Source organism: Leptospira ainlahdjerensis, from assembly GCF_016919175.1.
Taxonomy (GTDB): domain Bacteria; phylum Spirochaetota; class Leptospiria; order Leptospirales; family Leptospiraceae; genus Leptospira; species Leptospira ainlahdjerensis.
In genome coordinates, this window is the sequence record NZ_JAFFPU010000020.1 from 1 (window position 1) to 47,221 (window position 47,221).

At 43.9% G+C, this 47,221-nt stretch carries 32 protein-coding genes and 1 pseudogene; 13 read left to right on the plus strand and 20 right to left on the minus strand.

Annotated elements, in window-relative coordinates; genetic code table 11:
• Positions 1 to 76: 76 nt before the first annotated feature.
• The 3 genes from JWG45_RS04785 to lepB form a co-directional block, all read right to left on the minus strand.
• Complete coding sequence (locus JWG45_RS04785) at positions 77 to 790, minus strand: TPR end-of-group domain-containing protein (RefSeq protein ID WP_232380526.1); 714 nt, start codon at positions 788 to 790, stop codon at positions 77 to 79.
• 197 nt (positions 791 to 987) lie between these two features.
• Positions 988 to 1,257, minus strand: a complete 270-nt coding sequence (locus tag JWG45_RS04790; RefSeq protein ID WP_205278644.1) for an AtpZ/AtpI family protein — start codon at positions 1,255 to 1,257, stop codon at positions 988 to 990.
• Positions 1,258 to 1,261: 4 nt separating this feature from the next.
• Positions 1,262 to 2,263, minus strand: a complete 1,002-nt coding sequence (gene lepB / locus JWG45_RS04795; RefSeq protein ID WP_205278645.1) for a signal peptidase I — start codon at positions 2,261 to 2,263, stop codon at positions 1,262 to 1,264.
• An 86-nt stretch (positions 2,264 to 2,349) separates the two neighbouring features.
• On the opposite strand from lepB, the gene JWG45_RS04800 reads away from it, so the two are divergent.
• The 3 genes from JWG45_RS04800 (at position 2,350) to corA (ending at position 6,162) form a co-directional block, all read left to right on the plus strand.
• Positions 2,350 to 3,153 (plus strand): aldolase, encoded by an 804-nt coding sequence (locus tag JWG45_RS04800; protein ID WP_205278646.1) that lies wholly within the window; start codon positions 2,350 to 2,352, stop codon positions 3,151 to 3,153.
• 2 nt (positions 3,154 to 3,155) lie between these two features.
• Complete coding sequence (locus tag JWG45_RS04805) at positions 3,156 to 3,707, plus strand: TetR/AcrR family transcriptional regulator (protein ID WP_205278647.1); 552 nt, start codon at positions 3,156 to 3,158, stop codon at positions 3,705 to 3,707.
• A gap of 1,435 nt (positions 3,708 to 5,142) precedes the next feature.
• Entirely contained in the window at positions 5,143 to 6,162 is a 1,020-nt protein-coding gene (gene corA / locus JWG45_RS04810) for a magnesium/cobalt transporter CorA (protein WP_205278672.1), read from the plus strand.
• Between the two features lie 548 nt (positions 6,163 to 6,710).
• Here corA and JWG45_RS04815 read toward each other — a convergent pair.
• Both JWG45_RS04815 and JWG45_RS04820 read right to left on the minus strand, forming a co-directional pair.
• A complete protein-coding gene (locus tag JWG45_RS04815) occupies positions 6,711 to 7,445 on the minus strand; it encodes a LytR/AlgR family response regulator transcription factor (protein ID WP_205278648.1) in 735 nt (244 codons plus the stop codon).
• Positions 7,442 to 8,425, minus strand: a complete 984-nt coding sequence (locus JWG45_RS04820) for a sensor histidine kinase (protein ID WP_232380528.1) — start codon at positions 8,423 to 8,425, stop codon at positions 7,442 to 7,444. Before JWG45_RS04820 ends, JWG45_RS04815 begins: the two co-directional genes overlap by 4 nt.
• Before the next feature lie 299 nt (positions 8,426 to 8,724).
• Here JWG45_RS04820 and JWG45_RS04825 point away from each other — a divergent pair, with 299 nt between their 5' ends.
• From JWG45_RS04825 to JWG45_RS04835, 3 genes are all read left to right on the plus strand, one after another.
• Positions 8,725 to 10,215 (plus strand): hypothetical protein, encoded by a 1,491-nt coding sequence (locus JWG45_RS04825; RefSeq protein ID WP_205278650.1) that lies wholly within the window; start codon positions 8,725 to 8,727, stop codon positions 10,213 to 10,215.
• Between the two features lie 14 nt (positions 10,216 to 10,229).
• Positions 10,230 to 10,961, plus strand: a complete 732-nt coding sequence (locus JWG45_RS04830; RefSeq protein WP_205278651.1) for a FecR family protein — start codon at positions 10,230 to 10,232, stop codon at positions 10,959 to 10,961.
• 276 nt (positions 10,962 to 11,237) lie between these two features.
• Positions 11,238 to 11,879 (plus strand): SMI1/KNR4 family protein, encoded by a 642-nt coding sequence (locus JWG45_RS04835; protein ID WP_205278652.1) that lies wholly within the window; start codon positions 11,238 to 11,240, stop codon positions 11,877 to 11,879.
• Between the two features lie 76 nt (positions 11,880 to 11,955).
• Here the strand turns inward: JWG45_RS04835 and JWG45_RS04840 are convergent, their stop codons facing one another.
• From JWG45_RS04840 to JWG45_RS04865, 6 genes are all read right to left on the minus strand, one after another.
• A complete protein-coding gene (locus JWG45_RS04840; RefSeq protein WP_232380529.1) occupies positions 11,956 to 12,165 on the minus strand; it encodes a hypothetical protein in 210 nt (69 codons plus the stop codon).
• Positions 12,166 to 12,167: 2 nt separating this feature from the next.
• Positions 12,168 to 13,625: an NAD(P)/FAD-dependent oxidoreductase gene (locus JWG45_RS04845; protein ID WP_205278653.1), complete on the minus strand. Its 1,458-nt coding sequence runs from the start codon at positions 13,623 to 13,625 to the stop codon at positions 12,168 to 12,170.
• Positions 13,626 to 14,119: 494 nt separating this feature from the next.
• Positions 14,120 to 17,098: an Ig-like domain-containing protein gene (locus JWG45_RS04850; RefSeq protein WP_205278654.1), complete on the minus strand. Its 2,979-nt coding sequence runs from the start codon at positions 17,096 to 17,098 to the stop codon at positions 14,120 to 14,122.
• Between the two features lie 30 nt (positions 17,099 to 17,128).
• Positions 17,129 to 20,629: a hypothetical protein gene (locus JWG45_RS04855; RefSeq protein WP_205278655.1), complete on the minus strand. Its 3,501-nt coding sequence runs from the start codon at positions 20,627 to 20,629 to the stop codon at positions 17,129 to 17,131.
• A 286-nt stretch (positions 20,630 to 20,915) separates the two neighbouring features.
• On the minus strand, positions 20,916 to 22,016 hold the full coding sequence (locus JWG45_RS04860; protein ID WP_205278656.1) for a TMEM43 family protein: 1,101 nt from the start codon (positions 22,014 to 22,016) through the stop codon (positions 20,916 to 20,918).
• 382 nt (positions 22,017 to 22,398) lie between these two features.
• Positions 22,399 to 23,058, minus strand: coding sequence for a TetR/AcrR family transcriptional regulator (locus JWG45_RS04865; RefSeq protein WP_205278674.1), 660 nt, complete (start codon positions 23,056 to 23,058; stop codon positions 22,399 to 22,401).
• Between the two features lie 126 nt (positions 23,059 to 23,184).
• Here JWG45_RS04865 and JWG45_RS04870 point away from each other — a divergent pair, with 126 nt between their 5' ends.
• The 3 genes from JWG45_RS04870 (at position 23,185) to JWG45_RS04880 (ending at position 28,649) form a co-directional block, all read left to right on the plus strand.
• A complete protein-coding gene (locus JWG45_RS04870; protein WP_205278657.1) occupies positions 23,185 to 25,209 on the plus strand; it encodes an oxidoreductase in 2,025 nt (674 codons plus the stop codon).
• Positions 25,210 to 25,225: 16 nt separating this feature from the next.
• Positions 25,226 to 26,974 (plus strand): acyl-CoA dehydrogenase family protein, encoded by a 1,749-nt coding sequence (locus JWG45_RS04875; protein ID WP_205278658.1) that lies wholly within the window; start codon positions 25,226 to 25,228, stop codon positions 26,972 to 26,974.
• Between the two features lie 91 nt (positions 26,975 to 27,065).
• A complete protein-coding gene (locus JWG45_RS04880) occupies positions 27,066 to 28,649 on the plus strand; it encodes a DUF2079 domain-containing protein (protein ID WP_205278659.1) in 1,584 nt (527 codons plus the stop codon).
• 120 nt (positions 28,650 to 28,769) lie between these two features.
• Here the strand turns inward: JWG45_RS04880 and JWG45_RS04885 are convergent, their stop codons facing one another.
• From JWG45_RS04885 to JWG45_RS04905, 5 genes are all read right to left on the minus strand, one after another.
• Positions 28,770 to 29,669, minus strand: a complete 900-nt coding sequence (locus JWG45_RS04885) for a tetratricopeptide repeat protein (RefSeq protein ID WP_205278660.1) — start codon at positions 29,667 to 29,669, stop codon at positions 28,770 to 28,772.
• A 400-nt stretch (positions 29,670 to 30,069) separates the two neighbouring features.
• Positions 30,070 to 34,047, minus strand: a complete 3,978-nt coding sequence (locus JWG45_RS04890; protein ID WP_205278661.1) for a PAS domain-containing sensor histidine kinase — start codon at positions 34,045 to 34,047, stop codon at positions 30,070 to 30,072.
• Positions 34,048 to 34,186: 139 nt separating this feature from the next.
• A complete protein-coding gene (locus JWG45_RS04895) occupies positions 34,187 to 35,323 on the minus strand; it encodes an Lcl C-terminal domain-containing protein (RefSeq protein ID WP_205278662.1) in 1,137 nt (378 codons plus the stop codon).
• Positions 35,324 to 35,684: 361 nt separating this feature from the next.
• The gene (gene sufB, locus JWG45_RS04900; RefSeq protein ID WP_205278663.1) at positions 35,685 to 37,100 is read right to left on the minus strand and encodes a Fe-S cluster assembly protein SufB; all 1,416 of its coding nucleotides are present in this window, start codon (positions 37,098 to 37,100) and stop codon (positions 35,685 to 35,687) included.
• A gap of 670 nt (positions 37,101 to 37,770) precedes the next feature.
• On the minus strand, positions 37,771 to 38,352 hold the full coding sequence (locus tag JWG45_RS04905; protein WP_010574111.1) for a peroxiredoxin: 582 nt from the start codon (positions 38,350 to 38,352) through the stop codon (positions 37,771 to 37,773).
• 471 nt (positions 38,353 to 38,823) lie between these two features.
• Between JWG45_RS04905 and JWG45_RS04910 the strand changes: the two genes are divergently transcribed.
• Positions 38,824 to 39,249 (plus strand): DUF1499 domain-containing protein, encoded by a 426-nt coding sequence (locus tag JWG45_RS04910; protein ID WP_205278664.1) that lies wholly within the window; start codon positions 38,824 to 38,826, stop codon positions 39,247 to 39,249.
• Between the two features lie 455 nt (positions 39,250 to 39,704).
• Here the strand turns inward: JWG45_RS04910 and JWG45_RS04915 are convergent, their stop codons facing one another.
• The 3 genes from JWG45_RS04915 to JWG45_RS04925 form a co-directional block, all read right to left on the minus strand.
• Complete coding sequence (locus JWG45_RS04915; protein WP_205278665.1) at positions 39,705 to 40,580, minus strand: heparin lyase I family protein; 876 nt, start codon at positions 40,578 to 40,580, stop codon at positions 39,705 to 39,707.
• 152 nt (positions 40,581 to 40,732) lie between these two features.
• Positions 40,733 to 42,457 (minus strand): methyl-accepting chemotaxis protein, encoded by a 1,725-nt coding sequence (locus tag JWG45_RS04920; protein WP_205278666.1) that lies wholly within the window; start codon positions 42,455 to 42,457, stop codon positions 40,733 to 40,735.
• A 304-nt stretch (positions 42,458 to 42,761) separates the two neighbouring features.
• Positions 42,762 to 43,430 (minus strand): transglutaminase-like domain-containing protein, encoded by a 669-nt coding sequence (locus tag JWG45_RS04925; protein ID WP_205278667.1) that lies wholly within the window; start codon positions 43,428 to 43,430, stop codon positions 42,762 to 42,764.
• Between the two features lie 445 nt (positions 43,431 to 43,875).
• Here JWG45_RS04925 and JWG45_RS04930 point away from each other — a divergent pair, with 445 nt between their 5' ends.
• Genes JWG45_RS04930 through JWG45_RS04940 form a run of 3 tightly spaced genes read left to right on the plus strand, consistent with a single transcriptional unit; the run spans position 43,876 to position 45,937 of the window.
• Positions 43,876 to 44,304, plus strand: coding sequence for an LIC11213 family lipoprotein (locus tag JWG45_RS04930; RefSeq protein ID WP_205278668.1), 429 nt, complete (start codon positions 43,876 to 43,878; stop codon positions 44,302 to 44,304).
• Positions 44,305 to 44,327: 23 nt separating this feature from the next.
• A complete protein-coding gene (locus tag JWG45_RS04935; RefSeq protein ID WP_332476266.1) occupies positions 44,328 to 44,870 on the plus strand; it encodes a YceI family protein in 543 nt (180 codons plus the stop codon).
• Positions 44,852 to 45,937 carry a DUF5777 family beta-barrel protein gene (locus JWG45_RS04940; protein WP_205278670.1) on the plus strand — a complete coding sequence of 362 codons (1,086 nt, stop codon included), beginning with the start codon at positions 44,852 to 44,854 and terminating at the stop codon, positions 45,935 to 45,937. Before JWG45_RS04935 ends, JWG45_RS04940 begins: the two co-directional genes overlap by 19 nt.
• 11 nt (positions 45,938 to 45,948) lie before the next feature.
• Here the strand turns inward: JWG45_RS04940 and JWG45_RS04945 are convergent.
• Positions 45,949 to 47,221, minus strand: a pseudogene (locus JWG45_RS04945) (hypothetical protein); the annotation flags it as partial.

Sequence of the window (47,221 nt, forward strand, 5' to 3'; positions counted from 1 at the left end):
TTTGAGGTTCCAAAAAAAGATTCCTATCTCGATCCGGAATGACCAAACCGTAAAAAGAAGAGCAAAAAAGGATTCTTTATTTGGAATTTTCAGGAGGTGGGATCAAAGATGGATCGAGGGCAGGCCCGTCCCAGAGCATTCTTATAAAATCGGAATCGGAGCGAAAGGCGTTGAAATCGGAATCCTTTTCAAATTCTACGGAGTCCTTTCCAAGAAAGAGAGCGATCTTCATATATTGAAGCATCTCTTCTTTGTTTCCGTTGAGAGCGTGAAGACAAGCCAGATTGAAGGCAAGCCTTGGGTCGCTGATCGGATTCGGAATCATCTGCTGAATCAGAGAAGAAAATCGAAAATCCCTCGTTTGTCCGGTATAGGCGATGAGATCCGCCGCAAAGTATTCTCTCGCGGAAGAAACGTGTTTCGATTTGATTCCTTCCACCTTCGCTTCCCCGATTCCGAGAAAGGGAATCGTTTCGCTAAAGATGCTTGCGATCCAAAAAGCGCGTTCATATTTTTTTTTGGAAAGAGATTCGTTAAATCTTCTCGCACTTTCAGAAAGAATAAAATTCCTAAGTTTCTCTCGGAGCTCCGCAGAATCCTCAGCTAAAGATTCCAAAAAAAGGCGCGATTTTTTTTTCCATTGATTGGCGCTTTCCGGATTTACGGACTCGATTCCATCCATCACTTCGACCCAACGTCCTTCTCGGTCTCTCTTCAAAAGAGAAAGACAATTCCATTCTAAGAGAATACAAAGAAGAAGGATCGAAGTTTGAAATGGGTTTCTATACATAGCTCGGCCGTATTCCTATGACAAACCTCCTTCGGAAATTTCCTCTTTTTTTGCGCGGAAGAATCTACTTTTTCTCTTTTGGAAGGCGGTATTCTTCCTTGGAACCTCTGGCTGGTGTTCCGTCCGAAGTAGAATTATAAAAAAATACTTTAGAAAAGAAGAATTTTCTGATATAAGAGGATCTTCCGAAGGAGATCCTACTTTTTAAGGGTGGTTCGATAGATAATATAATAGATTCCGTAGGAGAATCCGAGAAGACAAGCCGCCAAAAGACCGAAGGGAGAAGAATGAAACTTTCCATCCAGGAAGTTTCCAAGATACACGGAACCGAGAACGATCAAACCGAATTCCATTCCCAAGCCCGCAAATTCCCAAGGAGAGACTTCTTTCTCCGGTGTTTTGGATTCTTTCTGAAATCCGGAAGGATCCTTATCTTTGTCGGAAGGTTCGAAATTCTTCTCGGTCATTGTTTTATCGTAGAATCTTTCCGATTCGATTCCAGCGAATTTCCATTCTCCAGATCCGAAAACGAAGCGTCCTTTCGATCCAACCGGCTTTGCTCTCTTCTCTTACGAGACCGATTTCGGTCGGATGACAATTCTTAACGAGTTCCTCGCCTTGATAACGTTCGGCAAATTCCGGACCTTTTTCGGCGAGTTCCTTTCCGCTCTTGTATTCGCAGACATTGTCCTTCCAGTTGATGGAAAAATAAATGACGAGCGCTTTCCCGAGAATGTCTTCCCTTTTTACAAAACCCCAGGCGCGAGAGTCGTGAGAATCGTCCCGATTGTCTCCGACGACCATATATTGATTTTCCGGGATTTCACAACCGATCGAAAAATTACATTCATAACCGTCGAGGCGCTTTCGATCCTCTTCGTACCCTTCCAAAACGAAATGTTCAAAACCCGGTTTTTTTTCTAAGAATAAGGATCGGGAAGGAGCGTAGAGATTGTCCAGATCTCCCAGCAATTCCCCTTCTTCGACTTCCACAGGATCGTAACCTTGAAACGAATCCGAACCTTTTTCCTTGTATTCGATGACGGAATAGTTCACGTTTCCTTTTTTTGTCGAAAGAAATTTGGAGCTGATCCGAATCGTGTCTCCCGGCAAACCTATGACTCGTTTCACATAACGTTTTGCGAAAAATCCGTCGCGGGTATCTCCCAAATTGAGAGCCCTCTGTGGAGGAGCAAACGTTACGATATCTCCTCGTTTCGGGTTATCGATTCGAAATAGCTCTGCCTCCGTGAAAGGCATTCGGATCGAATATCTCATCTTGTTTACAAAAAGAAAATCCCCGATTTTTAAGGTAGGAATCATCGATCCTGACGGGATATTATTCGCGTCTAAAACCGAGGATTTGAAAGCAAATACCAAGATCACGATGAGAATAAAGGATAAAGTAGAGCTAAGAGGAGATTCTTCTCCAAGAGAGGAATCTTTTGATTTTACCTCGGGTTCCAGGTTCATAGGGAAAGCAAAAAGAAACTCACTTCAGTTGTCAATCCAGCCTTAAAAATTCTATCGGTTTTTCAAAAATCACCGATACTTTCTATGTGAAAGAGCAGATAGACCGTAAACTCATCGAACTCAGAAGAACCCTCGTTTCGCTCACGGATCAGTACCCGATTTGCGGCTTAAAAGGTGGGACAGAAACCGAGGATATGGACGCGGATGAAATCCGAATTCTTCATTTAGCGGCCAAGGACATCATTCCGGTAACCGTGAAGATCGGCGGGCCCGAGGCGAGGACGGATATCCGAATGCTCGTCAAGGAAGAGATCGAAGGGATCTGCGCCCCTATGATCGAATCATCTTACGCACTCAAAAATTTTATACAAACTCTCAAAAGTATGCTCACACCCGTGAACTACGGAAAAATATCGAAGTCGATTAACTTGGAAACCATAACGGGTTATAAGAATTTGATCGAAATCGCGGACTCCCGTGCATTTCAAGACCTGGACCAAGTCACAGCGGCTCGCTCGGATCTTTCTGCGTCCATGGATCTGATTCCGGACGACGAAGAAGTGATGAGAGTCACAAAAAATATCGTCTATCTTTCGAGAGAAAGAGGAAAGAGGACTTCCGTCGGAGGGACGATCACAAAATCGAATTTTAGAAAAATCTCCGAAGTCATCGGACCGGACCTCATCAATTCCAGACATGTCGTCGTAAACGTCGCGGAAGCGATGAAAAAAAATCCGGAAGAAGTCGCGGAAGCGATGTTGTTCTTCGAAATCGAACTCTACGACCTTTTCTCCGTCCTAAAACCCGAAAAGGCTTTTTCTTATAAGAATCGAATGGAGACAAATCGGGAAAGAATCGGAGCAAGAAAGGTCCTCTACTCGATTCGATAAGAATGGCGAAGGATACCCGGGATCTCATTTTAAAAACATCCCTGAAACTTTTTTCGGAACAGGGATATCACGGAACCACGATGAGACAGGTCGCGACCAAAGCGGGAATGTCTTTAGGACTTGCGTATCGCTACTTCGATTCCAAAGAAGCGATCTTGGAAGGAATCATCGAATCACATGATAAAATTCTAAAACGTTATATCCCGGACGAACTCGTCGCCAATTCCTCGAGAGAGGACGTGATCGCTCTTGTTTCGGAAAGTCTCATTACCCTCGTAAAAGAAAACGAAGACTATCTCCGTCTCTATTGGAATCTGATGCTGCAACCGAAGATTCACAGATTAAAACGAAGAAATATCCATCTCGTTAATATGATCTTTTTTGAAACTTCCAAAAAAACTATCCGCGTGATCAAACCGAATTATAGCGAATTCGAAATCAAAAATCTCGCGTCGACTACGATCGGTTATATGATCAACTATCTCACAAACAAAAAAGAATTCACCCTCGACGACTTTAAAAACTATCTCGTCTATACTCTGAAGAATACCTAACGAACGATCTCTCGAACTGTCCTTAGAGGCGAGACGCTGCGAACACTATAAGCGAGAGAGTCAAAGGGGAGCGAACCTTACCAAAGACCGTTGGGTTAGAGTTTTGTCTTAGTTTCTAAGACGAAGTTGAGAAAAAGCCTCGATAAAACCCTTCTTCAGAGGAATCTTGTTTCTTAGGAAGTAGAAGACCAAATTCTCTTTCTTACTCAAAACTCTATGGAAGAAAAAGAAATTTGTCTTAGTTCCGATATTCTGCGCAAAGTCGTTCTCCACGACCGAGGGATAATTCTTACGCAAAGATTGTCTGATAGATCCCACGAAAGAACTGTCGGAACTCCGACAATTCTTTCGTGAAAGTCGCGCGCCCCGCCCGTATTTTCGGGTGGAGGGGCGGGCGGCGGAAAAATTCCAGAAACTTTCCTCTATCACAAAATCAAACTTTTCGCAAGCACAAATTCTCATGTCGGAATTCCGACAAAACCCTGGTCTCGAGACGATTCTCCTTGTTCTCCTCCTCTCAACATTTGGGTAAGGTTATGCGTATTTTCGGGCGGCGGAAAAATCACGACGGACTTTCCTGTATCACAAAATCCTAATTTTGCAAGCACAAATCCCCGTGCAGGAACTCTTAAAAAAACATTCCTTGTACAGACGATTCTTGTTTTAGTTCCTCTCAACTTGTGGGTAAGGTAACACGGATTGTTGGGTCGCGGGGCGGGTGGCGGTCGAAGAACTCAGGACAACTTTTCTCTATGATAAAATTCTATGTTTCCCGAGTAAAAATTTCCAATGTCGAAACTCCAAAAAAACGATTGGAATCTTGTAAATTCGAAACAGTTTTCCAACTTGTATATGTGAGAATTTTCCAACGGAACGGAGAAAGGAGACTTTTGGAAAAAACGTCAAACTTTCGGCCTTGGCGCAAAAGAGGAAATTCCACAAACTTTTTTTTCTCCGCAAAATTGTCGGAACTCCGACAACCCGCGCCTGAGAGCTCAGAGCATTCTTTCTCAATCCCGAATTCCTCAAAAAAAACGAATCGACGGAAGTCAATTCTCTGTCCGCAGAAAAATCCGCTCGATATAAGTCTTTTGAAGAAGTGCCCGCCCTCTCGCGTCTCGAGTGCAAAGATTTCGAACGAATCAGAAACTCTTTTTCATTTTCGAAAAAACAAATTTCAAAAACGAAGGTCCGTAGATTTCGCTCCGAACGAATATCTCACGCCGATTTCAAGAATTTTTTGCGGCCGATTGTTTGTCGGAACAATCGATTGCTCTCCAAAAAAGAATTGCACGAGAATTCACATTCCCCCGAGCCGAATTCTCCAACGGCCCGGATTTTATGCGTATTCGAGTGGGAAGTCGAAAGACGACGCAGAGTCGATCCAAGGAATATTTCCTTGCCAGAGAAACTTTCTCCCTTAGCCTCAGTCCGAGTGAAACGGATCTTATTTACAGAGTTTTTTCCGGAAGGAAATTTAGAAAAATCCGTCGCCGGTCCTTGTGAAGCTCTTCTCGAAGCCGGAGAAAAACCGCCTGGACTTTCGGAATTGGATTGGCTTTGTTCCAAAGGTCTTGTTTGGATCGACCTCGATTCCGCCGAAGGGCCCGACCTCGACTTTCTCGCTAGAGAATGTAACTTTCACCCTCTTGCGATCGAAGATTGTATCAATAAGAATCAAAGGCCGAAACTCGACGAGTATGGATCCTATATTTTTATCGTCCTCCATCGCTTTCATTACGACTCTGAGAAAAAAATCCTTAGAAACAATGAGATTCATATTTTTTTTAATGAGAAATTCGTAGTCACCGTTCATCAAAAAGAGGAACCTTTGATCGAACAACTCAGAGCACGTTGTATGTCACAGGGAAATCCGCTTTCTAGAGGAACCGATCAGATTCTCTATCTACTATTCGATCAAACGGTGGATTCCAATTTTCCGATCTTGGATAAGATGAGCGAAGAGATCGTAAAAACGGAAACTCAAATTCTCGTCAATCAAGACAGTCAACAAACGATCGCCGGAATTCTTTATCTCAAAAGAAACCTTACTCGGATTCGAAGAGTTCTTTCTCCCCAGAGAGAAATCGTAAACAGTCTCATCCGGAGGGACAATCAATTCTTAAGTCCGAAAATTCAAATCTACTTTCGAGACGTTTACGATCATCTGAGCCGTTTGTATGAAACCATCGATATGGATCGAGATCTTTTGGGAAACACGATGGACGCGTATTTTTCAGTCATCTCCCAAAGAACGAACGACGTAGTGAAAAGACTCACACTGATCAGCCTCATCTTTATGCCCCTCACATTTCTCACCGGTTTTTTCGGGATGAACTTCACAGCCATTCCTTATGACAGCACTCTTTTCCTCATCTGCACAATCCTCGGAGCCAGCCTCATTCCGCCGGGAATGATCTATTGGTTTCGAAAAAAACACTGGTTCAAAGGATAAGAATCTATAGAAGAATCCAGTCCGATTCCAAAAACGAAATCGGATTTGTGAAGAAGAATATTCTGACTCGATCTTAAAGACCGCATCGACTCGGTTCCATTTTTTAAAACAGAAACATTTCGAAAAAAACGAGTAAACGTTTTCCCAAAAACCCGTCGCGCGAATGGAAACGAGGCCACTTGATTTATTCCGATGTGGTATCTCCCCAATCAGAATAAATCTACAAGCCGTCCTTAAGAACGTTTATAAACCGAACAAGGGACGTAATCTGTGGGAACTCCCTCGTTTTGATCGCGAGTTCACGAAGATTTTTTCAGTGAGGTTGGCGTTATTCGTGTCTGGAATAAATCCTAAAATAAAAAGAGGAATTCCAAAATGGTCCCATTTTATCTTAGAATTTATACTTTCCGACAAAAATCGTATCCAAAAAAGAACCTCGAATCCGATCCGGACTTCCGATTTTCCTACCAGAACATTTGTTCCGACAAATCGTTTTTACAAAAAGGCGCTTGCAATTAGAGATCGCAAGTTTTTCTCAAGACCCGCGTTCAAACTCCGTTTTCCCGAAATCTTTCTCTGAGATTGGAAACATATTCCCGACCTACGGGGAGAACAGTTTCGTCCTCGTCGTTCAAAAAAACCTCGTAGCCGCCGCCGGCGTTCGACTTCATACCGGAAATATATTCCAAATTTAGAATGTATTTTTTATGGATTCTTAAAAAACGATCGGAAGGAAGTTCAGCTTCCATATCCCCTAAAAGTTTGGAAGTTTCGTGATCCTTTTCCAAACTGTGCAGGATGCACTTCTTGCCGTTCGCGGTAAGATAGAGGAGTTTGGAAAGAGAAAGCCTGTGCAAAACGCCGGACTCTCGAAAAAACAAAAAGGATTCCACTTTGTTTCCTTTTTTTCGGAACGATAAAAATTCTTCAGCTCTTGTCATCGTCTCCCGAAATCTTTCTCTTGAATAAGGTTTCAAAAGATAATCCAAGGCGCCGGCTTCAAAGGCATGTAACGCGTGGTCTCGATATGCTGTCGTAAACACAAGCGCGGGAGCCACCTTCCCTCTTTCTTCTAAAACTTGAATCCCCGACTTTTCCGGAAGATTTACGTCCAAGAAGATAAGGTCGAAACTTTTCCTATCGAGAATCTCCAGGGCTTGACGTCCGTTCCCGACGACGGCCTCGATCTTGAAAGAAGGCCATTCTTCCAAATATTTTCTTAAGAGTTCCCTGGCGGGAATCTCGTCTTCCACGATCAATACGCTAAAACTTTGTTCGATCATATCGAGTATTCTAAGAGAACCTTAGTTCCTCCGGATTTTCCTTCTTCCAATTTTAATATAGCGTCCCTAAAATTATAGTCAAGCCTTGCTTGTATGTTTCTCAGTGTGCTTCTTATCGCGCTCATTCCAAATCCGCCTCCGCCGGGACTCGAATATTCTCTTTTGGATGTAGAGATGGTTCCGTTGTCCTCCACGGAAATTCTGATTCTGCCATCTCTAGTCACCGCTTTAACGTAAATTTTTCTCTGAATGTTCGCAGAACTTTCAGAATGTTTAAAACTATTCTCCACAAGCGGTTGAATCGAAAGAGGAGGAATCGAAATTCCAGAAAAATCTCCGTCGCTCTCCATCTTGAGTTCCATAAAATCCGCAAATCGAATCTTTTGAAGTTCGAGATAATTTTTCGTAAACTCCCATTCTTCCTTAAAAGAAACCAATCTCGCGGAATGCCTTTCCGTCAAAAAACGATACGAGTCCGATAAAAGAAGAATCGCACGATCCGCTCTCACCGGATCAATTTCCAATAACGCATGAATCGTATTCAAAGTATTGAATAGATAGTGAGGATCCATTCTGGATTGTAAAGCCGCGTAGTGAAGATCCTTAAGAGCGCTTTCGGATTCTTTCTTTTTTTCGATCAGAATCTGCATCGACTTTTCCAAAACGGAAATAAAAAGCGCAAGAATCAAAGAGCTAAGAAGAATGTTGTAAGAGCCGCTGTGTTCCCTTCCCGGACTTTCATCCGAAAGAGCGATCGCATGAAGAATTCCACCCGCTGCGACTCCAATGATCGCGGCGAAACAGGAAGCCAAAAGGAGAATGATTCCGGATTTTAAGAATCCGTGTTTATGTCCGGAAGAATTCAAAGATTCCACAGTCATCTCCACGATCCCGCAAACGAAATGAGTAGTAATCTGAGTCGCAAGAAAAACTTTCCAAAATGGAGAATTGGAGTTATGCGCGATTAAGAGGGAATTCATCGTTCCGATCACTGTATTGATGGAGAACCAAAAGAACAGTTTAAACCAACGAATGCGACGACCGGAGTTAATCATTTTCACCTGCTTAGAAGAACATTTAAGCGCACAATTTATTTCTCGTCATTCCGGATTTGATCTCTTAATTCCCCAAAACAGGGAGTTCATGTCCGATACGGCCATATTATCAGGAAAAGAATTGCCTTCGTTTGTTTTTTTTAAGAAGAAAGAAACTAGGATGAAAACACAGAAAAAATTGACGGAAAAAAGTTTTTTTTTCTTAGTAACGGTTCAGGGGAATCATGAAAAGAACTCAAATCTACCTCATTCTGTTTTTATCCGTATTTCTGGTCCAGAAGAGTATGAACGCTGATCAAGTGGTTACAACAAAAAAAGACGAACCGGACGCTTATTACGGCTTGGACGTAAGGGCGGTGATCTCGCCTTCTTACGGTTATAAAATACAGAACGAACCGACCGCTTTGGCTACGACGGGACAAAACGCGCCCGCGAATCCTTATATGAGTCAGAACGATAAATCCGGCTTCTCCACCCCCTGGACACTCTTGATGATTTCGAAGACATTCCAGGAAACCGGAATACAAACCGAACTCTGGGGAGAATTGATCCGCAATTCCCAGCTAACATCGGATACACGAACCGACGGTGGAACAAAACAAAATCCTTATATTGTCAGCGTTCGCCGTGCGAGCGTCAAAAAAACTTGGGAAACCTCCATCGGAAGTTACACTCTTAACTTCGGTATGCAGGAACTTCCTCATACCTATACTCAATGGAGCAACTACTGGCGGTGGAGATATATCGACCGTGGACCACTCGAATCCCTAGGATTTGCGCCGCAACCGGCCGATATCGGACTCAGCGCCACGGGTAAATGGTCGATCGTAAGTTCTCAGCTTATGTTGAGCAACGGAGAAGGTTACAAAGAGGCTCAAAACGTCAATTCCGCCGGAATGGACGTTTCCGCGAGACTTTCCGTCGAACCGAAGTTAGACGATAAAATGAACGCCGGCTTTCATCTTTTTTATAGAAAGGAAAACGCGGCCGGATCCGCTGCGTACGAATGTTACGAAGGCAAAACGGGCTGCCTCCCGAACGATCTCAACATAAGCACCGTGCTCGTAAAAAACAAACGTGCGCTTCAATCGGATACCGTAGGCTCGGAAGTCAATTTTGTTTGGACCGGTGCGCTTAAATGGAATTTAGGATTGGGCGCTTTTTTCAAAAGACAAAACGGAGGTGAGATCAGGGATCGTATGCAATTCTACTCGGCTCCTCTCGTGTATGGAAAGGATAGTTTTGGAAAAAGCGCTTATGCTTGGCTTTCGATCGGTTTCGGAGATTTCACCCTTTTAGGAAGATACGAAAGGGGAACGGGGAACAACGGAACGATGGGAACCACGGAAACCGTTCAGAAAGAATTTATCCCTGGATTTGGAGTTCCTACCGCAAACGGATCGTTATCAACACAGATCCAAAATTCGTTAACGGAAACAAACGCAAGCGGATATTCCAGCAAGAGTTCGTTTCGTCGTGTCAGCGTCTTTTTGGAATGGATGGTCTCGCATCAGTTTAAACTCGCATTGGGTTATTCTGAAAACAAGAACTTCGATACAAACGGGCTCGGCCAAAATCTCTATGTGGATCAAGCCGGGAACACCAGAACACAAAAGGATTATTTGGGGCAGTTTAACGGAATCGGAAACTTCGGAGTACTTGCCTACTCGGCTTTAGACAGGTGGATTCTTTTAAGAGCCACCATTGAGTTTTAAATTAGGAGATTGTTATGAATCAAAAGATAAAAATCGTATCGATACTGATATCCCTCGCGATGACCGGAGGGTCTATCGTGCTCCTCAGTCAGGAAACTAAAACAGGAGATGCGAAGGTTGGCTTTCTATTAGGAAAAGCTCATGTTCAAAAGGCCGGTAAGACCGCATGGGAACCTCTAAAATCCAACGACTTCGTTGACGAAGGCGACTTAATTTCCACCGGAAACGGTTCGAGACTGACAGTCATGTATAAGGGCTCCGAGTTCAAAATTCAACAGAACAGCAAGATCAAACTCGCGAGTCTTCACGGAGAAGCTAAAGACGGAAGAATTGAAGTAAACCAAGGGTTCGCTTGGTTTAAAGTGGTCGGATTGAAAGGAAGAAAGTTCGACGTAGCGACCGCAACTTCCACTGCGGGAGTAAGAGGAACTTCTTTTTCGGTTCTCTTTGATCCGAAAACAAAGGATTCCTCTTTCTGTACGTGTGAAGGAACCGTAGCCGTTTCCGATTCGGATGGAAAGGAAATCCTTCAGGAAAAGGGCAAAGGAACTATGGTATCCGCGAAAGATACCGAGATGAAAAAAGTGGAATATGAGGGAGTCATTAAGAAGTTAAAAGCGCTTTCCGGATTTGAAGCCAGATTGAAAAAGAACGCTTCTCTTAAAAACTGTCTTTCCTGCCATACTCCGGAAGGTTGGGTTCCGCCCAACGACGTTCAAAGGGACGAAACTTACGGAAAACAGTAATTTCTTATATTCTTATAAGACCAGAACCACAACACTTGTTTCGGCCCGGGTAAAACCCGGGCTTTTTTTATGTGGTCAGCTTTTAAAGAGTATTTTTAAATTCTATAATATTCTAATATTCAATGAATCCGATTTCGAATGTAAAATTATCTTTGGCAACCATACTCTTTCCCATATTTCCAATTCAGTCCGTCTTTAGTTTGTTCAACTCTATAGAATTCGAAAAATTCGGATCATAATACCACAACCGAGAGGAGTCCATAAACACCGGTCAGTATGAAATCTCTTATCGAAAGACTCAAACTCTGGTTGGAAGTCCATGTTCCGGATCCGAATCCTTTTTTAAAACCAGGCTCCGTCGAAAATCTTACAACCCTGCCACAATCGCTCCGGGAATTATATTCTCTCGCAGACGGTCAATACGAAGGAATTCCATTATTTGAAATTTTTTATTTTATGCCGGCCAAACTCTGCCTGGAAACCAAACACGAGATGGACACTCTTGCAAAGGAGGAAAGCTGGACGGAGGGCACTTGGAATTCGAACTGGTTTCCCTTCGCAGAAGACTTATCGGGCGATTATTTGGTCGTGGATAATCGAAGCGGAAAAATTTTCCAATACGTGCACGACGATGCCCCGATTCTATTAAACTCAATTTCTCTGGAGAATTTTTTAGAAGAATTTGCCCAAAAATTAGAAAGAAATATTTTCATATTTACCGAGGACGTAGGGATCATCGATAAAGCGGAATACGATCGATCCCCAAAAAGAACTTTTCTTCAGCGACTCAAAGATTGGAAGGATGAAAGAAGTCTTGTAACACAATTGCTCCTTGAATCTCTTTTGGTTCCAAGTCTCGTTTTCTTAGCTGTTTATTTGCTCGCTTTTATTATAAAAAAATCATTCAAGAGCGGCTAACGTTCTTAAGAAAGCAAACCAAATCCCTGAACGATCTTGTCCTTTCGAAATAGTCATATTGAGATATGATAAACGTTTAGTGATGCGATTTTAATATCATCAGGGTCATTCTAAAATTAATCCCGATAAATCTCCAGATCTGCCACAACAGGGAGGTTCTAAAATACTTTGTGATTCGGTTTGGAACCGACGTAAAATCGCCTTGCGTGTATGCGTTTCTTAACTTCTCGTTATCTTCGAGAATGAGTTCCGTTTCCTCTTGTGTATCCATTTTTCTTTCTCCCATTTTTATTCCGGAATCATCCACCAACCGATATTTCCCTTTGCCTTATAGAGAAACATAGAATGAAGCAACATCTTGATCCAATGTCCGGCTAATCCGATCTCGCCCGTCGTGTATCTCAAAGACCTACCCAACTTGGGATATTTTTTGTAATCGGGAACAATCGGGTAAATCGTCATCGAAGCGGCGCCTCCATCAAAAAATCCTTTCCCAGCGGAAGCTACACAAGCCGCGCCCATCTCAGCCATAGATGCGGTATGTGTCGGTTTTGTTTTGCCGTATCGAATCCTATCCGCGATACTTTTTGCAACGGCCTTCCCCATTGTCGCGGAAGGCATTCCGGTTCTTGGAGGTGTGGGAGAAATCTGAATACCTTCCTTTGTCTTCATGATTTTCGAGATTGGATGAGGCGGTGCGAATGCGATTCCGATAGCGAACACGTTCGGATAAAAAGGGCTTTGATAGGTTTTCGGCCAATCGTCCGGATCCCATTCTTCAAAACCTTTGGGATTGTAGTTTGCGTCCACCTTCATCATTCCGTTCGCGGCGAACATTTTTTCGGTAATGTCTTCTCCGGATTTTGAGAATGATTTTAAACCGACACCGGCGAAAGGAGGAATCAACATCGTAAAGTCGGTTTTAACAAAACTTTTTTCCCCGTCTAAAGTGATAAAGTGAACCCTATCCTTTTCGATTTTCGTCACGTGAGCTTTTGTTTTCCATTGAACTTCTCTTTCAGCGAATAACGACTCCGCAAAAATCTTACCGCTCGTGATATAACCTCCCCTTTCCAAATGCATTCCTCCCATTCCGAAATCGCCTAACTCGTATTCGTTGGACAACCAGAGAAGTTTTGCCTTGTCTCGAACTCCTTCCTTTCTCAATTCGTAATCGATATTGAACAGATATTCAAAGGCGGCGCCCTGACAGGTACAGGTTCCGTGTCCCGTGCCGATTACAAAGTTCAAAGTTTCACCGGCTTTCATTCGTCGGATCGCGTCTTTGAAGGAACGCGCCGCTTCTTCCGCGTGACCATAGGTACAGACCGAATGTGTAAATCCTTCATCGGGACCAAGTCCGGGTGTCGCTCCGAAATTGAGCTTCGGACCCGTCGCGTTTATGCAAAAATCATAATGAATCGTTTCTCTTTTTCCTACGTTGTCACCCGAGGTAAATTCATAGGTTACGAAAGGTTGAGTGTGATCCGAATCTCCCTCCGGATGGATGCTGATCCCTTTAGCCTGAAGAAAACGAATTTTCATTTTTTCATAGACCGGTTTGAGAGGAAACGTGACCTCTTCCGGCTTCATGGCTCCTACTCCGACCCAAATATTGGAAGGAATCCAGTTCCACTGTGAGTTCGGGGATATGACGACTATCTCGTGTTTTTTTCCGAGATATCTTTTGAGCAGTGTGGCGGCCGTGTGACCGGATATACCGGCGCCTAAAACGATGATTCTCATGAGAACACCTCTCAGACGTGGTTTTGCTACGTCTTAATTCGGATCGGACCATTCAGAAAATCGAATTCGCTTAAATCGAATCATAGCTTTTTTAAAAGGAAAAGGAAGACATTTCCGGTTTGAATCCTTTTCAAATCCATTGATATTTCTCAATCCATTCCTCAGATCGATTTCCGCCTCGCAAACGGTTAGCAGATTCCCTATCTTAACATTCCGATTTTTTTGGTGTAGAATTTTAATTCAGACTTGAGACCGTTCAAATTCCGGCTTTTTCTCTACAGGTATCGAATCTTTGTCAACAATCTCATTTTGATTTTCTTATCGGTTTCCCTTTTTAGTTTGTTTCCATTATTCAAACGTCCATTGTTTTCAGATCCGTTAAAACGAAATTCGTTATTCCGACCTCCGATTATTCCAGGTTCTTTTATCATCGGGAATAAACAAAAAAGGCCGCGTTAGAGGCGGCCTTTCGAAATTCTTTTCGATTTTGAATCTTAGGGACAGGTGATCAGGGCTCCCGGATCGGCGATTGCAGGCCCCCCGGGATTGAACTTAAGACCGCCGAATACATAAGGATAAGCCTCGGTATCCGAGATCGGAAGAGTATGAAGGTTCGAATGAGTCGTCTTCGCGATAATTCCGCATTCAGTTCCGTTCGTCGGATGTGTCAAGGCCGGAAGAGAAATGGAAGGCGGAAGAGGAATCTCCTTCAATACGTTGTTCACGAGCGGAACTATCAGAGTCGGAACAAGAGGATCGATCACCGCCAAAATTCCCTTAGGATCCAAACCGAACGGATTCGGAGCCCCCGCCCCCGATGAACCTTCCAAGATGTCTAACGTGTAAGAAAGAGTAGGACCGTTCGAAATGACGATCTTCAACGCATTCAAATTTGCGTATGCAGGGTTATTGGTTGGATTGGAAAAAGTAACGAAGTCAAAATCCGCTAGACCTTTTAAACTCGCCCTCGCAGTACTGATCAAATAAGTAGAGTTATCGGGCCTTTTCCCACGAATCGAAAGTTGAATGTCCGTAAAATTCACTTCCAACTTCGGTTTAGCGGTTCCTATTACGGGTTTTAAGATTCCGTTCGGCGCATGGATCGGACTGACGGAGATTACAATATCATCGGTTCCGTTGATCGCTGGAACAAGAACACTCGTAGCAGGATCGATTCCGATCAGATTGTCTCTTCCCGGAGCGAGAATGTTTACGATCGGTGCCACCTTGATCAAGGATTCGGTCAACTGAAACAAAGGATCGGTTCCCGCGTATTGTTTGATCGTATCGATAAATAGTTTATCGATGTTCAAATCCAAAGCTCTGTTTTTCCAGAGATGATACGCGGCCTGAGTTATGGTATCCACCGTGAGGGACAGCAACAAACCGGGGTTAGCCGCACTCTGAGAAAACTGATAAAGATTGCTCATCGCACCGGTAGGTTTTGTGACAACAAAACCGTTCATCAACTGATGTGTTCTCGGTGAACCGATCGGATTCTTAGCCGAAATTCCAAGATCGATCGATCCCACAATTCCACGATTGGAACCGGTCACTCTTACCTGAGAATCCGTACCCAACTGGATCTTGACGTTCAGCGGAAAATTCGCAAGCGGAGCCGGTAGATAGGAAGGAAGTGCGATATCAACGCCGGGGGCTTTTAACGAACCGATGATCGAGTTCAAAACGGAAGGAGCTACGTCTTCGATGAAGTTACGCAACATCGACCTAGTGATCAATGGAGTCAACGTTGGCACCATTCCGTTCGCGGCGCCTTCCGTGGTTCCTGCGAGCCAACCTGCAAGCCCGCTCGTCGTTGCCTCGAGTTTGACTTGGTTTACCCTTCCGTCCCTATCCTTGACCGTAAGATTGTTGGACCAATCTGTGGTATTGAAATTGGAAAGATTCGTGATCGGGGTAAAAATATTCAGCGCCGTATCTCCGTTGGAATCGATCGTCAAACTCGCTTTACCGGTAGTGTTTCTATCGGCAGGCGGAGAATCGTTGTAGTTTAGATAAGCCGTCGTGGAGAATACGAATCTGTTTCCGGAACCGATGACGAGAAACAAGGAACCTCGACTTCTTGCGATCATCACCATATCCACCGCGAGAGTTTTTCCTTTAAATTGAAAACCCAATTCTCCCGTGTTGTTCGCGACCATATTGACCCCGATGTTTTTCAGAGAGGGGAATCCGGCAACTCCCGTATGGATCGTGATCCCGGTGATATAAACGTCGATGTCGAAGTCGGTACAACTCGTGAAGATCAGAGTCGCACAACCTTCCTCCGTAAATCCACCCGGATTCTCACCCGAACCGCCGCAGTAACCGTCGCCAAAACCCGAAGAAGAATCTCCGTAGTTTCGAATATACTGAGGCATCGTAAAACCTCCAATCCCGCTGTAATCGATACAATAGGAAGATCGCCTAACGTTCGTTTTTGGAGAATCGGCAAACTGATTAAACGTATTTCCGTTTACCTTAAAATTTCCGGCGGTAAATCGTTCCAAAACCTTGGATAAAAACGGCATCGCCTGAGCTTGATCCAAAATGATGGAACCTCCGTTAACGATCATATTGTTCGGCGTCGTATTTACATTCCCATAATTGAATGTGGCGAATCGTTTGAAAACCTTCCCCGAGGCGACCGTGATCTCGTAATAATATACGTTTCCTCCGATAAAGGGCGGAATCGCGGATGCCGTTAGGTTCGTCGTCAAAGTTGTGTTCATCGGACAAGGAGGCGCACCGCAGATATCGATACCGCTCGAGTTAGCATCTCCCATGTGTTTGAGTTTGATCGACTGGATCGAGTTTGTTCCGATCAGAGGATTTGTAAAAGTGGAAGTCAAAGTTAATATCGGAGTAGTAGCCTTGTTGAACGTGATATCGTTGGTGCCGCCTAACGTGTTTACCGTATTGATCTTATTCGTCATCAAGTAATCCGGCTCAGTAATAAACGTCTGAGCGTAACTAGTAAGATCTTTTCCGTCGATCGTCTTTGAGTTGGCGGTTAAGGACAAAGTGTATTCTTCGTTGGTCTTAAATTCTCGATATGGATCGAATACGAGACGAGAACTGGAAGCCCAGTAAAAAGTCCCTCCCTTTCCGGGGCCTGGAAGAATTCCGACCGCCGGTGCAAGGACAAGATCCGCCTGAACGGAAGCTTTATTCATGGGTTGTGAGAATCTGATCTCGATACTTTTATAACGATCAACGTCCGTCGTCGACGAGATAAAAAGAATCGCTTCCGGAGCCGCGGCCCCGAAATTTGCAGGCAGACTTGTGGGCGCGTCCGTTTCGGTATACGGAGCAACCACGTTAGCCGAAACAGACGTATCCGTGGAAAGGCCGAAAAGTGAAAGTACGCTGTTGAGGGGAGAACCGGCGCTTTTATCCGAGGAGCATCCGGTTCCTGAAAAAAACAGAATCGCCAAAATTACCGCTGAGAATGAATTTTTCTTTTTGTTCATCTTTTTATTACACCAATCCTCTTTCTCTTTTCACTGCACCGAAAACATAAAGTTCATATCGTCCCAAAGCGTCGAAGTGGGCTGATCGTTGTTCCAATTGTCATACATATAAAAACCCACGGGACTAAACTTTCTTCCCGCTTGATAGATATCCGCCATCTGTTGGATCAGAGTACCGGTCGAAAACAGAAATGAACGATTTGTTTCCTGTTTGTTCTGAATGATATCCGACCTAAGAAAATTTTTAAGATCCGCGAAGAGATCCTTTGAAGTAAAGGTGGTATTCATAAACATCCGATTCTCCAAATAAGAAAAAAAGCCGCCGTTGGCCGCGAGATAGTATCCGGTTCCGTAGAGCGGTCTTCCGTACGGAGCCATCGCCTCCAAGACCGGAGGAAGACTTTGTGTAAGAATGTTTGTGATCGTATATGATCTTGTGTTATCGGGATTGTAAAAAAGAGAAGAAGCCAGGTTTAAGAGCTGCGTGATTTCGGCGCCGCTCGGAGAAATATCCAAAAGAAGATCCAATAAGAAATCTAGACTCGCGACGATCGACCAGCCTGAACTTCTGGAGAGATAGTCTTTGAAAAGATTTACGACGTCGTCGACGCCGACCCAAAGAGGGTCGAAAATATTAGTTCCGTTTAAAGTGGGATAGTTTGCAACCTTATCCCTCCATTCCGTGAACTTAGTTTCGAGATTGAACTGGACCGCAGTCGGAGTCTCCGCATTCAATTTGATCTCTCCCATGACGAGCTTGAGTCCGTTAAAAATTTTAACTTTCACGTTTACGTTCGCGGGTTGACCCAATTGACTTAAGAATTTAACAAGCCCGGTAAGGAGTTGAGTTTTGCCGACGAGGTTCAACGCTCCGTCCTGAAAACGTCGTGTGTTCTCGGACAACACGCTGATGATAGTTCTGTATTCTTGCGCGCCTGAATTCGTAAGAGGAAAGTATTCCATCGTGGAAGCGATAGGATTTCTAAAACCGTCGGCCATTCCCACGGTGCGAACTTGAGTAAAACTGGGAGGAGTCGGATTGGTGGGAGAAGTCGCGGTAGTATCTGGTCCGAAAAAGACAAGAGGTCGGGAAAATATCTCGGCGAGGTTGGTAAGAATCGTGTAGGGATTCTTAAACCCTGCGGTTTGTTGACCGGAGACTTGATCGTCTAAAGATTTTGTTAATGCGACAACGAGAGGGGTCAGAGTGTTCCTCTGCGCCCAATTTGAATTCACCTGATCCGGAATCACCTTCCCTACCGTAGTAAAACCCAATCTTTCCAAAACGGGCACGTTGAGCGAAATCACCGGAGGCAACATTCCGTAGATCAAATCCGGATTGGGAACAATCAAGGACCAAAGAGCGGGATAGACGAACGTTACTTGAAACGCCTGTTGTCCGTCCGCTCCAAACCCCCAACCTTCGAGAAGCATAACCGAATCCCCAGGCGTATTGGAAAGATAGGTAAGATCGGAACCCGCAGCGCTGTAAGTTTTTACGTAATTGGCGTTGTCGATCGTCCAACGACCGTTGTCGGTAGCACAAGCGCTCGGCAGGCAGTTCGGCTTGAGATTGAGCATACCGACAAGACCGTTTCCGATCGCCGTGATAAAAAGCGCCTCCTCAAAGGCGACGGTGGCGGCTAACTTTGCGCGTACGGGAAGGACTGCAACGAAACGTTTCTCATACAATAACCACTGAAGATTTTTGTAAAACGCTTCCTCGTCGCTATCCACAGCACGTTGAGCGTCCGATTTCGGAATTTCGGTGATCGTATAAAACGTGTTCGGGACGTTCGGACCGTTTTGACGATTTCCCCTCAACCCCACATATTTCGTGTTATTCGGAGCCGGAAGATTCAATTGAATTTCATAACTATGAGTCTGCCAGGTGGGTTGAAAGAGGGTTTCTGAAAGATCGGAATTGCGAGTAATCGAACCGTCCGGAGAAAGAAAATTCCCGGCCCCGTCTCTTCGATTCTTGTTGTAATAAGGACCGTAACCGCCGTAGGTGACTCGTTTGATCCAATTCAAGGCCCAAGGAAGGGTTTTGTTATAGACACGATCGAAATTTGCCGCGGTCGGATCGGTGATCGGAGCAGTCACTCCCCTTGCGTTGTCTTCGAGCAGGGAGAGAACCCTGCTGTTCATATCGAATCTGTGAACTACTCCGTCTTTATAAACTTTATCACTGGTCTTACTCAGATTTGTAATATTCTTAAAATTGAATGGACTTGTGGAACCGATCACCGACTTGAGGGAATGGATTGCGTCGCCCACAGTCAATTCACCTCCCGTGGAACCGCTGATCCAATCATTCGAAGTGTCGGCCGTATCCCAGGTAAAACCGTAGTTGTTGGCGATGGTAAGAACCACAAAAAGGGTTTCTAACGCGGACATGGAGCGGCTCGTTCCGTCGTACGCACGATCCTTTCCGTCCACATCGATACGAATGAGCTCTTTGAGAGAACCGTCCACATTCGAGGGACGTGCCGAAAAATCCAGAAGGCTTAGGTTCTCGGCGGTTTTTTGCAGAAGATTGACGGGAGTCGCGGTGATCGCGCCTGTATCCAAAAGGGTTCTAACGTTTTGAAAACCTTCCATAAGAAAGGCTTTAAATTCAGCCGGATGAACAGGGTCGCTATAATCGGCGTTGTATTGAGCTCCGCCGGCCGTAAAATATTTATCCAAATTGAAGACCAACTCTTTCATCGCGGTGTTTGGAGTTTTAAAATCCGAAAAACCTGCTCTCTTAAACATCATCTCGCCTAAGTCGTAGATGATGGAAATAAAACCGTCTTTGAGGGAACGATCGGCGACTAAGACCGGATCAAAAAAACCGTTGAGAAGACTTTCCACGCCGGCTCTCGCGTTCGCGTTCGCGATCAAACCCTTATAAGCCACGTCTTCGATCTCCAAAAGGAGATCACGGGTGCTCTGACTTTTCAGATCCCTTGAAAAATCGTGGATCGATTGTGTGACTTGGTCTTTCGTTTTGGAAAGATATTCCTGACGAATCGCGTTAGCCGAAATCGGAATCAAATTTCGAACCACCGGTTTCGGATAATAGCGAATCTTTTCAAAAAGGGGCTGAACCGCTTCGTAAGAACCCGGATTTGTGGTTTCCAACTTTTCGATCAAAGAAGCGGCATCGGAACCCAAAGCCTGAATACTCGGCCTGCTGACAAGAAGAGCCGACTGAGTCGCACGAAGAGTTCCCAAATTATCTTCTCTCGTCGCTTTCGCAAGATTGTCACCTAATGCCTTGTTGAAATCGACAGGTTCCAGACTTACAAAAAAACTTTTGAGAACCGGGAACCCATTCAGAATTGTAAAAAGAGAAATTCCATCATAGGAATCAATATTATCAAAGAAGATGGCTGGGTCGTATTGAGTGGATCGAGGCTTACATCCCGGAAAAAAGACAAAGAGAAGAGCAGAAAGAATTAGAATTCTATAAAATAGAATTCCTAACTTAGAATGTGGCACAGCACGGCTCGATTTTCGGTTTATCTCGTTTTTCAAATTCATCCCTAAATCCTCTTCTTCGGTTTCCCTGGAGGCAACTCCCTTGTAACGATCGTTACGGGGTTTTATATATATGCTATATTGTAATTATTTTATAAATAGATGCAATGTTTTTTTATATCAAGCGTTCAAATTTTATATCAAACGCTACAATATTTGATAATCTAATTCGTCTAAATATAACATACGTTTTATTTAGACGAATTAGGAAACGCCTAAAAAAAGACCGGCCCTCTTTGGAAGAGAGGCCGGTCCGATTCTTCGATCGAATTCGATTTTTGAGGTCTGGTTAGGAAGCCGCCGGAGCGAACTTTTTCTTGTAGATCGCGTATCCGATCGCTCCCAAAAGGAGAATCAGCCAGACATACCAGAATTTCACGAGAAGAATCGTGATCGCGGTCAGAACGAATGCAATCACTCCGAGAACCACCTTGATCAAACCTCCTCCCAAATCTCCTACAAACGGAATAAAACTAAGAAGAGAGGTCAGAGGACCGGCCATCAGAGTAAAACTGCTGAACATCGCAAAAAATCCGATAAAACGCCCCACCCATTTCATCGTGTTATCGTCCGATTGAATGTCTTTCATCGTTTCCGCAAAGCCTCCGACACTTGCATTCAAAAATTTATTTCCTTCTTCGGAAACGAATTTTCCGACCTTGTTGCCTTTGATATCTCCGATAAAAGTCATCTCCCCGTCCGGAATCGGCGTCACGGAAACCTTAACTCTTTCACAACCTTCTTTCTCTTCTTCTGCGCAAGACTTGGAACTAAAAAGATAACCTTCTCCCAATACAAAACCGTTTGTATTGATTTCATTTTCATTTGCGTCTCTGGAAGAAACCTGAGAGGTAAAGTCTACGTCCGATAGATTGACAGAATACGATTTACCGTCGGCGAGAACACTTCCTCCGCTTGCGGATTCGGATTCGTCTTTAACGGATTTTCTATGAAATGCCTTAGAACGACATCCTGAAAGTTTAAAGCCTGACGGATTTTCAGGAGAAGAAGTCCATTCAAGAACACAATTGCGGACTTCTTTTTTATTACTTCCGGATCCTTCAGTTTTCACTTCTTCGTCCCAAGCATAAACTTCGGAACTTACGGAATAGGAAATGTAAGATCCGCTCTTTACAAAATTCCCGCTGAGAGGACTTGCCTTTAAGGTTCCAGTAATGTAAGAAGGTTGTCCTTCCTTTGCAGAACCGACGGGGGCCGCGTTCTTGAGAGCCGCACTTGCTTGCTCACAGGTTTCTACGTTGTAGATGATGATAAACGAAACCGGTAACAACACGACTCCTGTGAGAATACTCTTAAAAGAATTTCCCATCTGTGAGAGGAAACCTACACTTTCTGTTGAGGACATTCCGTCCGGGCTTTCAAACGCCATTGAACTTTCTCCTTTCTGAATTACAACTTGCTCCACCGCCATCCTTGTCTTTATTTCAATGAAAAGTCGAACAATTTCGACTTATAGAAAGACAAGAATTCTCAGAGGCCTGGAGAGTTTCCGGGAAATCGGATGTTTGTAAATAATTTTTTATCTAATTTCAACTTGGAAAGAATGATAAATTAAAGTGGAAAGTGTTAAAAAAGAAAGAATTTTGCGATTTATCAAGATTTTAAGAAGAGCTTAGACATCGCCAAAAATATGGAGTTCATTCCGTTCGGGCCGGATTAACAAAGAAGAATCAAAACGAGTCGTCGTAAAGTTCAAACTTTTGTTTTTTTATCGGAACGACGTCGATCAAAGACGTTCTTCAAAGAAAAAATCAGAGAGCGTTTGGCGGAGGAGGAACCGTCATTCCGATATATGTGTATTCGGTGACGGATTGAATAAATTCTTTCATCTCCTTGTCGGTTTTCTTCGGTTTAATCCTTCCTTCCAAAAAGAGCATAGCAATCCCGTGAATCATCGACCAGGCGGCCAACGTTTTCTCCCTCGTCTGTCCGGATCGAATCGCTCCCAATCGTTGTCCCAACCGAACGATCTCGTGTAACTGCCGATAGGTTCTTCTCGAAACCGCAGAGAGAGAAGGATGAAGATCCGCTCCACCGAACATGATTCTTGCAAATTGCTGATTCTTCAGAATAAACTGGATATAAGTCCAACCGAGCGCACGCATCCTTCCAATAAAATCGTTGTCGGTTTTTTTAAGTTCTTTTCGGTAAGAAGAAAAATATTTCTGGAAACCTTTTTCAGCAATGGCCGCGAGCAGAGCATTCTTATTTTCAAAATGATGATAGGAAGCGACATGACTCACTCCGGCGTAAGCCGCTACCTTCCGAAGTGATATCTCCTCCAGAGTAGTCGTCTTCAATAGCTCCGCTCCGGCTAGTATTAAGTCCTCTCTCACTGTGACGCCGTTTTTTTTTAACGGCCTTCCCACTCCGAGATGCCGAGTCCGCGAAGCTTTTTTCTTTCCTGGCATAAAAACTATATCCAGAAAAAGTTCTTTTTTCGCAAGACTATAATTACCACTGGTCATTTAATTCTTGATCTCGGTTTCAATAAAATGACCAGTGGTAATTAATATTAGGATCGACGGAGATTAATCATGGAAAAAGCGTTTCAGGCCGTAAAAATCGGAAATTCCACAATTCCCAACCGATTTATCATGGGGTCCATGCACCTCGGACTCGAAGGTAAAACCGGGACCGCAGAAAGAATGGCAGCTTTTTACGGTAAACGGTTTGAAGGCGGAGTCGGCTTGATCGTCACCGGCGGAATTGCGGTGAACGAAGAAGCAAAAGGATCCAAACATTTTTTCAACATTCAGAATGCCGAACACGCGTCCGAGTTGCAAAAGATGAACTCTCTTTTAAAGGGAAAAGGAATTCTTTGCGCCCAACTTTTCCATGCTGGTCGATACGCCTTTGATAGAAACTGCGTAGCTCCGTCTGCGATCCGAGCTCCGATCAATCGTTATATTCCCCGCGCGCTCACCGAAGAAGATTGTTGGAAAACCGTGGAAGACTTTGGGATCGCCGCAAAACTTGCGAAGGAAACGGGATTCGGCGCGGTGGAAATCATGGGAAGCGAAGGTTATCTCATCAATCAATTTTTCTCTCCCGTTACAAATCAAAGAGACGATCATTTCGGAGGGGATTCCAAAAGAAGAATGAACATGGCCGTAGAAGTTCTTCGTTCGGTTATCAAAAATCTTCCCGAAGGGTTTCCGGTTATTTTTAGAATGTCCGGAATCGATCTCATCCCTGGAAATCCGACTTTCGAAGATGTTTGTCTTCTCGCTGATACATTAGAAAAAGAGAATGTTTCAGCTTTGAATATTGGAATCGGTTGGCACGAATCCAGAATTCCAACGATCAGCCAATTGGTTCCGCGAGGGGCTTGGGCGAACATTGCAGGCAGAATCAAAGAACAAACTCCGGGAGTTCTCATCATCGCGTCCAACAGAGTGAATGATCCGATTACGGCGCAAAGAATTTTTGAAAACAACCAAGCAGATATCATTTCCATGGCGCGGCCTTTTCTTGCGGATGCGAATATCGTAAAAAAAATTCAAAACGGAATGTCGAATCGAATCAATACATGCATCGCCTGCAATCAGTCCTGTTTAGATCACGCATTCATCGACAAATCGGTTTCTTGTCTGGTAAATCCTGAAGCGGTAAACGAGCTCGACTACAAAACCGATTCTCAGGTAAAACCGCAAAAGGTAGTGGTGATCGGATCCGGACCGGCTGGCCTTGAAACCGCAAGAGCCGGCGCCTCGTTAGGACATAAGGTTATTCTAATAGAGAAATCGAATGAATTGGGTGGACAGTTCATACTTGCATCCAATATTCCCGGTAAATCCGAATTTAAAGAGACGATCCGATATTTTAAAAACGAACTTCCCGCGCTCGGGGTAGAGATCCGTTTGAATACTGATTGTGATCTCGAATTATTAAACGAAATCGATCCGGATACGATCGTCTTTGCCACCGGAGTAAAGCCGAGAGGATTCGATCTTCCCGGAATCGACATCCTACCGATCGGAAATTACACTGATTATCTGACCGGAAAATTCAAGCCCGGAAAAAAAGTCGCGGTTATCGGCGGAGGCGGGATCGGAGTGGACGTCGCTCACAAGCTCACTGAAGAGAACGATCCTACTCTGGAATCGTATTCTAAAAAATACAATATCGATTCTTATACGAACGCGGCGATCCAACCCCACAGAGCAAAAAGGGAAGTTGCGATCTTTCGAAGAAACGGTAAACACGGTGCGGGACTCGGACCCACGACGTTCTGGGCTCTCAAACAAGAACTGGAAGCGTCGGGTGTGGAATTCTTTCATGGACTCGACTACAAAGAGATTACGAAGGACGGACTCAAGGTAATCCTAAAGAATGGGGAGGAACTTTTATATCCATGCGATTCTCTGATTCTATGTGTGGGACAGGAAAGAGAAAACTCTCTTTATGAAGCGGTTCGTTCGCAATTCCCTCGGAAACAGATCTTTTTGATCGGAGGAGCCAAAGACGCAAAGGGGATCGATGCGGAAAGGGCGTTCCTGGAAGGATTGAACGCGGCTTACGAAATCGGAAAAGAAAACAAGGTTTCGCAACTCGCATAAGGGATCTGAAAAGAAAATGATAGCTAACAATTATTTTACGGACGACGAAGACTTAAGAATATTTTTCGAACATCTGATCGATTGGCCTTCGATCGTAAAATCGACCGAAGGTGAAGAATTCTTCGATCACGAATACTATAAAAAAACGGCCGATTCGAGATATGAAATGGCTCCGTCTAACACGCAAGAGGCGATTGATCTCTACCGATCCAGTCTTGAATCCTTGGGAGAATTTTTCGGAAAGGAAGTCTCTCAACTTTCACAGACGATGGATAAAAAAAATCTTCGTTACGAAAACGGAAAAGTGATCTTTCCGGAGGAAACGATCTCCATCTACGAAAAATTCCGCGAAACGGGACTCATGCCTTACTCCATCTCGAGGGAAGCCGGAGGACTCGGTTTTCCCGCAACCGTGGGAGCCTTTTTCGTGATGATCATGGCAAGAGGAGACGTTTCGTTTTGTATGACGATCACACTCTTAAACCTTGCTCAGATCGTCGCCAGATTCGGGACAGAAAAGCAGATAGAAGAATTCGCCGCAAAAGCCGCGTTAGGTGAAACTCTTTTTGCGATGGCTCTTACGGAACCCGACTTCGGATCGGATCTAAATAACGTAAGAACGACCGCGATAAAAACCGAGGACGGAAGTTATCGTATCAACGGAACCAAACGTTTTATCTCCCAAGGATGCGGACTCGGACCTTATCCTTCGAGTCTTTTGACGCTTGCAAGAACCGGAAAGCAAAACGGAGGGGCTCGCGGACTTTCGGTATTTCTTGTAAAAAGTTCCGATGCGACCGTGGCCGGAATCGAAACCAAAATGGGAATTCACGCATCTCCCACATGCGAGATCGTTTATGAGAATAGTTGCGCTGAACTTTTAGGCGAAGAGGGTCTCGGACTCACCCGTTATACAGCGGGAATGACAAATTTTATGCGGCTCGGAAGCGCGGCGGGCGGCCCTGGAGGAGGGGCAGGCGGATTCTATGAATCCAAAAAATACGCGGAAGAAAGACAACAATTTGGCAAACCGATCGTGGAAATACCGGCGGTCGCGGAAATGCTCCACAAAATTCAAAGAGAAGTTAACGCGATGAGACTTCTTACATTCGAAACCGCTCGAGTCGTGGATCTATACCAACATCATCAAATCAGATTAGAAAAATCGAATAGAGAAGATAGAGAGATTCGAAAAGATGAAAGAGTAAAAACTTGGGGAAATTTAGCTTCGATTCTCACTCCGATTGCAAAATACTATTGTTCAGAGGAAGCCCACAAATGCGCTTATCTCGCGATTCAGATCCACGGAGGCGCGGGTTATACGGAAGACTATGACGTATCGAGAATGTTCCGAGATTCCAGGATTAATACGATCTACGAAGGAACCAGTCAGATTCACGTGAGAATCGCGACAGGCGCAATCGTCGCGGGAATGACACTCGATGGAAATTTCAGAAAATATCTGGAGACGATTCGAAAGGAAGTGGAAAAACCTTCCCGATTCTTAACGGAACAATGGGACGCGTTCGAAAAAGCGGTCTCCATCTTTCGATCCATCGATCGGGACGATACAAAAGAGAAAGTTGCAGAAAATCTAATGATCCTCACCGCCCTTTGTCTCTGCAGTTTATTGTATGAAAGAGCCCTCTACAAGCTGGGACAAAACGATAGCCTGAGTCGTTGGACGAAAGACTGCAGAGCCTATACGATCGAAAGCGCCGCGGTTTCAAAGGCTTGTCTCTATCGGATCGAAAACGCGGAATAAAAGAAATATTCGTCCCCTTGTCAGAAAACCTACTGAAATTTTTTTTTCGAGAGAATTTAGAATGAAAGAATGAATCTTGGATAGAAATCGTATGTCCTCGTTTCCCTTTCTTTATCCTTTTTTTCTACTCTATCTTCCCGTTCAATATTGGATGGGAAGCAAAGGAGTCTTCGGTTATTTGATATTCGGATCCCTAACGTTAGGAATTTTCTTATTCTGGCGTTTAAAAAATAAAAAACGGGAATCTTATAAAACAGTTCCTCCGCTTTTCTGGCTTGTTTATTGGTCCTTGATCGTATGGATCGAGGGAATCGTTTATACAAAACAAGCGCTCGATTCGTTTTTACTTGGGGACTTCGACTATACGGCGCAGGCAAGAATGATGTTCACCGTAATTCAAGGCAATTTTTTTGAAACACAGTATTACGGCTTCCATGAGAATGCGAATTTTCTTTCCCACCACTTGGCGCCGGCCATTTTACTTTTGTCCCCTTTCACGATCCTCTTCGGGGCCGAATTGGGATTTGGAATCGGAGTTTTTTTCTTCAGCGCGATCACACTTCCCCTTCTCTATTTTTATCTCAGGGAATCCTTTCTTACTGAAGAACTTTCTCTGTGCGCCGTCTTACTCTGGGCGGGATCTTCGAGCTTTTATCGCTTGGGGCATTCCCTCCACTTTGAGATCTTGGTTCCGTTTACCTTTCTTTTACTCCTAATCGGAATTCTAAAACAAAAACACTGGCTAACGATCGGGGGGCTTTTTTTATTCTTAGGAGTCAAAGAGGATCTGGCGATTTATCTGTGCGGGCTTTCACTCGTTTTGATTTTTATCGAAAAAGAAAAAAGGAAAGAATGGATATTCGTGTTTCTAGTTTGTCTTTTTCACTACTGGATTTTTTATCCTTACTTAAATTCATTCGTAGGAAATTCCGCGGAAAGAAATTGGAAAGAATATTGGGGAGGCGCGGAAACAAATCCTTCACGAACGATTCTCAACTACATTCAAAATCCTGAAAGTATTCGTCAATACGCAAAAGGTCTCAGAGATTTGAGTTTGGAATGGGGGTTTTGGAATTGGATTTCAGGCTGGATATTTCTGCCTTTTTTGGGTTTGTATTCGATCTTTCGTTTGTCCGTTCATCCTTGGGTGAGGGAAATGTACAGCTATTATATCTATCCTTTGATTCCATTCTTCATTTTAGTTCTAAAAAAAGGGGCCGAAAAAATCCAGAGTTGGATTGAAGGAAAAAAAAGAATCCCATTCTTTCCTTTTGCTCGGGAGGAGAAACTTCTACTTCTGATCGGAATCACATTTTTCTTTTCGGTTTATAGAAACGGGAAGGACGGTCAGTATCCGATACGACTTTTTTTACAAAAAGAAAAAGTCGAAGAATTGTATATTCTTCTCGAACAAATTCCGAAAGGAAATTCGGTTTCAGCGGGCTTTCATCTTTCTCCGTTTGTTTCGTTTCGGAATTCCGTTTATCCGATCCGTGAAAATCGAGAGTTCAAAGATTGGATCGTCTTCGATCACGGATACAATTCTCCGTATCTTTCTTCGGAAAAAATCCGGGAAAGAATTCAAAAGGAAACGGAGCTGGGAAAAATCGAGATCGCCGAAAAGACAAAACATTTTAGTCTTTATAAGAATCGAATGCGAAATTCCAACCTCTAAAACAAAAGCAAAACTTTTTCAGGCCGGTCAATTCTTCCGACAAACTAAATTCGTTTCGAAAAAAGCTTGAATTCAAAATTTAAGTTCGAGCCTCGGGGAAAGCGACGTTTCAGGCGATTCTTATTTACAATATTCTTTGAGTCTATCCTTGGAGTCTTCGTATCCGAGATCGAAAGATTTCTGAAAGTCCTTACAAGCCAAAGAAGTTTTTTTCATAGAAACATAGGCCAGTCCGCGATTGTGTAAGGCGACGTCGTCCTTCGGATTCATCTGAAGAACCTTAGAGTATGTCGCGGCCGAGTCTGAGTATTTTTTTAAACCATATTGAGCATAGGCAACTTCGAAAAAATTATAGGAATCTTTTTTATCGAGCGCTACCGCTTTCAAGGCGTCTTTTAATCCTTCCGAATAATCTTCTTCTCTGTTTTCACAACGCGCTTTGAACTTAAAAAGTTCAGCGTCTCGATTGTAACCCAAGTCGATCGCCGTCTGAAAGTCTTCGATCGATTGCATACAATTGTCCAGTCTCTCGTTGCAATATCCTTTGTATAAAAATGCTACCGCTTTTTTAGGATCCAATTCAGTCGCCTTTTCAAAATCGGTAAGAGCTTCAGAATACCGATCCAAATGATAAAAAGCGAGTCCTCGATTGTAATGACCGGACGTATCGTTCGGAACCTTTTCCAAATACTTCGTATATTCGTCCACTGAGTTCTGATATTCCCCCTTAGCATTGGCCTCGTAGGCCCGATTAAAAATATCGTTCGGATCCTCTTGAGGTTCATTCGAAGGAGAGGAAGAATTGGAGGTCGAATTGGTATCCGAACTTGATTTTACTTCCTGAAGAAAAGATTCAATCCCAAGAGCGAGTTCTTGGAAAAAGGAAGGAGAAGTAGCGATTGTCCCGGAAGGATCCACAACATCTTCGGTTTTCGGGAAGAGCAAACTTCCGATGAGAATTGCAATTCCGATAATAAAAAACCAACCGAAAAGAAACGAATCCAAAAGCTTATTTTCCATCAGGCAATAGAAACTAAATTCTCCAAGAATTCAACTTTTTATTGATGAAAAATTTTGTTAAAACTGCGTCGATTTTCGGCTTTTAAAAGAAAAATAAAAACGAGTCCGATCTGCGTTCGATTCGTTTTTCCCGGATCGATTCTCATTCGGATCAACTGGAAAGCGAGAACTTTCTGTTCCGATTGTGTTTTACGTCAAAACCGCAGACTGAGAAAACATGGATATAATATAGAATAAAGACTGAAATAGACCGTCTCCGTTAAAATGCCGGAAACGAAAAAAGATAGGACCGGAACTTGGATTGATAGTCCGGAATTTTTTTCGTTTTATAGATTCTTAAAAAGAAACCGAGGAATTTTCCAAAACTCGAATATTAGAAAAACAAAGAACGAATTTAGAATCAGGCCGACCCTTTCGGAAGAATAACGTGAAAGATCGTTTTCCCCGGTTCAGAACTGAGTTCGATTCTTCCATCGTGCTTTTTTACGATTCTCCGGGAGATATCCAAACCCAAACCACTTCCTTCACCCGGTCCCTTTGTCGTAAAGAAAGGATCGAAAATTTTCTCAACCATCTCCGACGGAATTCCCGGTCCGTTGTCTTCGACCGAAACTCGAACCTCTTCTTCGGATTCAGAAATAGAAATTTTGATTTTTCCTTTGAACCTCATCGCCTGTAGCGCGTTATAGATAAGATTCGTCCAGACCTGAATCAAGTCATCCGGATAAGCTTGGATCAGTGGACGTTTCAAAAACTCAAGTTCCAATTCGACTCCGCTTTTGATCTTATTGTGATAGATCGTAAGTACGGTTTCTATGTTTTCAGCCAGATCGATCCAAGTCTTTCCACTTGATTCTTCCGAGTCGATATGCGCGTAATTTTTGAGCGCGTAGACGATCTTTGCGGTCCGATCCACGGCTAAACGGATTGAAAGAATGTTTTTGTACGTCTGGATTTCCTCCAGAGCGAACTTAACGAGGGGGTAATCGACCGGATTTTCAAAAAGAATCTGAAATTCTTCCAACGCATGCGGAAGCCCGCTGTCCAAAAGCCGATCCGCTATATCGTGAGAATTTTCGTAACCAAGGGTTTTCAATCGTGTGCGTAACTCGTTCAAAACGCCTCTTCTGTTTTCTCTCGAAAGAATATTTTCCTTACTCTCGATTCCTCGTCTTATCATTTCAGAAAGATTAAACACAAAATTTCTATCAACCGATGAAAGCAGATGTCCTAGTTTTTCCATTCTATCAGCCGATGAATTCAGATACGCTTTCAGTTCTCCGCTCAATGCGGCAATGGCGCCTAACGGATTGTTGATTTCGTGCGCGATTCCCGCTACGAGCTGTCCAAGGGCCGCCATTTTTTCGGAAAGTATCAACTGTTCCTGGGTTTTTTGTAAATTCTCCAGAGCTTGAGCCAATTCTGAGGTTCTTACGAGGACGGCCCTTTCCAATTCTTCTTGCGCTTCCTTTCTTTCCGCGTTTAACAAAAGTTGTGTCACTTGTTCGGCGATCGTTAAGACGAATTGTTTTTCGTAACCCTTCCATTTTCTCAATTCATTTCTGTGACCCAAACATACGATACCTTTGATTTTGCCCCTTACAAAAAATGGAACGTCCAGTAACGAAACGATTTCTAGAGGAATGCTGTAATCCTCCGCGAGCTCCGAAGTTCGAGGGTCATGAATTGCGTCGGTCGCATCCACGAATCTATCCTTTAGAATCGATTCCCTATAACGCGGGTATAACGTTAGGTTCATTCTTATTTTTTCGATATAACGTTGGTCCCTTCGATCCCAACCGGCTACTACCGACCAAACACTCAAATCGTCCTTGTCGAAAATCCAAATCGTTGCTCGATCACAATTCAGAACCTCCGCGGCCATAATCGCGATTTTTCGCGCGCCCGATTCCAAGTTTCCGGATGCAAATTCGGAATCAGTCGCCATCTCCATAAAAGCCTGAGCGTGTAAAGCGATCTGTTTTGCCTGTTCTTCCTTTTCCCGAGTTGCGTTTTTAATCTGTGTAATATCGCGGGTGATCGCGATCGAAGTCGGAACATTTCCTAAATTGACAAGACGTGCGGAAAATAAAGTATCTACGAGTTCGCCGTCCTTTCTTCGAAACCGGACTTCCCGGTCTCTGACAAGCCCGTCGCGTTTCAGCTTATCGACGACCGCTTCCCTTTCTTTTATATCGCTCCAGATTCCGAGTTCGACGGCGGTTTTTCCTTTTGTTTCCTCTTTGGAATACTGCAACATCTCGGAAAAATGTTCGTTTACCTTGATATATTCTCCCGTATAAAGATTACTAAGAGTGATCGTATCCGGATTCATCTCGAAAACCATCTCAAAAAGATCCTTACTTTCCTGCATCTTCGCGAAATATTCGTCTCTTTCTGCTTCGGTCCTTTTTTTATCAGTAACGTCTATCAAAAGGGCGAGCAACATCGGTTTGCCGTTCCATTGAAAAACCCTATTTCCGGATAACACGTGTTTTACGGTTCCGTCCGAACTTTGTATACTTGCTTCAATCGGTCCCGATCCGCCTTTTTCCTGTAGTTGTTTTACAAGCTCCGCACGATCAAAGGAAGTCCTCCAAATTCCCAATTCTATGGACGACTTACCGATAATCTGTTCGCGGGAATACCCGATCAGTTCGCAATAGGATTGATTAATTTGACGATAAACCCCAGTTTCAAGATCCGAAAGCGAAACCGCGGCCGGGTTGAGTTGGAATAATTTTTCGAAAAGATCCTTACTCAATCGAAGTTCCTCATCCAAAGCCTTTCTTTCCCTTTCGGACTTCTTTTTATCGGTGATATCGGTCGCGAGTGAAATGACGTGTTTTCTTCCGTCCAATTTCGTGATTCTTGCGGAATAAAGAATCGGGATCTCGCTTCCATCGGAAGCGGTAAAGACGGATTCTAAATTTTTTACTTCTTCGTGTTTCGAAAGAGCTTCGTAGACCTCGGCTCTAAAGTTCTCTGCGTTGTCCCATACTTTGATCTCGGGTGTGGTTTTTCCGAGAACGTCTTCTCGTTCGAGTTTCACCATCTCCAAAAATCGTTCGTTGACGTCTACGATCCTGCGACTTTCCCAATCGGTGAGAACCAAAGAGGATGGAATGAGCTGAAATAATTTTTGAAACATTCCTTTGCTGCGTTCCAATTCTTTCGCTAGGGATTCCAATTCGATCGCATACGCCTTGATCTCCGAAATATCGTGACCGATCGCAAGAATTTTTTTCTCTCCGAAAGAATCCAACATTCTTGCTGAAAAAAGGATCGTCCGTAGTTTTCCGTCAAGGGTCCGCATTTTTACCTCGAGGTTTCGAACTACACCGTCCTTTTTTAAACCGTTCAGAATTCTCTCACGATCGGACGAATCATAATAAACTCCGAGTTCGACCGGTGATTTACCGATCACTTCCTCCTTCGTTTTGCCGAGATATTCTAAAAACAGATCGTTTACAAAAAGATAAGCTCCATTCGATTTTGATAATGTGATTGCCGACGGGTTGAGACGGAATATCTGATCTAAAATTTCCTCCTTTTCGCGGACATCGTCCAAGAGTTTTTGTTTTTCCTTTTCTTCCTTGATTCGATCGGTCATAGGAACTGTGATACTCAAAAGCGCTTTTTTACCTTTGTATTCGATCGCTTTTGCGGAGAACAACCCCCAAAACTCGATTCCGGTCGCGGTTCGAAATGGCATTTCGATTCCATCCACAAAACCGTCGCGTTTCAGGATCGAAATCACTGTTTCCCTCGCTTCTCCGGAAAACCAAAATCCGAGTTCTAAAGTGGTTTTTCCGATGATCTTTTCGATCGTAGAATCCGCCTGTTCCGCAAATTTTTGATTCACTTCCAAGATTCTTCCGGTTTCAATTTCCGTTAGAGCCATAGGAAGCGGATTGAGTAAAAAAATACTTTTGAGCGCGTCCCAGCCTTCCTTGGCTTCTAGGTAGAGTTTTTTCTGAACGGTCTCGTTCTTTTTTTGTTCGGAGATATCTCTTACAATTCCCCAAACGGCGATAGGGTTTTTAGAATCGTCCCTTATAACATAAGATTTTACGCATATAGAAACGATGCTTCCGTCCTTGCGTAAGTATTCGATTTCAAATTCTTGAGAGTAATCGGTCGCTAAGAGATATTTTTCAAAAAATCTTTTTTTATTCGCAACCCGATGATTTTGCACCGGGGACCAAAGAGTGATTTTACGGAGTTCTTCTATCGTATAACCCGTAAGGGAAAGAAAGGCGGGGTTCGCTTCTAAAAAAATTCCATCCAGATTCGCGATCGCAATTCCGTCCCGACTCGTTTCAAAGATTTGCCGAAAGAATTCGGAGTTTAAGAGATGGGAGTCGAGTGTTTCCATATCGGGCTAATACTAAAAGACGGTAATTTCCGAGCAAGATCCGAAAAGGGAAATAGCATTTTCTACTGAAATTCTGAAAATTACGAGTCCTTTTCCATCCCCGGACTAAAATCGAGTTTTGGAATGGAACTCGCAAAACTTAAGGACCGGATACACAACGATAATACCAGGCCGCGGCTTTTCCATTTCCGCCCATTAGACCATTGTTAAAAAACACCGACCAACCGTATGTTAGATTGAAACGGTCGGTGCCCGAAGCCCAATAATACTGCGAAGCGGTTCCGGGAAAAAAAGTCCCGTTGATGGAAGGATTCGAAATCGAGTAATCGACGATGCTTTGCAGCTCGTTCAGGTTTGGAAGTCTCCAACTTAACCCCGCAAGATTCAATGCCGAACAAGTGCTCAAGGCTTGTTGCCAAGTGCCTGTGCTCGCTCCGGAACTCTGCCAAATAAGACCGGTTCGATTGTCAGTAATGGTCGTGTTCCCGTTATCCGTAAAAGAAGGAGTTTGAAGGGAAGTTCCCGAAACACAACGGACGGCATAAGGCCCCGTACCGAAGTTCATCTGATTATAAAACCCGTTGTTCATAAAAACATACCAACCCGTTGTCGCAGGACTGAGCAAATAGGGTGTGGAAGAATAAAAAGTCGTGGCCGGATTGCCCGGAAAGTTTGCGGAATCCACGCCGGTGGGATTTTCAGTATTTGCAAAGCGGGCCAATTCCAAGATAGAAGGGAGTCTCCAAGTTTTAATTCCTGCGTAACCGTCTCCTGAGTTAAGGGAATTCAAAGCGGAACAAGCTCCGGGAGCCGTGGAAAATGTATAAGTGTTCGCGCCACCGATAGTACAAAGATTTCCGCTCAATCCTTCGGGACAGGTTTTCCAAATCAAACCTCGGATATTGTCCAATGTCGTATAATCATTCGTATAAACCGAATGAGAAGTCGGCCCAGTATAACTGCGCGCAGAAGGAAGATTCGCAAAATCCGCATCCTGACGCGGATAGGTTGCGTCCGAACACGGGATGTTCGTAGTCGTATCGTAACAGAGTGTTTGTCCGGTATCCGAAACTTTTTCCGGAAAAAAAACGCTGCCGTTAGCAGCTGCATTGGAAACCGGTTCAATACATGCGGGCGTTTGCAAAAGGAGACATTTCAAAATCTCGGTATCCTTCCAAGCTTGAGAATAAGGAACAGCCGGATTATAAGGTTCTTTTCCGGGATCACAGAAGCTAAAAAAGAAGAATGGAATTATAAAAAAGGATGCCCGAAACATACCCTCATTGTACCGAACCCGAATTCGGTTTAGTCAAGAAATTTTTTACAAAAGAGGGTTTTATAAAAAAACACTCCCAAAACACTTCCATACTTTTGACCTGCGATCGACTTGATCTGTAAAAAAAAAGAAACGACTCTGTCCGTATCTTAGAACGGGTCGGATATAAGCCAAAATCGAAGTTCGACCTCCTAAGCAAAAGGGCTTCGGACTAAAAAACCGACTTCGATATACAGAAAAGGATCCAAAAAATGGATTTTTTCCGGGACTTGATTCTTGAATGGAAAAAGAAGGCAGGAATGGAACCGAAACGCGTAAGAATATTCTTTTTTTATAATATTCTTACGCGCAAAAAAAGGATTTAGGTCACGACGGATTGATTGTTTTCCTGGATTACGTGTCCGTCTTCGAGAATCATACGGATGAGCCTCGTCATCTCCACTGAATATTCCACGTTGAGATGTTTGGTCACACCTTCGCAGAATCCGTTGATAATGAGAAGTTTTGCGTCGTCTTCCGATAATCCGCGGGATTGAAGATAAAAGAGTTGGTCTTCGTCGATTCGGGAAACGGTAGCCTCATAGTTGAGAGTTCCGTTCTGACCGGAAACGTCGTTGTAAGGATACGCATGGGATTGAGAGCGATTGTCCATCATAAGACCGTCGCATTTTACGTGGGAATAAGAATTCTCCGAACCTGTTGTAAACTTCACAAGTCCTCTGTAAGAGTTGATTCCTCCGTCCAGAGAAACACCTTTTGCTAATATATTGCTTCTTGTATTCTTCCCTACGTGGATGATTCTCGCACCCGTATCCTGGATCTGTCCCCCGCCTGCAAATGCGAGAGAAAGAATATCGCCTGTGGAATGATCTCCTTGAAGTACGATACCAGGATATTTCACGGTGTTTGCTCCGATGTTTACGTCGGTCCAGGTGATATGCCCTCTTTCATGGCATAACCCGCGTTTGACGGTCCAGTTATACATATTCTTCTTCCAGTTCTGAATCGTTGTATAAAAGATCTTTGCGTTCTTGTGGGCTACGAGTTCTACAACCGCAGTGTGAAAGTTGGTTCCTTTGTCTTGAACCGAAGAACATCCTTCGGAATATTCTATCTCTGCGCCTTCATCAGCAATCAGTAATGTTCTTTCGTATTGCCCGGAAGAAGCGGCAGTCACTTTGAAATAGGCTTGAAGAGGCATCGGAGTTTTTACTCCTTTTGGAACGTAAGCAAAGGATCCTCCGGAAAAAACACAACTGTTGAGGGCGGAGAATTTGTTATCACCGACGCTCACGACGGTTCCCAAATACTTCCGAACGATATCAGGATATTCTCTGATCGCAGTATCAATATCGCAGAAAAGAATCCCGAGATCGGTCAATTCTTTCTTCACGTTTGCGTAGACGGTTTCGGAATCGTTCATCGCTTCGATGCCGGCGAGATATTTTCGTTCGTGCTCCGGAATCCCCAGTCGCTCGAATGATTTTAGAACTTCTGGATCCACTTCATCCCAGGATTTTTTCTTTTTTTGATTGGATCCGATATAATGAGTATAAGAATCGATGTCTACGTTGAAGTTGGGAAAAAATCCCCAATTCGGCATCGGTTTTTGTTCGTAGATTTCGAATGCTTTGAGGCGAAACTCGGTAAGCCAGGAAGGTTCACTCTTGATATGAGAAATGGATTCTACAACCTTTCGGGTCAGCCCCTTCGGGAAGTTATCGGCTCGGTAAAACCGATCCTCGGGATGGGTTTCTTTTTCCAGGACTTGTTCCATCTTCTTTGCCTCCGAAAGTTAGACATGAATTGCGAGCTAATTTGCGACCCATTGGAAGCAAATTACTGAGTTCCATTGCGAACTGAAACACGAATCGCGTTACACTCAAGTTCTCGAGATTCCGCTGGACCCAGAAACTTTTCCTTGTGCAGAAACTACATTTCTCAACAAGAATTGTCGGAACAACGACGTTCACTCGTGAAACTTCGCTGGCCCCACCCTGATTTTGGGTGGCGGGGTGGGTGGTGGGAGTCTCCGGAAAATTTTCTCTATCACAAAATCCTAATTTTGCAACGAAAAAGTTTCCCTTATTTTGTGGGAACTCCTACAAAATTCCACATTCAGACGATTCTCGTTTCCGCTCAACGTTAGAAACGGTTTTGTCGAAAAGAGCGTTTTTCTGAGTTTCTCTCGCGATCTCAAGAGCCGGGCCCGTTAAAACGTCGGATCGAAAACTCAAAACAAAAATTCCCCAACTCCGGGGATCTTCTTTTTGTTCGAAGAAGGAATTCTAAAAACTACTTCCTCATCCTCGCGGGACCAAAAACCCTCGAACATTCTTCCAAAATGGATGTATAAGAATGGGACTTTGGTTTCTTGATCGCAAATTCGCGCTCTCAATCACTTAGGGACCATCATCCGCAGGCAAAGGCCTGCGGACAGGAAAAAATCAGTTTACTGCGGAGAAATAGTCTTTGGATTTTTGAGGATCCGCAACCATCGTTTTTTTACCTTCGTCCCAGTTCGCAGGACATACTTCTCCGTGTTTTTCAACGAATTGGAATGCCTTGATCAGACGAATCGCTTCGTCGATATTACGTCCCACGGGAAGGTCGTTGATCGTTGCTTGACGAATCACTCCGGCTGGATCGATGATAAAGGTTCCTCTCAGGGCCACTCCTCCGTCAGTCAGGACATTATAGTCTCTGGAGATGGACTTCGTGAGGTCGGCGATGAGTGGATACTTGATGTCACCGATTCCACCTTCTTTTTTTGGAGTGTTCTTCCAAGCTAAGTGAGTGAATGCGGAATCCACGGAGACGCCGAGCACTTCCGCTCCGAGTTTTTTGAATTCTGCGAGTTGGTTATCGTATTCGATGATCTCGGTCGGGCAGACAAAAGTGAAGTCGAGAGGGTAAAAGAATAGAACTACCCATTTTCCTTTGTAATCGGAAAGTTTGATTTCCTTGATTTCTTTTCCAAGAACAGCTTCTGCTTTAAAATCCGGTGCTAGGGATGTAACCTGAGGCATTTTGTTTCTCCTTTGTGAATTTGTTTTGAAACTTTAGACCCTCCCATCCTATCCTCCCAGCCCCCGGAAGCAAATATTTTTTAGAATGATTCTAATTTTTTTTTAATTCTAAAAAATTTTGGACGGAACTCCGGTGGAATTTTCCTTAAGAAGCGCCGCTGTGTGAGTTCCTACTTTTCAAAAAGCAGGAGAACGTTCCAAGGAAGTTCCTATAAATCGAGGATTGAATCCCGGGAGCCATCTCTTTTCGCGAAAAAATTGTGGGAACTCCTCCGAAACTTTCAAAAGAAAACCCGAATTCTTCTCCCTTTCCTGAACGAAGTGCAAAAGAGATTTTTGTGGGAACTCTCACAAAAAAAAATCAGTGAAATTCCATACTCAAGGGACAAAAAAAGTAGGAACTCACACGGAAAAAAACTCAAAACAAAAAAGACCTCGCAAAGATAAATCAAAACGAAGCCTAATAGAAGGATGGAAACAGCGCTTTTGATTCTTCTTTGTTGTACGTCGCTCGTCGGCCCCAGAACGGGAGTTTATGAAGACGAGCTCAATTATTGTTCCCCCCGACCGAACTGCGTCTCCAGTCAGAGCTCAACCTACAATCCGATTCATCATATCGACCCCTTTCATTACAGCGAAGAAAAGGAAGTAGCATTCCAAAAACTCAAGGAAAAGTTGGAAAACGCGGACCGAGTGAGCATCTTGGAGGAGAACGGAAATTATATCAAGACCCGATTTTACACAAGGGTATTTCACTTTCCCGATACCGTGGAATTCTTGTTCGAAGAAAAAACGAAAACGGTCCAAATCCGTTCCGAATCCATCCTTGGGCTTTTCGATTTTCTCGCAAATCGAAGAAGACTCAACAATCTCAGAGAGGAACTCGGCTGGGAATAACATTCTTCGAATATTCCTTTTTTTGAATGCTTTGGGCGAGTCCCGCTTTCAGCTCCCCCGAAAGCAAAAACGAATCGATTCAGGGAGCGGGACCGGGCTCTCCGCTCCAATCTGAGATGCGCTGTCCCGAATCCACCAAAAGCGCATCTCAGGATTTCCGCTTCGATCCCTCTCGCGTGTCCGTTTCGAACCAAACGATGCGCCCAAAAAAAACGGAACAGGGGTTCAAAGGCCGATCCTCGGGAGAGGTTCTCAAAAAATTTCCCGGTTTTAAAAAGAAGAAATGTGTCTTCAAACTTTGTAAAGAGGCGCCAATCGTAGTAAAAACGGAGGAGTTCCCACAAAATTCCCTCCGCAAAAAAAAGCGGCTTACGAACTTTCCAAAAGACGTATCGTTCTCAAATTCCGAATGGGAGTTCCCACATTTTTCAGATTTTAGGGCGATCTCAAAACGTTCAAAGACTTCCGTCGATCTCTTCGATCTTCAAGTCGTCGTTAAAAACGGAACCGGTGGAAACGCTCGGAGGCGCGTAGAGACCGAAATGAAGTTGTGAAACCGTTTTTTTTCTACAATAAACCTTGGCCTGCGAAACGAGAGTTCCATTCTGCCAGACCTTAACCACACCTTCTGGATTTTGAAAATCCAAAAAAACTTTGAGTTGAACCCACTGAGACTTCGGATACGGAAGAGAAGAAGTTTGAAAGGAAGTAACTTTCTGGCCAGTGGAAGGAACGTGCATGAGATGAACAAAACCTTCCTGACTCAAATTCACAAGGACGGGGCCGTTCCAGGAATCCGAAGCGTCGTCGGCGATCGTAGCAAAACTAAACCATTCGTTTTCGGGAGACATCTTTCGAAGATTCATATCCAACCAAACGTTGAATGTGATCAAAACCGGAGTTACAAAACTGCCTCCCGAAGTTTTGTGAAGTTGAATCGTAGGATATCCACGGTGATTGTTGTTGATCCAAGGATTGCTCGGATTGTAAGCGGAATAAATCCAACCTTTATGGGACTTGGCTCCGCTCAAAACCTGTTCCGAAGAAAGATCGTGAGAAGCGCTTCCTTGATAATTTTGAGGAACGATATAAAAATTCGAAAAATCATTCACGGATTCAAAAGAAGTAAAAAAGGTCCGATTAGTTCCGGTTCTCGAAAGGTTTGCCTCCGGTGAACACTGAGCTTGGTTGTAAGCTCCTAAAAGAAGCAGGTTCTCCAAGGAAGTCTCTTCTTCGTTTTGATTGCAGAAGTTCGCGAAGAAGAGACAAACAAAGAAAAAAAATAAGGTTCTGGTTCTTGAATAAAAAAAAGGTTTGGAAGGAGTTTGCATTGGTTTCTTTCTTTTAAGAAGACTTCCAAAAGAGAAAGTAAAAAAAACAATCAACCCCCTAAGGGACATCCATCAAAAAAAAGTGGAACCGAGTTTGGATCTTTCTCTTTTTAGAAAATTCTTTCCCAAAAAGAGAGACTCAAAAAACGAACTCAACCTTTCAAGAAGTTCATCGTTTCCTGTAAATTTTTTGCGATCTGCAAAAGGCTCACCGCGCTTCCTGCGATCTCCTCCGAATTGGCCGCGCTGTTCTGGACCGTAATCGAAATATTGGAAACCGCATTTGCGGTTTCGGTGATCGCGACCTTCTGCTCTTTTACTGAATTTCGAATGTCTTCCGACTTCGCGTCAACTTGATCCACACCGAAACGGATCTTCTCTTTTTTCTCCTGTTGAAGTTCCATCGTAGCCACAATCTGATTGGAAGATTCCTTTAAGTGCTCCAGTCCGCTCAAAATTTCAGCGTAAACCGCCACAGAATTTTCCACAATTCTTCTTCCGGTCTCAATTTCTGCGTTACTCGTCTTTATCAACTCTTCGATCGTCATCGCACTTGAATCCGTCTGTTCCGCGAGTCTTGTGATCTCGCTCGCGACCACCGCAAAACCCCTCCCGTGTTCTCCCGCCCTCGCCGCCTCGATAGCCGCGTTTAATGCTAGTAAATTCACCTTTTCGGAAATTTCCTTAATGATCGCGGTGATGGATTGCATTTCCACGGAACTACTCTCGATCTTTTCCATCGTATCGGCTAAATCTCCCATCGTCTTCTTACCGGAGTCGGTTTTGAGATACATCTCCGAAATTTTGTTCAAAGAATTCTTTACGGCTTCTCCGACTTTGTTGATCATTCCTTCGAGTTCTCGCATCTCTCCGTTAAACGAAGAAATCAGAGCATACTGGGATTCCGCGTTTTGATTTACGTATTCCATCCCGGAGCTGATCTCTTCCACAGAAGCTGAAATTTCTTCCACGGAAGCGGATTCGGATTGAGCGTTGGAAGAAAGATGATCGGCCGCTTGAGAAAGTTGTTCCGAAGAAGCGACGATACTTTCCGAAAAGTTAAGAATTGTATCCAACATCTCCTTAACTTTGATCTGAAAAAGACGAAAGGCTATGAGTAATAAATAGAGTTCGTCCTTCTTGTTGGAATCTTCGACCACGTCGACCGGATGAGAAAAGTCTGCCTCTTTGATCGCGCGGCTCACCGAGTTCAAACCCTTGACAAGGTGAATCGAATAAACGATCGCAATCAGAAGAATATAACTCAGAGTCAAACCGGAAAGAAAAATAAAAACGATCCCGCTAAAAGAGAATTCCTTCTCGGCTTTGATATAGATCTTATCCGTAATTCTCAACTGGACTTGGATCAACTCCTCTATCTTTTCGGTGACGGGATCGATCTTCGAATACAAACGGTTATCGGCAAACGCGCCCAGACCTGCAAAGTCTTTTGCGAGCATCAAAGCGCGAGCTTCAGCGGTCGCGGAATTCGAAGCTTCAAAAAGAGGGTTCAGCTCTTGGATGATCGCGCGTTCTTCCGGGACAAGATGGGTCGCATTGTAAGACGTCCATTCTTTCTGAATTCCGGAAGTCGCCTTATCCAAATTGGCCACACCTTCTTCGGGTGTAAACGCTCCGCTTCTAACTTTGTGAACACAATCCACGATAAAGATCGCGTAAAGGTCCGAAATTTTTTTGAGCTGTTTGAGAGGAATGACTCGATCTTCATAGATCGTTTCTATATCTTCGATCCTGTCTTTTGTATTGATCAATGCAAGCGCCACCAACACTGCGATCGGAATCAGAACCGATCCGAAAAGAAGGATCAATTTTTTTCGAATTCCAAACCTTTGAATGATTCCATAAAGTGTTTTCATATGTTTTAAGGGCGCTCATACTAATATAACTTAAGAGGTGAGTCAAGTGTTTTCACTTTGGATTCAGTTTTATCGAGTTCGAGATTATAAACTGATGCAAGTGAATTCGAACGGAAAGAATTTATTAAACCGAAATAAGTAGAATGAAAAAGATCGAATTTTATCGAATGAAAGAGACACGAGTTGATAGCGACCGAAACGATAAAACAAAAGCGAGAATAAACTCATATTTTGAAAAGACAACGAAAACAAACCTAGGCCAAATTTTTGGCGTTTTAAAATCAAAAACGGGAATAGAATCGGATCAAGAGACGGGCTTTTCGTTTCTAAGATCGCCTTTCAGACGTTTTCCGAAAACTTCCGGATAAAAATCCTTCAGACCTTGGATTACAAATTCAAAGGGAAAGTCATCGAAAACACCTCTTTGATTTACGTATTCCATAAACTTCTTTCCCTTCCCGTCAAAGGAATGGAAAACGTTGTCCTTGGTTCCGTCAAAATCAAGAGGTTCCACGCCGAACTTTCTGCAAAGATCCTGATCAAAAACGGGAGTGGCTTTGATCCAATTTCCGTCTATTAGAATTTCTGCATATCCATGAAAGGCGAAAGTTGTGGTTCCCAAAACTTGAATCAAACGTTCACTCGCGAGATGATTGACAACGTCCGCAAATCCGATCTTCGAAGGAAAACCTAAGGCCCTAGCACCCGCCGCAAAAAGAAGGGATTTTGGAATACAGTAGTTTTGTTTACTCTCCGCGATCGAACTTGCACGATACGATTCTTTAGAATCCGTAACCACGTAAGGATTGTATCGAATCCGATCCCTCACTCCCAAATAAAACTCCTTCAGTTTTTCCAGAGGAGAATTTTTCGGACTTGTACATTCTTCTATAAACTTGAGGACGGACGGAGAATCGTGATCGAAATAAAACGTGGAGAGTAGGTAAGAATCCGAAGCTTTCTTAGTTTCCATCCCGAACCTTAAAGAAACATAGGTTCAACTTCCATGTTTTGTTAAACAAACTTTGCGTCCACCGGGATTCGAATTCAAAAAATCAAAGGAAGCAAGAGGTCGGATCTTTTTTTATGTAGACCTGGAATTTTAAGTTTGGTAAGAATTCGTTTTGTAACATTCTCTTCCGAAAGTAAAACATCAAAACTAATGGCTCAGACAAATTAAAGAATGATTCAATAAAAGAGAATGTTTACCGATTGAGTTCCATCAAACGATAGAGAATTGTTTGAAAGAGAGTGATCGTTTTATAAAGAATCGTCTACCTTCCGGGTTATCGGGAGTTGGTTCCGATAAAAACGGTTTCTTTATTTTTGATTTTTTATGAAGACCCTTCCGCACAAATCTGGAAATGAAAATCAAAACTCTTTGCGAACCTTTCGCAAAGTATTCATAGGAGAATATTATGAATCAAATTCAAAATCGTGCGTTTATCGGCGTCGTTCTGCTTTGCGCGTTTACACTGTTCGGGAATTGTGAAAGTGAGAAGAGCTCGGATAAGGAAGATCCTTTGAAAAATCTCGCACTCCTCTTAGGTTCCAGCGCTCCTCTTACCGAAGTTACGGACGCGGATTGTACGGATCCGGCTCCTGCGTTCTCTACACTCGGTCAAGCCGGAACAACCGCCACTTGCGCGAGCTGCCATAGCGCAACAAACGCGAACGCGGGTTTTGACATCACTTCTTTCAACGGCGTAAGAAACAGGGTCACCGTTGGAAATCCGAAAGCAAGTTTGCTCTTTACTAAGATCAATACGGGATCGATGAGACTCTACAACACGAACTCGATCAATAAAGCGATCTATTGCTGGACTCTCAAAGGAGCCAACCCTTGATTTTTCCGCAAACAAAAACGGTCGTGTTTCTTTGTGGGATCGTTTTTACGATCTCAACAACGACCGCTCTTCTTTCGGAAAAAAAGACGAAAGAGCTGGTCGTCAAAGAAGCGAATATACAGTTTTTAAGCGAGGCTCCCCAGGAAACGATTCGTGGAACGGTTTCGAAAGTCGAAGGTTCCGCGAACTTGGATACGAAGAAGGTTGTCATCCGTGTCGATCTCAATGCATTGAGCGTTCCCAATCGAATGATGAACAATCACATGCACGAGAATTATCTCGAAACGGAACAACATCCGATCGCATCCTTCGCGGGAGTGATTACAAAATGGGATCTTAAATCGAAAACGGTTGAAATCGAAGGCGAACTCGGCTTACACGGAATCACCAAAAAGAATTTTAAGATCCAAGGTACCATTGAGGAGAAGGATAAAGACTTTTTGATTCGTTCGAATTTTGAAATTCTTCTTACGGATTTTAAAATCGAAATTCCGAAATTAGTGATCTTAAAACTCAATGAGAAAATTCGAATCGAAACCAATATCTTATGGCAGAACAAAGAATGAATGATCTCGCTTTTCGTCTTATCGCCCCCCTTATCTTTCTTGCGTTCGTTTTTCCTGCGTTCTCTCAAGAACAAAGAAAATCAGCATTCTTAGGAAGCAGTTTGATTCACATGCCAAGTACGGAAGACGTGGGAAAAAACGGTCTGGACTTCCGGTTCAATCACCGTTTTGGAGACGCAAAATCCACTTCCTATGACTTTTTCGGTTTGGACAACGGAGCCAATACTCAACTTTCCTTGGACTACGGGGTCACCGATCGAATCACCGTCGGGATCGCAAGAACGTCTTTTCAAAAAACTTACGAAGCGAGATCCAAAATCCGTATGCTCACCCAGGATTCGGGCTTTCCGGTGACCGTGAGTTTTTTCGGAGTTTTTGGCCAGGAGACTTCGAAACAGGAACAATTTTTCGGTCCGCATCTTCGGCCTTCGACCGGAATTCCGACCTTGGATTCGAATCTTGAAAAACAGTTAAACACTTATGAACTCAGTTATACGGATCGTCAGAGCACGCTTGCGTCTTTTTTGATTTCAAGAAGATTCAACGACGTTCTTTCAATCCAAGTTTCTCCTATGTTCGTTCACCGTAACTACGTCAAAGATCATATTTCCAACGATAGAACCGGTTTGGATGTTTCGTTTCGTCTTCATCTTTTTAAAAGAGTGGACTTTACGTTTGCTACGATTCTCACTCCGAAAAGGGATTACGTTGGAGATTCTTACACGAGTGAAGATAGAAAAACCAAAATCGGCGGTGTGGAATATTCTGCTTCCGAAGTGAACGATCTGATCGCGAGAGGAAAATCGATCGATGCGCTTGTGAACAATATTCTTCTTTCAAAACCTGTGGAGTATTCCACGGTTCCTTTGAGTTTCGGCGTGGACTTCGAAACGGGCGGTCACGTCTTTCAGTTTTTTGTCACGAACAGCCGCGCGATCGCCCATACTCAACTTCTGAGAGGCGCGGATTACAACTACGATAAAAAGGAATGGACGATCGGTTTTAACATCCATCGTTATTTTTCTCTGGAAAGTTCCGAAAAATCGCCTACCGAAAAAACCAACTAAAAAAGAAGGGTTTAACCGCCCTTCGCCATAAGATATTTTTCCATAAACTCGGTGATATCTTTGATGTTTCGATTGATCATCTTTCTGAGTTCGGGAGGAATGTTTTGGGATTTGATGACTCGATAGTAGTTGAGCGCGTTTTTCAACATTTTTCTTCTGGCAAATTCCTGAGCTTTTACGAGCATAGGTTTGTATTTATAGTATGAGTATTCCATAATACTGTAATTCTTAGAAAGTTTAAATGCATGAGGAATTTTTCCGAAATCGTAAGTCAGAGTTAAGAAAGGCGCGTCGTCCACTTCCGGAGGTTTTAACTCCAAAATACCGTGGATCATACGAGGCTCTTCTTCCTTGGAACCCCCCGATTCTTCTCCTCCTTCTTCGTTTTCCTCCCCTTCTTCGCCGAAAGGTTCGAGTCCGCCTTCCAATACTTCGATCTCGGGCGCTTCCTCTTCTCCCGGCGGAGTCGCAGGCGCGAGGTGAGGAATTTCGGGGGTAGATTCCGCGGTCTTTTGATATTCCGGATCGGGAAGACCTATTTTAGGAAGTTCTAATGGTTTTGTTTCCTTTTCCGGCGTCTCGGAAGGCGCGGGAAGAGAATCGATTTTGAGTTCTCCCAAAGGAGAAAGAGGCGCAGTCTTCGGGAGTTCTTCTTCCGGACGGAGGGTTTTATCAGTCGGATCGGGGAGCCGGATCGGAACCAGTTCGATCTTAGGAATTACCGGAGCTAAAAAAGGAGGAAGGTCGTCCCGAACGGGAGCGTCCGGCCAGAGAAGGTCTTCGGTTTCCGGAGGATTCTGCTGAGGAGGAGCTTCCTCTCTTTCTCTTTTTTTCTGTTCTACTTTTTGTTTGAGATATTCGTCTCTCTGTTTGAAGAGATCCTCTTTTCTTCTGTCATCTCCGTCTCGGCGGTCCTTACGATTCGGATCTTGTCCTCTTCGATCTCCTCCGGACCTTCGGCTTTCTCCCGTGCGTCTATCGACAAGAGGAAGGTCTTTGAACTTCTCCCATTCTTCCGAAAAAAAAGTATCTTCGGGAAGATCCATCGCGTTGGGATCCAGATGTTCTTCGGGAAAAGAAGCCTGTCCCGGAAGACCACTGCTTTCGCCTGGAGTAGCTCCACCACCTGAGGGAAAACCTCCCGAACCCGGCGCACCCAAACCGGAAGGAGCTGCTGCTCCCCCACTGCCGCCGCCCGGACTTCCGACTCCGATTCCTCTCGGAGATCTGGTCCGTGCCATCAAGGACATCAGTGAATCTTTAGGCGACACGATCTCCAAGGGT

Excerpts from the sequence above, each read along its gene's own strand:
- JWG45_RS04860 (WP_205278656.1), bottom strand. The coding sequence starts at position 22,016 with ATGGCGTTTGAAAGCCCGGACGGAATGTCCTCAACAGAAAGTGTAGGT.
- JWG45_RS04865 (WP_205278674.1), bottom strand. The coding sequence starts at position 23,058 with ATGCCAGGAAAGAAAAAAGCTTCGCGGACTCGGCATCTCGGAGTGGGA.
- JWG45_RS04890 (WP_205278661.1), bottom strand. The coding sequence starts at position 34,047 with ATGGAAACACTCGACTCCCATCTCTTAAACTCCGAATTCTTTCGGCAA.
- JWG45_RS04915 (WP_205278665.1), bottom strand. The coding sequence starts at position 40,580 with ATGCAAACTCCTTCCAAACCTTTTTTTTATTCAAGAACCAGAACCTTA.
- JWG45_RS04850 (WP_205278654.1), bottom strand. The coding sequence starts at position 17,098 with ATGAACAAAAAGAAAAATTCATTCTCAGCGGTAATTTTGGCGATTCTG.
- JWG45_RS04920 (WP_205278666.1), bottom strand. The coding sequence starts at position 42,457 with ATGAAAACACTTTATGGAATCATTCAAAGGTTTGGAATTCGAAAAAAA.
- JWG45_RS04880 (WP_205278659.1), top strand. The coding sequence starts at position 27,066 with ATGTCCTCGTTTCCCTTTCTTTATCCTTTTTTTCTACTCTATCTTCCC.
- JWG45_RS04825 (WP_205278650.1), top strand. The coding sequence starts at position 8,725 with ATGAAAAGAACTCAAATCTACCTCATTCTGTTTTTATCCGTATTTCTG.
- JWG45_RS04785 (WP_232380526.1), bottom strand. The coding sequence starts at position 790 with ATGTATAGAAACCCATTTCAAACTTCGATCCTTCTTCTTTGTATTCTC.
- JWG45_RS04870 (WP_205278657.1), top strand. The coding sequence starts at position 23,185 with ATGGAAAAAGCGTTTCAGGCCGTAAAAATCGGAAATTCCACAATTCCC.
- JWG45_RS04925 (WP_205278667.1), bottom strand. The coding sequence starts at position 43,430 with ATGGAAACTAAGAAAGCTTCGGATTCTTACCTACTCTCCACGTTTTAT.
- JWG45_RS04805 (WP_205278647.1), top strand. The coding sequence starts at position 3,156 with ATGGCGAAGGATACCCGGGATCTCATTTTAAAAACATCCCTGAAACTT.
- JWG45_RS04790 (WP_205278644.1), bottom strand. The coding sequence starts at position 1,257 with ATGACCGAGAAGAATTTCGAACCTTCCGACAAAGATAAGGATCCTTCC.
- sufB (WP_205278663.1), bottom strand. The coding sequence starts at position 37,100 with ATGGAACAAGTCCTGGAAAAAGAAACCCATCCCGAGGATCGGTTTTAC.
- JWG45_RS04845 (WP_205278653.1), bottom strand. The coding sequence starts at position 13,625 with ATGAGAATCATCGTTTTAGGCGCCGGTATATCCGGTCACACGGCCGCC.
- JWG45_RS04940 (WP_205278670.1), top strand. The coding sequence starts at position 44,852 with ATGGCAGAACAAAGAATGAATGATCTCGCTTTTCGTCTTATCGCCCCC.
- JWG45_RS04875 (WP_205278658.1), top strand. The coding sequence starts at position 25,226 with ATGATAGCTAACAATTATTTTACGGACGACGAAGACTTAAGAATATTT.
- JWG45_RS04815 (WP_205278648.1), bottom strand. The coding sequence starts at position 7,445 with ATGATCGAACAAAGTTTTAGCGTATTGATCGTGGAAGACGAGATTCCC.
- lepB (WP_205278645.1), bottom strand. The coding sequence starts at position 2,263 with ATGAACCTGGAACCCGAGGTAAAATCAAAAGATTCCTCTCTTGGAGAA.
- JWG45_RS04930 (WP_205278668.1), top strand. The coding sequence starts at position 43,876 with ATGAATCAAATTCAAAATCGTGCGTTTATCGGCGTCGTTCTGCTTTGC.
- JWG45_RS04835 (WP_205278652.1), top strand. The coding sequence starts at position 11,238 with ATGAAATCTCTTATCGAAAGACTCAAACTCTGGTTGGAAGTCCATGTT.
- JWG45_RS04840 (WP_232380529.1), bottom strand. The coding sequence starts at position 12,165 with ATGGGAGAAAGAAAAATGGATACACAAGAGGAAACGGAACTCATTCTC.
- JWG45_RS04885 (WP_205278660.1), bottom strand. The coding sequence starts at position 29,669 with ATGGAAAATAAGCTTTTGGATTCGTTTCTTTTCGGTTGGTTTTTTATT.
- JWG45_RS04895 (WP_205278662.1), bottom strand. The coding sequence starts at position 35,323 with ATGTTTCGGGCATCCTTTTTTATAATTCCATTCTTCTTTTTTAGCTTC.
- JWG45_RS04905 (WP_010574111.1), bottom strand. The coding sequence starts at position 38,352 with ATGCCTCAGGTTACATCCCTAGCACCGGATTTTAAAGCAGAAGCTGTT.
- JWG45_RS04820 (WP_232380528.1), bottom strand. The coding sequence starts at position 8,425 with ATGAATTCCCTCTTAATCGCGCATAACTCCAATTCTCCATTTTGGAAA.
- JWG45_RS04855 (WP_205278655.1), bottom strand. The coding sequence starts at position 20,629 with ATGAATTTGAAAAACGAGATAAACCGAAAATCGAGCCGTGCTGTGCCA.
- JWG45_RS04830 (WP_205278651.1), top strand. The coding sequence starts at position 10,230 with ATGAATCAAAAGATAAAAATCGTATCGATACTGATATCCCTCGCGATG.
- JWG45_RS04910 (WP_205278664.1), top strand. The coding sequence starts at position 38,824 with ATGGAAACAGCGCTTTTGATTCTTCTTTGTTGTACGTCGCTCGTCGGC.